We start from the raw sequence: 53,834 nt of genomic DNA on the forward strand, positions 1-53,834 counted from the left end.
TTTGGGGGGTAGCCCCCTGAGAAAATAGCTCGATGCCAGGTAAAACAATTCTCAAAATCAACGTTTAGCGAATGGAGAACCATTGCAACGTTGCAGGAAAGCCACCCGTAAGGGTGGCTTTTTTGTTGGCAGACTCCCCCACGCGCTACCGTTTGGTCACTGGACCCATGGCTTGGATGCGGCGTTGGTTGGCCTGGAAGCGCTTGATCCGAAGCCTATGGCAGGCCTATGCGCGTTGGTCGCGCTGTGATTGTGTTGATCTCAGTGCTGCCTTTGCCTATTACACGCTTCAATCCATTTTCCCTTTGTTGCTGATAGCTCTTTCGGTTGCTTCTTGGTTTCTTGGACGCCAAGAAGGGCTGGATCAGCAGATCATTGATTACACCGCCGGCGTACTCCCCCCTTCCGCTGTAGCGCTTGTTCAAGTTACTCTTGAAAAGCTTGTGCGGCAGGGCTTTGGTGCTGGCCTTCTTGGTGCAGGTGTCCTGCTTGTCACCGCCGGGAATGTTTATTTGACTTTGCAGCGAGGTGCTGATCGGATTTGGTTTGACTATTTCCCAGATTCACCTGCTGATGCGAACTGGTATCAGCAAGTTGTTCAGTTTCTCCGGGTCCGGCTTGAAGCATTCTTTGTGGTGATCTTTGTTGGGCTTCTGATTGTTCTTGATCAAATCAGCGCCAATCTACGCATGATTCATGCAGCGGCACTCGATGATTCGTTGCGCTCTTTGCCTTGGCTTGAGTCTTTTTTCGCACATATTCCCGTGCTGACGTTTGGTCGTTATTTGATTCCTTGTCTTGGTTTTGCTGGCATGGCCCTTCTGCTCCAGTTCCTGCTGCCTAGCCGGCGCGTCCCTCTGCGTCCCCTCATTCCAGGGGCCGTTTTGATCGGTGTGCTGCTCACCATTCTCAATCTTGCCGTGAGTCGCAGCATCCTCTCCCTCGGCGTTCGCTTCCAGGCCTATGGAGTGATTGGCAGCGTTCTGGTGCTCACTCTCTGGGTGTGGATGGTTGGTGTTGTGATCTATTTCGGCCAGTGTTGGAGTGTGGTGCTGGCGAAACGACGCCTCAGCCTCGGTGTGGATCAGCGACACTGAGATCCGGTCTTCCTGGTTTGGCCTGTGCCCCGTTCTTCCTCCCTGCTTTGGATCGGACTGCTGCTGCTGATCTTGCTGCCAACTGCAGCAGGTCGGGTGCTGCTCGATGTGGCAGGGGGGCTGCTGTTGGTGCTGCTTGCCCTCCCGTTGATTCTTGGTGGAGCTGGTTGGTTGGGCTGGCGATTGCTTCAGAGTCGGATGCAGGCCTGCCCAGCCTGCGGGGCGATGAACCTCTCGAGCGGAGAGAGTTGTTCGGTTTGCGGGTCTCCGCTAACCGTTGCTGATCCGAGCACTGATTCGGCACCTGCCAGTGCCATGACCATTGATGTGCAAGCCCAGGATGTGGACTCCTGATCAGGTTTGAGTGTTGATCAGCCTCAGGACTGCTCAGCGTCTGCCAGTTCGGCAAGGCGTCGTTCGCGCAGATGGAGAAACAGGGGCGCACCGCATGCAAAGGAGATCATGACGCAGGCAATCAACGTGATCCACCAGCCCTTCATCTGCAAGCGACGCCCTTCCACCGCGATCCAGATGGTGATGGCACTGGCTCCAATCAGCAGATCCCGGCTGAGCGAGCGGGCGGCGTCGTTGGCGTTGGCATCTTGAATGAATTGCATCAAGGCCATAGGGTCGCCGCTGGCCTGCATGAATTCCAGATTCGCTTGCCAGGGAAGGATCGCTCCTGCAACAGCCAGCAGCAGATAGATCCAGCGCAGAAGTTCAGGGCGATGCATCAGCTGCTTTCTTGTCGTGTGTTTGAGGCATCATCGTCTCCGGATCTAGCTCCTGGACGGATTGTTCCACCTGTGCCAGCAGTGACTGGCAATGTTCGAGATAGATCTGGCCCCGTCGATGGGCTCGTTCCAGTTCAGACAGAGGCAGGGTGTCGTTCTGAAGGTGGCTGAGGAGGAGATCGGCTGCCTGAAGAGCTTCTTCGTAGCTCAGGTGATCGGCATCCTTCCGCCAAGTCTCCTCCTCCTGCTGGGGATCGATGCTGCCGTTGCTGGCTCGGCTTGCTTTGCTTTTTGCAGCCATGGTGTGCGCGGAGTGGGGACAGTGCGGTTTGGAGAGTTCAGCGTTGTGATCCTGGTTTCACGGCTTTGGCTTCGACCACAACTTGGCCGTCGCTGAGCCTGACCAGAAGCTCTTGTGGGGGCTGCACCTCCGTGATGCTGCGCAAGGGGCGCCCATCGGCCGTTTCAAGAATGGCAAAGCCGCGGGCCAACCAGCGTTCTGGAGCGAGCGCAGAGAGGAGCTTCATCCGTTGATTGAGCTGCACCCTCATGCGTTCGAGCAGTCGACGGGGGTGGTGCAGCGACCAGTTTTCAAAGCGTTGGTTCAGTTTCTGGCGTTCTCGCTTCAGAGCCCATGCCTGTTGATCTCGCCAGTGGCGTTGGCGCTGATGTACGTCTGCGAGGGCGTGCTCTCTCGACGGAAGCAGCTGAACGATTGCTGCCGTGGGCGTCGCGGCTCGGTGATCGGCCACGAGGTCGGCGACGGTGAGGTCGTCTTCGTGGCCGATTCCAGTGATCAGAGGCACTGGGCTCATGGCGAGCTGTCGACAGACGTCGGCGTCATCGAAAACCATCAGATCTTCACGGCTGCCACCGCCCCGAGCCAGAACGATGGCATCGAGAGCCAGTCTTGGCTGGGCCTCGGCAAGGCGTTGCAATCGCTGCACGATCTGCTGCGCTACGTCACCCTGCACTGGGATCGGTAGTAGCAGCAGACTGGTCAAGGGCCAGCGCTCCCTCGCGGTTCGCAGCATGTCTGCGAGTGCTGAACTGGGACTGCTCGTGAGCAGCGCGACGCGCCGGGGGTAGCGGGGAAGAGCTCGTTGCCGACTCGGATCGATCAGGCCTTCTTGCAGCAATTGCTCGCGCACTTCCTCAAAACGGCGCATCACGGTGGTGAGACTGGGCCTCAGGTCGAGCACCTGCACCGCCAAGCTCGCCCGAGCGGCCCAGAAGTTGAGCTTGCCCACCACCACAACGCCATCGCCGTCGCCTGGAACGAAGTTGAGTTGCTGAAGCTTGGAGGCCCAAACCACAGCTGTGATGCTGGCGTTTCCGTCCGTGAGAGTCAGCCAGAGATGGCCTTTTTTGATCTGAGGCCTTGATGCCGTCGCTTGAACGAGAAACCGCGGGGCGAACCCCCGTTCCAGCAAGCTGCCGATCGCGGCATTGAGTTCAGCAACCGAATAGGTGGGGGGAGCGTCAGTGGTCAAGGTGCCGATAGGCCATGCCCCAGTAGAGACAGAGGGCGCTGAAAATGAGGGTCAGGGTGAGGCCCCAGGGGCTTTGGATTTGGGTGGCGCAGATGGCGAGAAGCACGAGGGCGCTACTCAACAACCGGGCTCCGTCCCGGCGGTTGCTGGCGAAAAGACGCGGCACAAACGATCGAAGCAATCCAGATACTCTCTCGCAGCACCGGTTGGGATGCGCTTTGACATGAAAAAGGCCCCGCCGTGGCGGGGCCTTGAACGACGCATGCAGCGTCTGGGTTCGATCAGCCCAGGCCGATCTGGGTGAGGATGCCCTGGCCGGTCAGCAGTTCGGTGCCGAGGCCGATCACGAAGCCGAGCATGGCGAGACGTCCGTTCCAGGTCTCAGCGAAGTTCACGAAACCGAAGCGGGCTTGTGCGTTGTCAGACATGGCGAAGAAAAAGGGACCTGCCCAATCAATGTAACAAAGGTTTGAGTTTTGTTGACTGTCTTGAGCGGCACATCGGGGCCGCTTTGGGTGCGGATCCCCCCTCTTGCTTCGCGGTTAACGGCGCTTGTTCGTCCCAGCGGTTGCGATCGCGGTGGTGGGGTCATCAGGCCAGGGATGTTTGGGGTAACGGCCACGCATGTCCCGGCGAACATCGTGGTAGCTGCCCCTCCAGAAGCCCTCCAGATCCTGGGTTCTCTGTAAGGGGCGCCCCGCTGGCGAGAGCAGCTCGAGCGTCACAGGGAGACGTCCCTCCAGCACCCTTGGGGTCTCCAGGCAGCCAAACATCTCCTGCAGCTTGACGGCCAGGCAGACCTCTCCGTCTCGGTAGTCGAGCCTGGCCTGACGACCGGACGGGATCAGAAGCGACTCCGGCAATAGTTGGTTCAGTGACTGTCGTTGCTGCCAGGACACCTCTCCCCAGAGAGCCTCGATCAGCTGGTCTTCTCTGAAGTCGCCCAAGCCTGTGCAGCCCAGTAACGAGGGGCCGAGCCACTCCGGCAGGTCCCTGGCCAAAGACTCCCAGTCGCGTGCGGGCCAGGGGAGACCTCTGTGCTGATGCAGAAGCGCGAGTCGTTCACGCAGCTGTTGGCTGCGCGGGCCCCAGGGGAGCGTCTCCAGGCCCGCATGGCCTAGGTGATCGAGGAGTAGAGAGCAAGCCAGTTCAGGATCGGGCCTCTGTTGGGGCAAAGACTGGAGGGTGAGGGCTCCCAGTTGAAGGTTCCGCCGCGATCGGACCCGTCCCTCATCCAAAGCCACCGTTTCCTGCCATTCACCCTCGCGCCTGGCCAGGTCTTCAAGCCAGGAGATGGGGAGGGGCAGGGCGAGCCGGATCCGGGCATTGACCCGCCCGAGGTCGAGACGCGCTACTGCGAGGGCCGCTGACGCCTGCAGGGGGTCCTCCGCTGTCAGCACTGCCCCCCGGCCCTGGCGCAGCTGATAGCTGCTCGATCGTTCGGCGCGCTGTAAAGCCACCCACTCCGGGAATGCCGTTGCCAGCAGTAAGGCCGCCACCAGCTCATCACTGCAATCAGCCGCGGGTGGCTGTCCAGCATGGGGGAGCGCCTGCGCCCGCAGGGCTGGCAGCGCTTCCAGTTGTTGATAGAGCTGCCGGCTGAGTTGTCGGATGCTGTGGATCCGGTCGTTCCGGCCCTTCTTCAGCAGCTGCAGCCTGGCCCCAAGGTCGCTGCCATGCTCGTTGGAAGTGAGGGGGTCCCGCTCGCTCAGCAGAGCGGCAAGGTCGGCCCCCAGTCGAGAGCGCTTCCACGCGCGGGCATGGAGTAAGAGCATCCCCAGACGGGGGTGGGTCCCGATGCCTGCCAGTTGCCGACCGGCATCGCTTGGAAGGCCTTCTGGGGTCAAGGCCCCCAGCCCGACGAGATGGTGCAATCCCTCCTGGAGGGAGGGCCGGGGCGGAGGATCCAGCCAGTGCAGCTGCTCTCCGAGACCGGCTCCCCAGAGCGCCAGGTCAAGCACCAGAGGCTGAGGATCGCAGCGCAGCAACTCAGGTGTGTCGTGCTCCGGGCGTCGCTGTTGCTCCGCTGGTGACCAGAGGCGGACGCATTGACCAGGAGCCTGGCGCCCTGCTCTCCCTCGCCGTTGATCAGCACTAGCGAGGCAGGTCGGCACGGTTTCCAGGCCTTCCATGCCCGTTTCAGGGTCGTATCGACTGCGTCGACTGAGGCCGCTGTCGATCACCAGCCTCACCCCATGAAGGGTGAGGGAGCTTTCGGCAATGGCCGTGGCCAGCACAATCCGTCCGTGCCATTCGCTGCTACAGGCAGTCAGAGCACGGGTCTGAACCTCCAGGGGCTGCTGGCCATGGAGGCTGCATAGCTGCCATCCCTCCAGGCTCGAGCATTCCTGGATCGCTCGCTCACATTGGTCGATCTCGTTAAGGCCGGGCAGAAACACCAGCGCGGTCGGTGGTTGGTGGCGGCTCCCTAACTCGGTAGCGCCGAGGGGCAGGGCATGCTGTTCCAGAGCCCGGATCACCGTGCTGCTCAGATGTTCCCCCGCCCGCGGAGGTAGGTGATGGGTGGTGACGGGATACGAGCGCCCCGCGCTCGTGAGCACCTTGGCGTCGGACAACTCCGCCACCAGAGATTCCAGATTGAGCGTGGCTGACATCAGCAACAGGCGCAGATCCGGCCTCAGGTGATGGCGGACATCCCGCACGAGAGCGAGGGCTAGATCGTTGTCCCGGCCCCGTTCGTGGAATTCATCGAAAATCACGCAGCCAATGCCACTGAGTTCCGGGTCGCTTTGAAGGCGTCGAAGGAACAGTCCCGTGGTCACCACCTCGCATTCGGTGATTGACGAGGACCGCTGCTCATGACGGACGGCGTAGCCAATTCGCTCGCCAGGGGATTCCCCGAGTGCCTCAGCTAATCGGCAGGCAGCGGCACGGGTGGCAAGCCGCCGTGGCTCCAGCATCAGGATGCCCCTGCCCATGGGCGGGCATCCGTTGAGCACGCCAAGCAAGGCCAGGGGCACACGGGTGGTCTTTCCCGCCCCAGGTGGAGCCTGCAGGAGCACAGTGGATCCTTCCGTCAGCGAGCTGCAGAGCTCTGGAAGCAGCGGGTCGATCGGAAACTCGGGAGAACCGGTCGTGGGCAAAGAGGATTAGCCGAGGAAGTTGAGCAGTCCCAGGAGCAGGAGGCTGCTGAGAGCTCCCATTGCTGCCAGGAGTTTCACCAGCGGACTGAGAGAAAAGCGAAGCGTGGCCATGAAGAAAACCTTAAAGGCCGTAGTCCCTTCGGTCTAGCTCTTCTTGGGGTGAGGCGCTGTAGCGCTTCGTACGCCTTTACAAGGAGGGCCTGGCGTTTGGCTCAGCGGACATGCCTCGCCCCATCAACAGGGTGGTATTCCTCGCCTGTCAGCTCTTCGTAAACGATGGCGGGCAGACCGGTTTCGAACATGGTTTGCAGTGCTTCTTTCAAATAGGGATTCCAACCACCAGTGCTGACCTCGCCATGGCGGACTGTCCAGTCCCAGGTGCCCTGTAAATCCCTAGGGATCCTCCCTTCGCGATCACGACGCGCGACCAGATCCAGAGACTCCACCAGTCCCACCTGGATGGGTTGCTTCCCGTAAGCGGGCGTGAGGCTCAACTCAAGGCGAACCGGATCCTCCTTTAAGAGGCGCAGTCGGAACCGTGGAGGCAGTTTCACGGATTTGATCACCGCTGCCACAATCCGTGTTCGTTGATCCACTTGGGAGTTCCCCCTACGAGTCCGACCGGCGCTGACAAAGGTCGCCATCACCCAACCTTATTCAGTCGTGGTTCCTGCTTCCGTCAGGCATCTCCTCGGAGTCGCTCCCGCCACTGAAACGCACTGTGAGCAGGTCCTCTTCTGTGATACGACCCTCTTGATCGAGCAGCTCCGGATGCACGGTGATTTGACCGGTGCGGTCTTTCGGGCTGCGCGCGGCTCGGAATCCCTGGCCCATCACGCGAAAGGCCTGCCAGAGCAGAAAAACGAAGGCGGCGCCGTAGAGGATCGGGAACAGGCTGTTCAACATGGTGCTCGCCTCCAGCGGTACGGACCAGCTTTGCTCCCATCATCGCCGTCAGGGCCCATGGCGCCGTGGGTTGCATCCGGTCATGGTTTGGTCGGGGATTGCGACTGACGCCCCCCTTTGTTCTGCGTACCGTCAGGACCTGCGTTTTGCTGTTCTGCGAGCATGATCAGGCCCGTCACCGCGTCAATGCTCGTGGCCACGGCTGTCGTCGGGCCCCTGGCGTTGATCCCTCAGGGTCTGCCCCCGGCCCAGGCGGCCTCCGCGGCGGCAGCGGCCCTGACACCCCAATCATTTGTTGCATCGGCGGTGCAGAGAAGCGGGCCCGCAGTCGTCACCCTCGAAACCCAGCGAACCGTGCGCTCCACGGGCGTCTCTGGCTTGCCTGGTGGTTTGATGCTGGATCCCTTTCTGCAGAGGTTCTTCGGGTTGCAGTCACCCGCTGCGCCCAGGTCAAGGGTGGAACGCGGTCAGGGCAGTGGTGTGATCTTCGAGTCCTCTGGGCTTGTGCTCACCAATGCCCATGTCGTGGAGAAGGCCGACCAGGTCATGGTGGGACTGCCTGATGGTCGTCGTGTGGCTGGTCGGGTGCTGGGCCAGGACGCCCTCACGGATCTCGCGGTGATCCGGTTGGCGGAATCCGGCCCCTGGCCGACAGCACCCCTTGGGGATTCCGATCGTCTTCAGGTCGGCGACTGGGCGATTGCCGTGGGTAATCCCTTCGGTCTGGAGAACACCGTGACGCTTGGCATCATCAGCAATCTGAACCGCAACGTCTCCCAGCTGGGCATTTCGGGAAAGAGGCTCGACTTGATTCAGACCGATGCTGCAATCAACCCGGGCAATTCCGGTGGACCGTTGCTCAATGCCGCCGGAGACGTGGTGGGTATCAACACCCTGGTGCGCTCCGGGCCTGGCGCTGGTCTGGGTTTTGCGATTCCGATCAATCGAGCCCGCGCCATCGCTGGTCAGCTTGTGGCCCAGGGGCGGGCCAGCCATCCCGTGGTGGGGATCGGTCTGTCGTCGGTTCCCGCGCCTCGGCCTGGTGCCACCGTGCCCCCAGGAGCGGTGGTGCGTTCACTGGTGCCAGGGGGGCCTGCTGCTAAGGCCGGTTTGCGGGTCGATGATGTGATTGTGGCGCTGGCAGGGGTGCCGGTGGCGACTCCTGCCGCCGTGGTGACCGCAATCGATCGGCATGGGGTTGGTCGTCCGCTCAGTGTGAAGGTGCTGCGGGGAGGGACGGCGGTGAGCTTGTCGATCACTCCCGTGGAGATGAGCAACTTGCCGCAGGCGCGCTAGCTGTCAGCGTCCCGTAACTGTTCAACGCAGCGGGTGATGCACTCGCCGTCATCAAGGGAGCAGGTGGTGATGCACTCGAAATAGGTTTCCACTGCGTCCCAGGTCTGTTCGTGCTGCGTTTCTGCGGCGGTCATGGGGCTGGAGCTGAGAGTGCCGGCATGGATCGGGGGCGTGTGGGTCATGGCGATCCGGGAGCAGTGATGTCAGCCTATGCACACCATTTGGGCTGGTAAAGAGAAATGAGTCTTCCTGCCTAACCATCTGTGAAGTTTCGTCTTGCCAGCCCTGGTGATCACTGTTAGGCAGCGCTCTTTTTGCGCTCCTGGCGCTGCTTCTGCTTTTCTCGATTCGCCCGTCGCTTCGCTTCCTGCTCCGCAGCGGCGACTGCAGCGACTGCCGCTTGTTTTTCTTCTTCTTTTTTCTCGAGGTAGTAGTTGTAATCGCCTCGATAAAGGATCAGTTCGCCATCACGAAGTTCGACGATGCGGTTGGCCACCCTTGAGATGAAATAGCGGTCATGGGAGACCAGCAGTGCCGCACCTTCGTAATGAATGAGCGCGTCTTCCAGCATCTGCTTCGCCGGAATATCGAGGTGGTTGGTGGGCTCGTCAAGCACCAGAAGGTTGCAGGGGCTGAGAAGCATGAGAGCAAGAGCCAGTCTCGCTTTTTCGCCTCCACTCAGTTTTCCTACTTCCTTGAAAACGCTTTCATTGCTGAAGCAGAAGTTGCCGAGCAGGGAGCGCACCTGGGTCTGCGTCCAGTCCGGCACCGCTTCAAACATGGTGTCGATCACGGTTTTGCCGAGATCCAAGGCTTCGGCTTGGTTCTGCTCGAAGTAGCTGGCCACGATGTTGTGTTCTCCCAGGCGCGCGCTCCCTTCGTCCGGAGTCTCCAGCCCCATCAGCAGTCGCAACAGCGTGGATTTGCCGGCTCCATTAGGTCCGACGAATGCGATGCGATCCCCCCGTTCCACCTCTAGGTCTGCACCGAGAAACAGGATCTGATCCCCGTAGCTATGGGTCATGGAATCGATCACGGCCACTTGAGCGCCCGAGCGCGGTGCGGGTGGGAAGCGGAAGCTCGGTCCGCCCACATCCTCGATCGGGGCATCGACTCGTTCCACCTTGTCGAGTTGCTTCTCCCGGCTCTTGGCCTGTGTGCTGCGAGTGGCGCTGGCGCGGAAGCGGTCGATATAGGCCTGTTGCGTGGCGATTTCCTTCTGCTGACGCTCAAAGGCGGCTTGGGTGGCTTCCCGCTCCAGGGCTTTCTGCTCCAAGTGGTCGGTGTAGTTGCCGAGGTAGCTCCGCGAGATCCCGCGTTCCGTGCTCACGATCTGATTGCAGACGCGATCCAGAAAGGTGCGGTCATGGCTGATCACAACCAGTGCAGCGCTCTGTTCGGTGAGGTAGCCCTCCAGCCATTGGATCGTTTCCACGTCCAGATGGTTCGTGGGCTCGTCGAGTAGAAGCAGGTCAGGGTCTTGAAGCAGGATCTTGCCAAGGGCGATGCGCATCTGCCAGCCGCCGGAGTAGTCGGCAACCGGCCGTTCCGCATCATCAGCACTGAAGCCGATGGTGGGGAGAAGCTTGTCGATGCGGGCATCGAGTTCGTATCCGTGCAGTGCCTCGAAGCGCGTTTGCAGTCGCCCGAGCTCGTGGATCAGATCGTCAAGGTGGTCGGCATCTGCCGCCGCCCGTTCCGATGCCATGGCTGCTTCAACCTCGCGCTGCTGATTCAGCACTTGGGCCGCTTCTCCGAAGGCTTGAAACAGTTCCTGGCGGACGCTGCGTCGGGGATCGACATCGAATTCCTGCTGCAGATAGGCGATCCGCGGGTCCCCTTGGCGGACGATCTGACCTCCGCTCGGTTCCTCGAGGCCGGCAATCAGGCGCATCTGGGTGGATTTTCCTGCACCATTCACGCCCACGAGACCGATGCGATCTCCGGCCTTCACCTCCCAGGTCACATCGCGGAGCACTTCCCCGGTTGGGTAAATCTTGCTGACGCGCTCAAGTCTCAGCACGTTATGGAAGGGGCTGGCATCTCTCCATCATCCCGTGCGGGGTGAAAGGCAGACTGAATGCTGCGATCCGAACCACCGGCGATGGCAAGACTGGAGCAGGTGACGGCCCTTGTGGTGGCGGCCGGGTTGGCCATCGTCAGCTATTGGCTGTTTTTCAGCTGGGCCGGTGGTGGGGACCACGGGCGTCCAAAGCCAAAACCATCGGGGCTGCGGGAACTGCCTGAGAGCCGCTCCCTCAGAGTCCACCCCGGGCCTTGATCAGCCATTGCTTGGTGCGATCGTCGTCAAGATCGCCAAGGTGCGCTCTGACCTGATCGGGCGTGACAGGAAGCGACAGGCTTTCTCCAATGGCGCAGATGGCCTCGATGGCTCCCTGCGGATTCTGAAGCGCTTGTCTGAACAGACTGTTGGTCAGGTCGCGGTCACTTTCAATCCGGCGATACAGCTCAGCAGCGTTGCTCATGGAGGTGGGAGTGTCGTCATCCAACGCTATGAAGGGTGCGCCGCTTCGGCAGCGTCTTGACTCTCTGAGAGGTTTCGGCTCAGGCGGCCTGCTCGAGATCGGTGTCGCGCAATCCGATGGCTGAAGCATCCTCCATGCTGCGGGCGTCCATGCAGAGCACCTTGCGGAGCTGGGCATAGTTGGCGGCCTGGGAGCGACGTCCCTCCTGGATGGCTCCGTATTCAGCCCGCTGGAGCACGTGGTGGAGATGGGTCAGCAGGTAGGTGCTGATCACTGCAGAGACCAACACATCATCGGTTTCCTGCCGACGCCTTGATCGGCTGGCGGACCGGGAGCTGTTCCGGCGTGCGGGGCTCAGGCTTGCGGGTCTGGGCATGGGGCTCCTTGGCGGAGGGCTGATGGTCGAGAGCGGGCTGTTGATCGAGGGGTCTCTGAGGGTCGATCAGCGTTCGTTTGCCTGCAGCATAGTGCTGGATACTATCCTTGCACACCTCTGTACACTCTTAAGTAGCTCTGCCTGCCTTTGGGTCGTGCCTACCCGCCAAACCTCCTCCAGCGGGAAGCCGAAGTCCCCTCGGATTCAGGTTGTGCTGCCAGAAGATCTCTGCCAGAGGCTCTCCTCGCTGGCCGAGCAGGAATCACGCACTGTGAGCAACATGGCCAAGGTGCTGATCCAGCAAGGTGTGCAGCGCTATGAGCAGGGCGCTGCTTCGGATGCGCCTGTGGAGCGGATGCGCACGGCGCTTGAGGCGCAGCAGCCTCGCCGCCTGCGTGGGGCCCCTCGCCGCCTTCGTCTCTATCGCCCTGGCTGAGCCCCTCGTGCAATGAGCCGCCAGCCTGTTTGGACAACAGCCTGGCCTCTCAGGCGGGCTCGGCTCGCTGCCCCAGCACAATGGCGCGCTGGGCACCAGTCACGGCTGGCGCATTGCCGGGGTGGCGCCGCTGATGCCACCAGGCGAGCAGGGCAAACACAATCGCCTCCCGGCTGGCGGCGGGAAGCGCCAACGCATCGCTGGATCGCACACGCAGCCCGCGGCAACGGCGAGTTAGCTCCCGCATCATGGTCGGGTTTCTGCCGCCGCCACCAGCCACCAGGAGCTCCAGGGGGAGCGGCCGGCCCTGGGCTTGGATCCGCGCGAGATCCGCTGCCACCACTGCGGCAGTGAAAGCGGTGAGGGTGGCAAGGCAGTCGTCGTTGGAGGCATTGCTCAGTTCGGTGAGTCGTCGTTGCAGGTCATCGCGTCCAAAGAGTTCTCGGCCCGTGGATTTCGGCGGAGCCTGAAGGAAGTAAGGCTCCTGCAGCCAGCGCTGGATCCAGGCCTCGTGCACCTTCCCGGCTGCGGCTCGTTGTCCATCCCGGTCAAACGTCTCCCTGCCGTGGCTGAATTGCTGGATGGCCAGATCGATCAGGCTGTTGGCCGGTCCGCAGTCCCAACCCAGCACCGGCTGGTCGCGGTCAGGCCCGCAGCGGGGAGGGATCAGGGTGAGATTGGCGATTCCTCCCAAGTTCAGAAGGGCGCGCCAGCCCGTGCAGCGACCAAGCAGGGCTGCATCCGCCATGGGCACAAGCGGCGCCCCCTGGCCCCCCAGAGCAAGGTCCGCTGCTCTGAAGTTGTGAATCACTGCCCGGCCCAGTTGCTGGGCCAGCGATTCGGCCTGCAACAGTTGCCAGCTGGCCCCCAGTCGGAAGCTTCCGTCGACATTCCGCTCGGGTGGACGGTGCCAGATTGTTTGTCCGTGGCAGCCCACCAGGCTGGCCTGGCCCAGGGGATCGCAGGCCCGAGCGGCTTCGGCCTGATGGATGGTGATTTCTTCGGAGAGTGCCAGCAGTGAACCGGCTGCAGTCGGTTCCCCCTGCGCCACCGCCAGGATCCTGGACTGAAGCTCCCTTGGGTAAGGCAGTGATGCCTGGCGAATCAGGCGCCAATGGGGCTGGCTTGGGTGGCCGTTGAAGTCCACAAGAGCGGCATCGACCCCATCGGCGCTGGTGCCGCTCATCAGCCCGATGACGCGCATGAGTTCAGGTTCTTGGCAGCTTCTGAAGGTCGTCGATTAACCCCATCACCACCAGCACGTGGCCCTCTTGGAGGATGTGGGAGGCCGGTGGATTCACGGTGAGATCCCTTGCTGGACCAGCTGCCAGCACATTCACGTGATGGTTTTTACGCAGGTTAAGGTCCCGTAGAGAACGGCCCACGAAACGCCCTGGCACCTTGATCTCCTCGATGCAGTGACGTTCATCGAGCTCAAGGCGCTCCATCAGATTCGGCCGCACGAGTTCCAGCCCAAGGCGCTCACCTTGCATGCGCGAGGGGAACACCACCTTGTCGGCTCCAACGCGAATCAGCATCTTTTCGTGCAGATCGCTGGTGGCTCGTGCAATCACCCGCCGGACCCGACTGCCCTTGCCATCCTTGGCGATCAGGGTTGCCGTGATGCTGGCTTCGATTGGCTCGCTGATCGCGACCACCACGGTGTCCATGTCGAGAATCCCGGCCTCACGCAGGGATTCCTCATCGGTGCAGTCCACAACCCGCGCCTCGATGGAGGGTTCCTGCTGGCGTAGTTCCTCGATAGCCCGGGCGGAGCGGTCCACGGCCAGAACTTCCGCGCTGTTCTGAAGCAACTCGCGGCACACGGCGCTGCCGAAGCGTCCGACACCGACAACCCCGAAACTTTGCAGCTGGGCGTCTCCGGATGCGGCCCAGCTCCACCACTCCCTAGACATAGAGATCCTCCCGGGGGAAACCGATTCGATTCTGACGAGTGAACAGATCCCGGTTGAGGGTTTCCCAGATCGCACTCAGCAGCAGCAGGATCCCCAGGCGTCCCACAAACATGCCCAGCACCAGCACCAGCTGCCCGAATCGTCCAAGGTGCTCAGTCACCCCCAGATCCAGTCCCACGGTGGCGAAGGCGGAAATGCAGGTGAACAGAAGCTCCAGAAACGTGAAGGGTTCCTCACCACTGAGGTTGCTACTAAGGGCCAGGAGCAAGGCCATCGCCAGCACGAACAGGAGCGAGGCCACCGTGATGCTGACGGCTCGCAACACCACCTTGTCGGAGATCTGACGGTTGCGGATCACCACGTCCTCGCGGCCCCGCAGGGTGGAGCGGGTCGCAGCGACAAGGGCGACCACCGTTGTGGTCTTGATGCCGCCTCCAGTTCCCCCCGGGCTCGCCCCGATGAACATCAGGGTCATCATCAGCAGCAGGCCGGAATCCGAGATGCTCTGGAGGGAGAGATGCACGGTGGTGAAGCCGGCTGTGCGAGCACTGACCGATTCGAAGAGTGCAGCCATCAGTCGTTCCGGCCAGGCCACGCTGCTGAGGAACTGTCCACGGGTGAGTGATTCGGTGATCAGCAGACCGCCGGTGCCGATGGCGATCAGGATCAGGCTGGAGCGCAGAACGAGCCGGGTGTGCAGGCTGAGATTGCGGCGATTGAGGCGCTGGCGATGGGTCCAGACGTCATTCGTCACGCGCCAACCCAGGCCGCCGAGCACGATCAGCACCAAGATCACCGCGTTGACAACGCCGTTGGTGCGGTAGTTCTCAAGGCTGTCGCTCCAGAGGCCGAAGCCCGCGTTGTTGTAAGCGGAAATGCTGTGAAACAGGGATGCCCAGAGCCGCTCAGGCCCCCGTGGCAGATCGGTGAAGCCGAAGCTGTAGAGAACCGTGGCACCGATCAGGATCATCACCGCTGCCGTCAGGGCAATGCCGCGGAAGGTGCTGCCCACCCCCCCGACGCCGAATTCATCGAGGGTCTGACCGCGGTCAAGCCGTTGCCTCAAGGCAGTTCCACGCACCACAAATCCCTGGAGGAACGTGGTGATCGCCATCAGTCCAAGGCCTCCCACCAGGATCATCACGGCCAGAACCCCTTGCCCGATCGGCGTGAGGTCCCGACCAACATCGATGACTGACAGCCCGGTCACGGTGACGGCGGAGGTGGCGGTGAACAGGGCTTCCCAGAGGCCCACTTGCGAGCCAGAGCAGACCGGTGTTGCCAGGATCAGAGTGCCCGCCAGGATCACCAGAAGTCCTGTGACCACCGTGAATTGGGGGACCGTCAGGCGTCGATACCAGGCCTGAGTTCTGGAGAGCGCGGCAGGGATCGGCATCGTCAGCCTCCCTGAACCTGCCGGAGGATCAACGCAGGAACCAGCAACGTCATGATCACGGTGAGGCCGGCGCCGTAGCGCGGAACATCGAGGAAGTGATAGCGCCCCGGACCGAAAACCATCAGGTTGGTCTGATACCCCATCGGCGTCAGAAACGACTGGCTCGCCCCGAACAGCACCAGCATCAGCAGCGACTGGGGTGGAAGGCCGAGAGGCTGAGCCAGTTGAGTGGCTACCGGCACCAGCAGGGCCACCGAAGCAGCGTTGCTCATCACATTGGTGATCAGTGTCGTGACCAGGAACATCGCCGCGAGGGCTGCGTAGGCCGGCCAGGGTTGCAGCAGTCGCTCTAGGTCCGCCGCCAGACCATCGGCAAGCCCACTGGTCTGCATCGCCACGCTGAAGCTTGAAAGGGAACCCAGCAGCAGAATCACATCGAGCCGGATCGAGCGCTGCACCTCACCAGGTCGGAGGCAACCGGTGATCACCATCGCCACCACGGCCAGCAGAACCGCTGCGACGAGCGGGATGGGGGTGAGCGTGGGGATCAACAGCATCAGCACTGCGATGCCGATGGCTAGGGGTTTGCGTCGAACCGTTGGCAGGTCGTTTTCAAGCTGATCGAGCACCAGCAGATCGTTGCTGGCTTGCAGTCCGCGGATGGCATCAAGGGGAGCTTGTAGCAGTAAAACGTCGCCTTCCCTCAGGACGGCCTGGCCCAGTCGCTCCTGCACGGTTTGCTGGCCGCGGCGAAGGGCCAGCACCGTGGCGTTGTGGCGCTGGCGGAAACGAAGCTCCCTGAGACTGGCGCCGGCCAGGGTGGATCCCGCCGGGAGCAGCACCTCAACCGTGCGTTGTCCGCCATCGACCTCCGTCGAGAACAGCGTCGCTTCCAAGTCGGAGAAAGCCATCGGGTTGCCCGGCGGGCGCTGGGCATCGGCGAGTTGAATGGTGTGGTCCTGCTGGAGGCGTAGGAGGTCATCTCGGGTAACCCTCAGCAGCAGCCGATCTCCGGCTTCGAGGCGACGATCGGCGAGTGGTGGGAGCAGACGTTCTGCCCCGCGTTGTAGTTCCAGCACATCCACATCAAAGCGCCTCTGAAGACGGCTGTGGCGCAGGGTCTGGCCCACCAGGCTGGAGTTTGAAGGGATAGTGACCTCTGTGGTGTAGCCGCTCTGGCCGGGACTTGTGGTCAGTTGGCTGTCGTCCTCACCGCGGCTCGGCAGCAAACCAGACGGTGCAAGGAGCATGAAGACTGATCCCGCTAGCCAGACGGGCAGTCCGATCGCCGTCATGCTGAAAAGCTCCAGCGGGCCGAGGCCAAGCTGGCGGCTGATGTCGCTGGCCAGCAGGTTCACGGAGCTACCTAACAAGGTGAGTGTGCCCCCGAGAACGGTCGCGAAGGAGAGGGGAAGCAGGACCCGCGATGGGGCGATTCGGCGGCGGCGGCACCAGCTCTCCAAGACCGGCAGCAGACTGGCGACAATCGGTGTATTCGGCACCACGGCCGAAATCGGTGCGACGATCAACGTCAGCAGGGCCACCATCCGCCTGGAGCTGCGGATCCGTTCAGAGGCGATCAGCTCCCGCAGACGATCGAGTGCGCCACTGCGGAAGAGGGCCGCAGATACTGCAAACAGACCCATCAGGGTGATCAGGGCCGGACTGCCGAATCCCGCCAGCCCCTGCTCCGGTGTCAGGACACCCGAGCTCACGAGCAGAGCGACGCTGAGCAGGCCCGTCAGCTCTGGTGCCAGCCACCCTGTGACGAACAGCACGACAGCCAGCAGCAGAACCGCGAGCGTGATCAGGGCCTGGGGGTGTTGCAGGGCTGCAATCAGCTCTGCCATGGAGGAGGCGCTTCATGGGCTGCTGCCACCGTATCTGCCCTGCTGTTGTCTCCCCAGAAGCGCATGCTCAGTTTGTTCAGAAGGCCCTGAAGCCCCGTGCCTGTTGTGGCCGATAGATAAATGACATCCGCTTCCAACTGGCGGATGTGTTCGATCGCTTCGGCATCGCAGCGGTCGATCTGATTGGCCACCACCTGACGAGGTTGGCCACAGCCGAGGGAATCCAGCAACCCGTGCACAGCCTTCAGCTGGCCGGGCCAGTCGGGATCCCCGAGATCCACGACCAGCAGCAGCAGGTCGGCATCCAGGGTCTCTTCAAGGGTGGCCCGGAACGCTTCTCTGAGCGCCGCCGGTAGATCGCGGATGAAGCCCACCGTGTCGGTGATCAACAGTTCATCCGCAGCCGCACCTTCTCGGGGAAAGGCAAGTCGGCGAGTGGTGGGGTCAAGGGTGGCGAAGAGTTTGTTCTCAGCGAGCACCCGCTGGCTTTCGCGTTTCCCACAGAGAGCGTTCAGCAGCGAAGACTTGCCGGCGTTCGTGTAACCGACGAGAGCGAGGCGATGGAGGCCCTCGCGGCGATCCCGTAGTCGCGCTCGATGCTCTTGGAGCTGGAGTAGGCCGCGGCGAAGGGTTTCGATCCGTCGGCTGATCGCTCGACGGTCCTTCTCCAGCTGGGTCTCACCGGGCCCTCGGGTGCCGATCCCGCCCCCCTGCCTGGAGAGGCTCCGGCCCCGTCCGATCAGGCGCGGAAGCCGGTAGCGCAGCTGGGCTAGCTCCACCTGCAGGCGCCCCGCTGCGCTGGCAGCGCGCTGGGCAAAAATGTCGAGAATGAGCTCGGTGCGATCCATGACCGGGCAGTCGAGCCACCGTTCGAGATTTCTGGCTTGCACGGGTGTTAGCTCCCGGTCAGTGACCACCAGAGATGCTCTGTGGCGCCGCACCTCGATGGCCGCTTCCTGCAACTTTCCCGTTCCCCAGAGGGTCTGGGGGTTGCCCGTGCTGTGCTTCTGGTTGCAAACCATCACTGGCTGGGCGCCCGCGCTGCGAACGAGTCCTTCCAGTTCGGCCAGATCGCGCTCGGCCCGCTGGGCATCTCCACCGCTGAGGGTGAGCAGGAGGACCCGTTCCTGGTCCTCGGCCTCCCGTGGGCTGGCCATGGGCGGACGGTTGTCGTCCAGCGCAGAAGGGGGCTGTTCGCAGAGGCTCTCAAGATCCTGAGCATCAGCAGCTGCCCAGCCAAGGCTGGCATCGGGGCTGGGCAGCCAGCCCCGGGCGGCGCGCTGACCGCCGCGCTCAGGCCGCGCCATGAAGCGCAGCCAGAGCTCCGGTTGCAGATCCAGGGCCACCACGGCCTCGCGCGGGTCTGGATCGAGGGCCGCACTGTTGCTTCCTGGCAGACAGCTCATCAGCCGCCAGCGGCTCCGGTCGCCGGTTCTCCGTCTGGCGCTGTCAGTGAGATGACTCTGCAATTGCCCCGATTCAGTCAAGGGGCCGATCCAGAGGAGGCGGCAAAGCCCTCGGGCATCCACGAGCAGATGCAGGGGCTGCTCCATCTCCAGGGCCATGTCGGCCAGGCGGTTCAGTGTGAGCTGGTCGGCTCCGTGTTCGGCGGGATGGCGCCGATGGCTCAGCTTCTCGGCCTGCCTCAGCTGGGAGGGGCGCAGGCCGCGGGTCCGACCCGCCAGATGGGCTTGTCTCAACCGCCCAGAAGCCAGGCCCCGGCTGCTCGAAGACCCAGGGAAAGGCCTGGTAGTCGGGCCAGATAGGTGAGGCGGCGGAGTCGGTAGGCAAGGGGACCGGCCAGGGTCAGTCCCAGGCCGGTCAGGCTGGCTTCACCCTTGCCGAGACTCATCATTTCACCGAGATCGTTGTACTGGAACGGAGGGGCTTGGACCCTGGCTCGGATGGCCATCACGGTGCGGGCGGCTGCTTCCCCCTGTTGCAGAGCCACCTGAGCGGTGCGGGGCCAGTCGCCAGCCGTGCCATCGGCGTTGTCGTGGGCGGCTACATCGCCAATCACCACAAGATTCGGACTGGTCAGGCTGCAGAGGCTTGCATCAACGAGCAGGCGCTCCCCACGCGATTGGGGGCTGGGGTTCAGCTCCGGCACCCGTGGGCGAGTTCCAGCGGTCCAGATCAGACCGTTGTGTTTCAGGGGCGGGGTGTTTGGGTCTTGAAGTGTGACCGAATCAGCCTGGACAGACTGCACGCTCTGGTTGAGGTGCACGTGCACTCCCCGGTGCTGAAGCGCCAGTGAGGCTTGTTCGCGGTTGAAAGCTTTCGCCAGAGGCAGGATCGAGTCTCCGCGTTCGATCAGGTGCAGCTCAGCGGCGCCTTCAAGAAGATCAGCCATCTTGCAGGCCAGTTCCACACCCGTGGCACCGGCGCCAACGATCACCAGGGCGAGCCCTGGACGATCCACCCCGTTGTTGCGTGGCTGCCGTTGAAGCTGGCGTAGGTGGTTGCGCAGCCGAGCCACATCACTGAGGGTGTGGAACTGCAGGGCGTGCTCACGGACGCCAGGGATCCCGAAGTCTTGGGGTTCGGAGCCGCTGGCCAGCACCAGCTGGCCATAGGTCAGGCAAGCCCCAGAGTCGGTTTCCACGGTGCCGGTGACGGTATCGATCCGCCGAGCCCGCTCCTGAAGGTGCACGACCCCCCGATTATCGAGGAGTTGGGCGTAGCGGGGGGCAACCTCCCACGTTTGCAGTTCACCGCTCAGCAATTCATAAAGGAGCGGTAGAAACACGAACCGATCGTTCGGTTCAATCAACACGATCGGAGGTCGGGGCTGCTGATGGCTGAGGGCCAGGGCTGCGCTCAGTCCCCCAAAACCACCGCCAACGATCACCACGGGCTGGGCATCGGCGGCTGAGGCAGACATGCGGGTCCCGATGGCATTCCTGAACCATAGGCAGGGCCGGGGTGCCGGCGGCATTGGAGGATGGAGACATGAATCAAGGCGAGCTTGCAGCGGATGGGTCGGCAGCCAGGGTGGCGGTGATGTCAGGTGATCAGTTCCTGCAGGACGCACGCATCCGGCTTGACGCGCTTGAGCCTCAGGCACGCCTGTGCTGGGGCATCGAGCATTACGGGCCAGGCTTTGCGCTCACCACCAGCTTTGGAATTCAGTCAGCGGTGCTTCTGCACATGCTCAGTCGCTGTCCTGGTGGCGATTCAGTGCCTGTGATCTGGGTCGACACCGGATATCTGCCCCAGGAGACCTACCGCTATGCCGACGCTCTAACCCGTCGCTTTGATCTGCAGTTGCATGTGGCCCAGAGCGAGCTCTCCGCCGCCCGCATGGAAGCTCTCCATGGCCAGCTCTGGAGCACCGGTCGTGTCGAAGACATGGAGTTGTACTTGCGGTTGCGCAAGGTGGAGCCTCTTGAGCGGGCCATGGAGTCGCTCAACGTGCAGTGCTGGGCCAGTGGGGTGCGACGAGGTCAGACCGACCATCGCGGCACCATGACCCTCCTCGATCCGATCCGGGGGCGGCTCTCCCTTCGCCCGCTTCTCCAGTGGACACCCAGGGACGTCTATTACTACATGCAGGAGCATGACCTGCCTCAACACCCACTGTTTGAGAAGGGCTATTCCACAGTTGGTGACTGGCATTCGAGTGCACCGGATGGAGCGGAGCAATCCGGACGTGAGACCCGTTTCGGTGGACTCAAACAGGAGTGCGGCATCCATCTGCCGGGCGTGATGGGTGATGGCATCTAGCCATGCCGGATGACTTCCGCGCTCTGCTGATCGGCAACAGCCGCTGGCACTGGGCGGAGCAACGGTGTGATGGCTGGAGTTTCGATCACACTCCTCCCGACTCCCTGCGATTGCAGCAGCGTCCTCCCCATCTCTGGGCTGCTGTCGGAGCCGTTCCTCCCGATGCCACCCTCCAGCTCTTCAGGCAGGTGCAACTGCGTGATGTGCCTCTGAGGGAGGCACCACCTTGGCTTGGGGTCGATCGAGCCCTGGCCGGGTGGCGGGCCTGGCAGCAGGTGCGCGATGTCGGTCGTGGCGTCCTGGTGGTTGATGCAGGCACCGTGTTGAGCCTCACGCGGGTCACCCCTGCCGGGGAATTTGCAGGTGGCCAGCTGGCAGCCGGAATGGCGTTGCAGTTGCGAGCGATGGCGGCTGGTGCTGAGGCCCTCCCTTTGCCAGCAGAACCCCTGCCTACCGCGGAGCACTCCCTTGCGTTTGAATCGCAGAACTTGTTCCCTCGCGAGACGGCTGCCGCGATGCGCTGCGGGGTTCGTCAGGCCCTGCTGGGTCTGATCGTGGAGGCCCAGCGCATCAGCGATTCACCCCTCTGGCTCTGCGGCGGTGATGCCCAAGAGCTGCTCCCCCGATTGCTCGCCAGGGGGGTGCCTGTGCATCACGCTCCGAACCTGGTGCTGGAAGGCTTGCTTCAGCTCCGCAATGAGCACGACCCGCTCAGGCCAGATTGAGATCGCTCAAAATCTGATCTGCCATCTCATCGGCTTTCACCTTGCGGTAAATCAACTCGAGTTTGCCCTCAGGATCGATCACGAATGTGTGGCGCATCATTCCCATGAATTCGCGCCCCATGAATTTCTTGAGGCCGTAGCTCTCGAAAGACTCCGCCACAGGACAGGGCTCCTCATCCGTCAGCAGGCTGAAGGGCAACTCCTGTTTGGCGATGAAGCGTTGGTGGGATGCAGCATTGTCCTTGCTGATGCCGAGCACTGTGATGTCGTGCTGTTCGAAGGCTGCGAATCGGTCACGGAAGTTGCAGGCTTCCTTGGTGCAGCCAGGGGTCGCATCCTTGGGATAGAAGTAGATCACCACCCGGCGTCCTTTTAATGAGGACAACTGCACCATGTCACCGTTTTGGTTGGGGAGTGTGAAATCCGGTGCAGCATCACCGATCTGAAGGGCCATGGGGCGGTGAACAGACGTTGGGGCGCAGCGTACCTGTCCTCTGGTTGATTCCCCTGCAGCATCAGCGACCTTCCGATCCAGACCTGGTTAGCGCTCGCGAATGGCGTTGGGCTGAGCCGCTCCCGCAGCGCCGTCGATCGGAGTTTCTGCGCTCTCGGGCGTGGATGAGACAGCTCCTTGGTGAGCTCATGGACGTTGAGCCCTTGGCTATTCCCCTGGATGCTCCACCAGCAGCTCCGCCAACCTTGGCGCCAGGCTGGGGGTGCGTCAGTCTCAGCCACTGTCCCGATGCTTTGCTCGTGGGCTGGGGGCCCAGGAAGCTCGGTGTTGATCTGGAGCGACTCGATCGGATGCTGCCCGCAGAGGCTCTGGCCCGTCGTTTTTTTCCGCCGGAGGAGCGCGTGCAGCTTCGGGGGCTAGAGCCTTTGGCTCTGCGCCAGGCCGTGCTTGACCGTTGGGTGATCAAGGAGGCGGCAATCAAGTGGCAGCGAGGTGCCCTGGCTAAGGATCTGCCTCAATGGTGCTGTCGCGAGGACCTGCGCACGGTGGTCCATTGCGGGGAGGGGCAGGAGCTGGCCGTCCAGGGTTGGCGCCATGGTTCCTGGACCCTGGCCATGGTTCAGGATGCCTTGGAAGGGGAGGGGTGTGACGCTTCCAGACAGGTCTCCATGCTCTGCCTAGCGTGAATGCACTTGCATGGTTAGGCCCGTGGCCTCCCCCTCCCTGAGAGGTCTCCCCACCCTGTTGGCTGCCGTCTGCCTGGCGGTTTTGGGTCTTGATGGCATGCGTCGTTCTCCCTTGCAGGGGCTGGTGGAACTTTTGCCGCCCGCCTTGGCTGATGGGTCAGGTGGTGTGAGCCAGGTGCTGGAGGATCGAGAGAGTGCTCTGCAGCGACGCCGTGATGCGGAGGTTCTGCTGGCTCAGTTCGTCCGTGGGCAGATGACTCGCCATTACTGGGGGCATTTCGCCGCTTCGCTGGAGGACCTGGGTCTGCAGACCGGTGAGCATCTTCAGGCCCGGGTGGAGCGCGGTGATAATTACAGCCGTCTCTGGCTGATGCCGAGGCGGGGAGGTGAGGCTTTCCTGGCCGATGTTCGCCTCAGAGGAGACCGGCTCGAGCGGCGCCTATGTCGAGGTGATGCTTCCTCTGCAGCGCAAGGCCCATCGCTGGGCTGCCCTGCAGGCTGGAACGAATTCGCCGCCGAGGAGATATCTAACGCCTGGAATTAAGAGACCCAATAGAATTTTGGTTCTCGGATTCTGATCCCGTGCGGGCGAACATGGGGCGCCAGAGGTGCTGTAACGCACCAGTGTGTTGGCATTTTTCTGTCTCGGGGCTAAAAGTGAATTGACGTCTTTTTTCGCCGTCCGTGTTCACCCGTCTCGCTGCCGGCCTTCTCGCTGGCGCTTCTCTCTCCACCCTGGCTGTCGCTGCTGAAGCCGGTACCAAGCAACCCGTTCGCTGGGTTTCCGGTGGCGCTGTTTGGACCACCAAGTCCAAGGCTTTCAAAACCTTCTTCAAGAAAGGTGAGATCACCGATCGCGCTCTCCAGGCCGGTATCAACAACTCCGGTTGGACTGCCGATGAGATCCGTGAAGGCATGACCAAGACCTACAAGGTCGACCTGATCGGCGTTTCCCGCTTCCTCTACTCCAAGGATGGCGTGAAGTTCCTCAAGGATCAAACCCGCAGCTACTTCCCCTACTGGAAGAAGCAGAAGACCGCTGTGGTCGCGCTGCGCTCCGCCATCATCGCTGCTTCCGCAAAGGGCAAGCTGTCTTCCGCCGGCATCATGAAGAATCTGCCTGTCGCCTTCCGTCTGAACGACAACGGCTCTTCCGACGGTGCTCAGAACGTGTGCAAGAGCGGCCTCAGCGGCGCTCAGGCCACCTCTCTGCTGTCCTGGTATGTGTTCCTGCCCGCATGCGTGCAGGCCAACCAGATCCTTCCTGCTGCTCCCGCTCCCCGCGCTGCTGCTCCCGTCCGCGGCCTCTGGTGATCGTGATGACAGATCCCTTCAGGGGATCCGTCAGATGCAAGCCCCGGCATTGTCGGGGCTTTTTTTATGGTCCGCTCGGTTTGAGGGCTGTCGGGCCAGGCCAGTGCCCAGTGAGGCGTTGATGGCGCAGGCGCTGGGACAAGGTGCCGCCAAGTCGCTGCTCCAGCAGGCGCCTCAGCAGCAGAAGATCCGTGGTCGGTTGGTCGCGGTTGGTCTCTAGGCGTTGCCGGTAGGGGCGTCCCTCCCCAAGCCAACGTTCGATCAGATGCGGATCAAGCGGAAGACCGAGGGTTTCGCTCCAGTGCTCATAGCCAAGCTGCCAACCGGTGCTTTCGAGGGTGGGGCGGAGCTGATCACCGCTCTCGACACAGTTCAGCCACGCCCGTTCCTGCGTGATCAGGCTTTGCAGAATCTGTTGATCGGATGCATTCAACTGATCAGCAGCACCGCTTTCCCCGCAGGCAGCAGCAGGGCCGAGCTCAGGCGCACTGATCAGGAGGTGCAACCGGCTGCCGGGATAGCAGTGGCTGGTAACTCTGTTCCAGAGTTTTAGGTCGCTGGCTGTCGCCAGATCCTCCTGGCTCAGCCGGCCGCCGATCACCTCAAAGCGATGCTCGTTCGCCAGGGTGTCCAGCTCAGCAACCCCGCTCAGCAGGGTGGGTCTGTGGAGCGGATCGAGCAGTTGCAGTTGGGCCTCGAGTCGGTCTTGGTCCTCGCGGGAGTGGCAGAGGATCGTGACACCTCCTTCGGCCACCGCTGCCAGTGGATCGAGGGCCCAAAGCACTGAGCGGCCCCCAAGCAGCAGCACCCGGTCCGTGCGCTTCCAAGGCAGATCAGCCCAGAGGCGTTTCCTCAGCTCTTGCAAGCGCTCGCCGTCTTGGGCCAGTTGGCGCTGCAGCCAGCGTTCCATCTGGGGACGTTCAGGCCCACTGCTCACCAGCAGGGGATGGTCATCAACCGCTTCGGCCGCGGCGGCCAGTTGGGCGGCACGTCGCTCGAGCATCCGTTCTCGCCTCTGGCCCTCCCATCCCTGGTGGCCTGGCGTCCAGAAGGCCTCACCCTGCAGGGCTGAGGGCAGATATTGCTGGGCCACCCAGTGTTCACGGAAGGCATGGGGGTAGCGATAGCCCTGGCCATCGCCGAAGGCATCGCCATCCCTATTGGCGTCACGCAGATGGCTGGGGACCTCCTGCTTTTGGGCGCTGCGCACGCTCTTGATCGCTTCGAAGATGCCGATCGTGCTGTTGCTTTTGTCGGTGCAGGCCAGATAAAGGGCGGCCTGGGCCAGTGGGTAGAGCCCTTCCGGCAGGCCTATGCGTTCAAAGGCTGCCGCGCAAGCCTCCACCACCACGACCGCCTGGGGGTCGGCCAGACCGACATCTTCCCCGGCAGCAATCAGCATGCGCCGGAAAATGAAGCGGGGATTCTCTCCCGCTTCGATCATCCGTGCCAGCCAGAACAGGGCGGCATCGGCATCTGAACCTCGCAGCGACTTGATGAAGGCGCTGATCGTGTCGAAGTGGGCGTCCCCTTGCTTGTCGTAAAGCACGGCCCGCTGTTGGATTGACTCCTCGGCGATTGTCAGATCAATGCGCACCGTGCCGTCGTCGTCAACTGGGGTGCTCTCCACCGCCAGCTCCAATGCATTGAGCAGGCTGCGGGCATCGCCCGCCGCTACATCCACCAGGTGGCTCGCTGCCTCCTGGCTGATCGTTACCGAGCGTTTGCCATAGCCATGCTCTGGATCGGTCAGGGCACGTTCCAGCAGTCGTTCCAGGTCAGAGGGCTCCAGGGCCTGAAGCCGGAACAAGCGCGAGCGGCTCACCAGGGCCTTGTTCACCTCGAAATAGGGGTTCTCGGTGGTGGCGCCAATCAGGGTGAGGGTCCCGTTTTCCACCCAGGGCAGCAGGGCATCCTGCTGGGCACTGTTGAAGCGGTGGACCTCATCGATGAACAGGATCGTCCTCAGGCCGTGGCGTTCGAGTCGCTCGCGTGCCGCATCGACTTCAGTGCGCAGGTCCTTCACTCCCGCCAAGACAGCATTCAGTGAGCTGAAGTGGGCGCGGGTGTGATTGGCGATGATCCGCGCCAGGGTGGTCTTGCCGACTCCAGGTGGGCCATGCAGCAGGAGGTTGCCGACCCGGTCTGCAGCGATCGCGCGACGCAGCAGCCGCCCTTCCGCAAGGATCGCTCCCTGCCCGACGAATTCATCGAGGCTGCGTGGCCTGAGCCGATCAGCCAATGGCGCCAGGCGCTGGCGCGTTTGTTCGCCGTGATGTGTGAACAGATCGGCCACCATCACACCTGTCCCTGTCCCGTGATTCTGGCCTTTTTCGGATCAACGACCCATCTGAAAGCCTGCATAATCAGGCCGTATCGGTTCAGCCTGTGATTCCTTTCCGTCGACTGGCGCCCCCGGTGGCCTTGGGGTTCATGCTTGCTGCCTGCGGCAAGCCAGCCCCCCAGCGTCCGCCGGTGTCGGTTCAGTTGGCGCCGGTGCAGGAAGCGCGCTTTACCGACGACATCGACACAGTCAGCACTCTGGAAGCCTCCAACCTCGTGCAGTTGGCGGCTCAGGCTTCGGGCCGCATCCTTGCGCTGAAGATCACCCAAGGTGACACGGTCAAACCCGGCCAACTCCTGGTCGTTCTTGATCAGGCTCAGATCCGGGCGGAGCTCGCCAATCTGAAGGCCCAGGCCCAGAAGGACAAGCTCAACTGGGAGCGCTTCGAGTTTCTGGTGCCTCAGGGGGCGGCTTCAGCCCTCCAGCGGGATGAATACAAGGCCCAATACGTCGCCTCCAGGGAGGCGGTGATTGCCAAGGAAGCTGACCTTTCTTACAGCAATCTGCGCTCGCCGATGGCTGGATCGGTCGCTGATGTGCTCGTGAAGGTGGGTGATGTGATCCGCCAGGGGGAAGTGTTCACCAGCCTTGTGCAGAACAACACCCTTGAGGCTCGTGTGGAGGTTCCCGCCGTCTTCGGTGATCGCTTGGCCCTTGGGCAACCCGTGCTTCTGAGTGCTCCGGGGAGCGGCAAGGTCATCGCCACCGGCAAGATCGATTCGATTGATCCCCAGGTCACTCCGGGGACCCAGGCGCTGCTAGCGATTGCAGTGTTCCCCAATGAGGATGGCCAGCTGCGCAATGGTCAACGTCTGCGAACCCGCGTGCAGCTCCAGGCGAAGCAACAGCTTTCGGTGCCCTTTGCTGCGGTGACCCAGAGCTCCGGTCAGAGTTTTGTTTATCGGGTGGGAACCTTCTCGGATCTCAAGGCCAATCCTGGTAAGGCCGATCTCGCCAGGATCAGCAAAGGCATCGAGATGGGCAAGTTGCCGGCGAATACTCAGTTCGCTCTGCAGACCCCTGTCACGGTTGGAGAACTGCAGAACAACCGTTATCCGATCAGCCGGGGTCTGAGCCTCAATCAGAAGGTCATCACGACCAATCTGCTCAATCTCAAGCACGGTATGCCCGTCAAGGTTGGTGCTGCCAAGTCACCCCAATCTCCGGCCTCTAAGAACTGATCTGAAGTATGTCTGCGTCGAATAACTTCATCACGCGACCGGTTCTGAGTACGGTTTGTAGTCTCTTAATCGTGATCGTTGGTCTGATTGCGATTCCGATTCTTCCGATCGAGAATCTTCCGGATATTGCGCCTCCCACGGTGAAGGTTTCAGCCACCTATGTGGGTGCCGATGCCGTTTCAGTGGAGCAGGGGGTCACCACCGTTCTCGAACAGCAGATTAACGGTGTGGAGGAGATGGATTTCATTACTTCCAACAGTTCTTCTGATGGCATCAGTTCCATTTCTGTTTCATTCAACAGCGGCACCGACGGCAATATCAATCAGGTGAATGTGCAAAACAGGGTTGCACTTGCTGAGCCCCAGTTGCCTGAAGAGGTTCGAAAGGCCGGCGTGACCGTTAACAAGGCTTCGAATTCAATTCTTCTCGTTTATAATTTTGTCAATGCAGACCCTCAGAAAACCGAATATAGTGTTGAAACAATCAGTGGTTATCTCGATAAGAATCTCACTGACAATATCAAGCGAGTTCCTGGTGTTGGTGAGGTCACCTATTTCGGTAATCGCAAGATCGCTTTCCGGCTCTGGCTTGATCCCGACAGGCTTGCCGCCAATGGGCTGACATCCTCAGATGTTGTCAGGCAGCTTCAAAGTCAGAACAGGCTTGTGCCCGCCGGCAAGGTTGGTGGTGCTCCGGCGCCGAAGGGTCAGGAGTTCACCTTCACTGTGCAGCTTCAGGGGCGTCTAACAACTGAACGTGAATTTGAAAACATCGTGCTGAAGACCACCGATGACGGTGGCCTCGTGAAGCTGAGGGATGTGGGCCGCGTCAGCCTTGGTGGAGAGACCTATGGCATCGATGCAATGGATCTCAAGGGCACTCCCTCGGTTGGTGTCGCCGTTTATCAACTCTCTGGCAGCAATGCGATTGAGGTCTCCAATGGCGTGAAGGACGTGATTGCCGCCTTTGAAGAGTCCCTCCCTGTGGGTATGGAGACGCAGAAGATCTATGACACCACTGACTTCATCAATCAATCGATCAAAGGTGTAACCAACTCGCTGCGGGATGCGGTGATTCTGGTGGTCTTAATCCTCTTCCTGTTCCTGCAGAACTGGAAGGCCACTCTGGTGCCCGCGATCGCCATCCCTGTGGCTCTGATCGGCACCTTTGCTTTGGTGCTGGCTTTCGGCTTCTCGCTCAACCAGCTCACCCTCTTTGGTCTGGTGCTGGCCACCGGCCTTGTGGTGGACGATGCGATCACAGTGGTGGAGGACACTTCGGCCAAGAAGGCTGAAGGTCTCTCCGCTGTCCAGGCCGCAATCGCGACCATGGATGAACTGTTTGGCGCTGTGATCGCCACGTCACTGGTGAAGATGGCGGTGTTTCTGCCGGTGCTCTTTTTCCCCGGTGCTACTGGCACGATCTACAAGCAGTTTGCGGCCACGATTCTCTTTTCGATTGCTATTTCCACGTTCAACGCGCTGACCTTCTCGCCGATGCTTTCGGCCCTGTTGCTCTCTCGCGAAACCAAGGAGTTAAGTCGTCAGAACTATGCCGTCGCCGGCGTTGCCCTTGGATTTGTCTATGGGCTTCTCAGTGCCGGCAATGGAGCGGCGATGGTGCTTGTTCCAACGGTCGTTGGTGCTCTGGTTGGCTTCGTTGCCATGAAAATCACCGGCCTGCCCCTGCGTCTCCCAACGGCCATCGGCGGAGCAGTGGTCGGACTCGTGGTGGTGGGGGTGACCGATTGGATTCCCGTCTTGTTCTGGCCTCTGATCGGTGTGGTGGTGGGCTGGTTCGTGCCGTTGATCTTCAGCCAGTTCAATCGTTTTTATGCTGGATTTGAACGCCGTTATTCCGATCTCCTCGAGAAGGTTCTCCAGGCGCGTCCTCTGGTGATGGCGGCTCTGGCCGCGGGAATTCTGCTCACTGGATTTGCTTTCACGCGGATCCCCGGAGGCTTTGTTCCGATCGAAGACCAGGGCTACGCCATCGGTTTTGTACAGGCTCCTGACGGGGTTTCTAATGAGACAACGCTGGCGATCAATCGCGAGGTTGCCGCGGTTCTGCGCACGGAAGAGGACATTGCCTCAGCGGCCTTGTTCAGTGGGGCCAGTCTGGATGGAAACGCTCCGAATAAAGGTTTGTTCTTTTTTGGCACCAAGCATTGGGATGATCGTCCCGGTGATGAGCACAGCGTCGCTGCCATCGTTGAACGCCTCAACAAGAAGCTGCTCATGGCTGTGGACGGTGCCAGGGTGTTTGTGGTGGAGCCTCCTTCGATTCCGGGCTATGGGGCCGGCGGAGGCTTCGAATTCCAGTTGCTTGATCAGAGCAGCGGTGCCTATGCCCTCAATGAATTCTTTGGAGCTGCTGGAAGGATCATCCAGGCTGCCAACGCCAACCCGATCCTGAATCGCGTTTACACGCTGTTTTCCCCCGAGTCTCCTCAGATCGAGATCAAGGTCGATCGTGAAAAGCTTGCGTCACTCGGTGTGGATTTCGGCTCCGCTATGCAGACGTTCAGTGTCAATTTTGGTGGGGCCTATGTCAATGACACCTTCCAGGAGGGACGCGTTCGTCGGGTGTATGTGCAGTCCGAGGCTGCAAATCGCGCCACTCCCGAACAGCTGAAGTCGATCTACGTGAGCAACAGTCAGGGAGAGCAGATCCCTCTGTCTGAGTTCTTTACGGTCAAGCCGACGAGTGGTCCGAGTGTGATCCCTCACTTCAATCTTTATCGCTCGATCAAGATCGAGGGCACGCCGGCCGAAGGTAAGAGCTCCGGTCAGGCGATCACAGCGATGAAGACAATTTTCACCGAGCAGAATGCCCAGGGCCTCGGTTTCGATTGGACCGGCATCTCCAGGGAGGAGGTGAAAGCAGGCGCATTGGCGGTGGTGATCTTCGCCCTTGGCATCCTCGCTGTGTTTCTTGTGCTGTCGGCCCAATACGAGAGCTATACCGACCCCATCATTATTTTGCTCACCGTTCCCACCGCCTTGCTCGGTGCTCTCGTCTTTCTCGGTGCTGCCGGGCAAGTGCTCAATATCTATGCCCAGGTGGGCCTCGTGATGCTGATCGGTCTTGCCGGCGGAAACGCGATTCTGATCGTGGACCTTGCGAATCAGCAGATGAGCGAGGGGGCCTCGGCTATGGATGCTGCGCGTTTTGCCGCCAAATCCAGACTCAGGCCGATTCTGATGACAGCGATTTCTTCGCTGACGGGCTTCCTTCCCCTCATGCTGGCCAGTGGAGCTGGTGCTCAGAGCCAATCGTCCCTTGGTCTTGTCGTGTTCGGAGGATTGCTCGTGGCCACGTTCCTCTCGACCCTGGTGGTGCCCGTGTTTTATGTGGTGATGAAGTCGCTTATTGGTGAGGCTGACGGTAAGCAGCAGCCGCCTGCTCAGATCCAGGGCGGATCATGAAACGCCAGGAAGTCGATCCCAACCCACCCTTTAGCGGTGCCCGTGTGCTGGTGGCCATCGCCATTGGTTGTGCCATCGGCGCTTTGATTGCCTATTTCATGAAGGTGTTGATCGACAACACCCCTGTGCAGGTCGACATCACTCGACTACGGCTCTTCTATTTGATGATCGTTCTCTGCGGAGGCCTGGGTGGGTTTGCGATTGAAACGACCCGACAGCTTCAGCAAGAGGCCACCGATCCGCTCTATCGCCATGGGCGAAAGAGCCGCAATCGGCGCCGTTAGTCGTTTAGGTGATCAGGCTGTTTAGGTGATCAGGCTGTTTAGGTGATCACTGTTGGTCGATCCATGCCAGTGCGCTGCTGAATCTCTGCAAGGGCATTGATGCTGTTGATCATCTCGGCCAGGGCTACCTGGGGATCCTGTTGTAGATCGCCGCTGCTGGGCACATAGCTTTCCAGATAGACCCGGATGGTGGCGCCTTTCGTACCAGTGCCGGAGAGGCGCACGACGACGCGGCTGCCGTCCTCCAGAAGGATGCGCAGGCCCTGCCCTCCGGTGACCGAACCATCGATTGGATCGGTGTAGCTGAAGTTGTCAGCGACGCTGATGCTCCGGCCGGCGAAGGATTGACCTGCCAGGTTGGGCAGGATGTCCTCGAGGCGGTCATAGAGACCGTGAGCGGCCTCGCTTGCCACGGCTTCGTAGTCATGGCGGGAGTAGTAGTGACGCCCGAAACGTCCCCAGTGGCTGGCCATGATCTCGGCCACGCTGCAACGACGTTCCGCCAGGATCTGCAGCCAGAAGAGCACCGCCCAGAGTCCGTCCTTCTCGCGCACATGATTGCTGCCGGTGCCGAAACTTTCCTCGCCGCAGAGGGTGATCCGCCCGGCATCCAGCAGATTGCCGAAGAACTTCCAGCCTGTTGGGGTTTCGTAGCAGTCGATTCCTAGCTCCCTGGCCACCACATCCACGGCGGAACTGGTGGGCATCGAACGGGCGACCCCGGCCAGGCCGGCCGCATAGGCGGGAGCCACGCTTGCATTGGCTGTGAGCACTGCCAGGCTGTCGCTGGGGTTCACGAAGCAGCGCTGGCCGAGGATCATGTTGCGATCGCCGTCTCCATCACAGGCTGCACCAAAGCGATAGGCGTCGCCTTTGAGCAGGAGATCGGCTAAGTCGTGGGCGTAGGTGAGATTTGGGTCGGGATGTCCGCCCCCGAAATCCTCGAGTGGAATCCCATTGCGCACGCTCCCAGCTGGGGCTCCGAGCAAGCCTTCGAGTAAACGCTGTGCGTAAGGCCCAGTGACGGCGTGCATCGCGTCAAAGGCCAGGGGGAAATCGCTGCGGATCAGAGCACCGATGCGATCGAAGTCAAAGAGCTGCTGCATCAGCTCAACGAAATCGTCGACGCCATCGATCACCTCCACGTTCATGGCGCCGATCGAGTGCTTCCCAGGCGCATCCAGAGGGATCGCTGGGGCATCAACCAGTGAATACTGCTCGAGGGTTTTGCTGCATTCGAACACCGCGTCGGTGAAGGAGGCGGGGGTGGGACCACCGTTCGCGCCATTCACCTTGACTCCGAAGTCACCATCTGGGCCGCCTGGGTTGTGGCTGGCCGACAGGATGATGCCGCCGATGGCCTGGCGCTTGCGGATCAGGTTGGAAGCGGCCGGTGTCGAAAGAATTCCCCCGGTGGTGAGGATCACCCGACTCAGGCCATGGGCGGCCCCCATGCGCAGGATCACATCGATGGCCCGGCGATTGCCGTAACGGCCGTCGCCCCCCACAACAAGCGTTCCCCCCTGGACGCCTGGCAGGGTGCGCAACACTGCTTCGATGAAGCTTTCCAGATAGTGAGGCTGCTCAAACTGCTGGCTGCTCTTGCGCAGGCCAGAGGTTCCGGGCTTTTGGTCGCTGAAGGGGGTCTCGAGGCGCACCTGGCGCTGGGTTGGTTCCGCGGGGGCCGAGGTGGTCATCGGAGGGACGGCGTCTCTATGCGGAACGTAAACACGATCCCGGCCCTGAAGAGTGTTGAGGGCAACCAGTTGTCGCAGCTACCTTTCAACAACCAGCCGATGGAGCTGCTTGCCGGGAGAGCCATGAAGATTGATCACCCCAATGCGGAGCCTCTCAGTGAGGAGCAGTTGCTGGTGCTGAAAGCGTTCAGGGAGCGTCTTGATTCGATGGTCTCAAGTCACGGGCTCACCCCGGAGAACGTGCAGGAGATGGTGCGCGAACTGAAGGCGCATCCGCTGATCAGCGTTCAGATGATGCAGGAGATTCGTGAGGAGGTGGGCCGGTTGCTGCCGGGCCAGCGCTTCACGTTTGACTGGGAGTGAGGCTGCCAGGCTTCGGCCCCGTGGGCTTGGGTTTCACTGGATCGGCGCAGACGACGGTGAGGCGGCGGGCCGGCTTGTCGATGCTGTCGCGGCGTTGAAAGCCGTTGCTTGCCGCTGGTTTCGCTGTTTGGAGTAGATCCCAGATCGCGTCTTTGCAGGCGGCGGGAAGGCGCGGATGATCCATCAGAGGATCAGCCAAACTGCGGGTGCGATCACAGAGCTCTGCGCTGTTTTCCCTGGAGCAGTCGTAGGCGAGCAACTGGATGGCCCTGAACTCCTCCTTGGTGGGGAAGGGCACATAAGTGGTTCCTGCCCAACCCAGTTGGGGGGTCACCAAGGCCATTCCCAGCAGCAGGGAAAGGGTGCGTCGGGGAGTGATCGTGATCATGGCGCCATTGTGCCCCGCATTGCCCCACTCCCGCACCTTTGTCGCTGACGTTCGAGCTTGCGGCGCATGCGTTCGGTGATGCCCAGTTCTGCTCCTCGCCACATCCGATCGATCTCTCGGGTGAAATGGGCTGCCAGTTCGGGTGAGTGAATCACCAGCAACGTTTCATCGTTCTGATGGGCAGCCGACGGTGACCAGTTGAAGCTGCCCGTGATCACAGTGCGGTTGTCGATGACAGCGAACTTGTGGTGCAGCTTGTCGCCGCGGGCGAGGCGAGGGGTGCCGACTCCCTGCAGTGCTGTCTCAAACGGCCGGTTTCCTGCTTCCAATTTGCAGAACCGATCGGGCAGGGACACGCCCAAGAGATCCAGAACCTCGGAAAATGAGCGGCTGGCAAAGCCTGGATCCGCCAGCAGTCGCACCTCAACCGCCTGCTCCACTCGCTCCCGCAGCACATCCGCCGGTCCCTGCGCGGAGAACACGAACAGGGCCATATCGATGCTCCGCTGTGCTGTTGCCAGTTGATCCCCGATCAGCCGCAGGCCGTGGTTGGGATCCGATTTTGAATGCGGCGTAAACAGCACATCGATCCGGGTGTCGCCCACCTGCACCGTCTCCACAACACCGCTGTCTTTGCCGCGCCCAAAGCGGCTGTCCTGGCGACCACCGGGCCCATCGCCCCACATCCGGGCGAATTCGGTCGCAAAGACTGCCGCCAGCTCAGGACTCTCGATTGTTAGGAGGTGATTCACGTTGCCGCGGCTGCTTGCAGCACCCGCATCCCCGTGCATCCCAGAGCTGGTGAAGTTGGCACTGCCGGTTACCACCAGGCGCCGGTCGATCACCACAAACTTGTGGTGCATCAGGCCGCTTCCTTTGCTGCCATCTTCGGTGTCATCGATCAAGGGCACACCGGCCCGCTGGAGTAGCGCTACGGCATCGCCATCGAGGCGCTCCGAATCGCTCAGCAGACCATCGCCGTTGCGATCGGCCAAGGCCTGCAGTTGTTCGAGTCGCTGACGGCCATGGGGTGGCAGGTCGGCTAAGTGCTGCTCGCTCCATGGCGTGCTGTAGGTGTTTTCGAGCACCACCTGCACCACCACCCCACGGTCGCGGGCCTGCAACAGAGCGGTGGCGATCGCCGGCAGAGAGATCTCCTGCACGGCCACGAGGATCTCCTCCTGGGCCGCTGCGATGGCCTTGATCACCAGCTGCTCCAGGTTGTCACCGTTGCGCCACTGACCTGTCAGCGGGCTGCGGTAGCGGTTGCCGTCCCGATGGTTGAAGGCCACTTGGATGGCTTCCGGCAGTGGCGGTTCCGCTGGTGCCTGGCCGAGCAATTGACCCGGTTGACTGCAGCTGGCCGAGACCAGAGCTAACCAGGTGATCACCAGGCCCCTGATCCAGCCTTGGCATCGATCTCTCCCCAGGGATCCCATGACGAAACAACTTCCCAGAAGGGAGGATTCCCCCGCCGGGATCGCTTCAGTGGGGCATCTCGGAGGTGCGCAGCATTGTGACGAACCAGAGGCTGCTCAGGGCAAGCGCCACCCCGACGCCCGCGCCGATGCCAACGCGGGCCATGGTCAAAGGAACAACAATTGGAAAGACCATCGCCCCCGCCAGGGGAGTGATGGCCACGAACCAGCGCAGGGCTGGGGTTGATTTCATCCCCACAGGATCAGAACCACTCAGCTTTGGCTTCGCTGGCTGGATTGCTGTTGTCTTCAGGGGTGACGCGCTCGAAGTTGAGGGTGATATTGCGCTTCTGCTCACCATCGGCAGCGGTCGCCTCGATCGCATACACCTGCTCCCCATCGCGGAACGGAACCTGGATCCTGAAGGTGCCGTCGCTGGAGAGGGGCACATCCTCGCCGCCGATGGTGAGGCGAGCGGAGGGATCGGTGGCGCCGTAGACGATCAGCTCAGCGTCGGCCACAAGCCAGAAGGACCGTTGGCGGGGGGTAACGCCACCCAGGCCGGATTCGTTGCGTCCGCTGGCCCAGAGGCCCGCGCCGGAATCATTGAGTCCGAAACGGGCGGCACCCATGGAATCCTGCTCATGCAGAACTTCGGAGCCCACGCGACGGCTGCGGAAGTGGGTCGTGGCGCTCTGGTAAAGCCTTTCGTGCAGCCCGCTGTCGCTGGTTTCGATGTTGGTTGCAGGGGCAGGTGCAACAGGGGAGGCATCCAGGCTGAAGGGCACGAACTGGTCGAGGATCTGATCACTGGGGTGCAGGGCGGGAACCCGGGCCACCGAGGAGAACGCCAGGGAGATCCAATTGCTGCCGCAGCGATAACCGAGCTCCACGCGGTAGTCGCGATCGCAGAGGGGCACCGGCAAGTACCACTCGGTGCTGTGGCTATCGACGGGCACTTCTTGGAGGGTGTGGGGGTGAGAGGTTCCGTCTTGAATGCCGGTCACGTCAGCAAGACGCAGGCTCAGATGGCCAGCGCCGTCGGCCTGAGCGCGCTTGCGATCCCGATCCGCGATCTCCCAGAAGACGTAGGCCCACTGGGGATCGCGAGGTAGGAAAACCACCCGTGTGTTCGCTTCTGGGCGCGAGGGGGCATTCAGTTCGGCTTCGATCGCTCTAAGGTCGCCGCCGCGGCGCTCTTGTTTCTCGGCGATTGCACTGACGAGATCTTCTTTGCTCTTCCGGCTGTAGAGGGTCACTCCAAGATCGCTGGCCATCTGGCGCAGTTGACGCAGCGTTAGGCGGGCGAGAGAGGAGAGAGCTTGCGTCACGGAGAGAATCTCCAGGTTTCTTTGGGATCAGTTTGCGGCAAAGAACCCGATCTTGATCGCTCAAATCGCCTGCCGTCAGGATCCTCTGACTGCATTGGCAGCCGAATGCGTCCAGAGAACAAGCAAAAAAAAAGCGGAGGTCTTAACCCCCGCTTTGGTTCTGGTTTGCTCAGGTTTGCTGATCAGCGACCGACACTGCGGTAAGGAACCTTGGCCATGTAGTCGATGCCCGCAGAGGATGCAGCAGCGGAGCTGGAGCGCATGGCAGGCAGGGAGCGCACCCAGGTCATGTAGTCCTCGGGGTAGCCGCCACGACGCTGGGCAGCGCGAGCAGGCAGCGAGCGGGCCGTGCCTGTAAAAACAATCTGGGGGAACCCAAGGATGCCGCGGTAGTAGGCGTCGTAGCGCGGTGAGGTGATGTTGAAGGGGGTTTCACCGATGTCACGGGAACCAACCACCCGGTTGCGGTGATAAGGAACGGTGTCGTAACCGAAGGCTTCCATGTATTCCTCACCGTTGAGGATGTCGTCCACCATGCCGCGCACGCCGCGGGTCATCAGCACTGCTGACCAGGCAATCTCTTCGGATTTGCCGTGGGTTGTGCGCCCGAGCAGCTTTTCCACAAGGTGGCGGGCCACCTTGTAGTTGCTGTTGAGGTTGTAGAAGCTGCGGTTGAAGGTGTCCGACAGGCAGAGGGAGCGGATGAAATCACGCACGGTGATTTGTCCGGTGCGCAGCTGGGACTCCAGGGTGCGATCCCGATCCACCTTGAAGGCATGGAAGAAGATCTGGCGGTAGGCAGCCTCGATCACGAAGTTCTGGTCTTCACGATCCATGGCTTTATCCATGGACGCGGCTTTGGGATCTTCGTCCGAACCCACCCGGTAGGCCTCCACTCGGGAGTTCTGAGTGGTGGGCGCGTACTTCAGAAGGGGAAGGGCCACGCGAGCAACTGCATCCGTCGATGGCGATCGTAGAAGTACGGCTCTGGCACGCTCTGCCTCGAGCCCTCAGCAATCACAGTCCGTAATAGTCGCGGCTGATGGCTTCACCAGCCCAGAGGCGAGAGCGCCGCTTTCTGAGGGCTCCTGCTCGAGCCGGTTCCGCTTGCCGCATCACCCCCCTCCGGCAGGCGAAGTTCCAGGCAGAAGGAGGCATTGTTTGACAGGCCTTCCACCGTGCTGGAGCGGATGCGCACATCTGGGCCCGCGAAGCTGAATCGCTCCCACACCGCCATGGTCTCGTATTCGGTGGTGAGCATGAGGCCATCCTGTTCATCCATGGAGAAGCGGGAGGCGGCTGGCGCTTTCTCCGCATAACCGAGGTCCCGCAGCAGCAGCCCGGATCGACCGTTCGCCCCCTCGGGGATTAGGCCGATCACGCTTTCGCCGTCATGGGCAGCACCCTCTTGATCCCAGGCCATCGAAGCGCTCCAACGCACCTGACTCCCCCCCACAAGGCGGTCGGGATCGTGGCCCTGCTCGGCTGCCATCGCCCGAAGACGGGGGTCGTGGGCATCCAAATCCTCGACAACGATGAGGGAGCCCCCTGCTTCCGCCCGTCGATGCAGGAGGTGGTGGACGCTCCTTTGGGATCGCCAGCGTCCGTTGCTCAGGCGGAAGAAGCTGAGGGCATCAGGAATGGCAAGGGTCATGCGGGCCTCGCTGACAGGCGTGCAGGGCTGCTCAGGATGATCGCAGCCGATGGGTGTTCACGGCGTCCTCGATCAGATGATCGAGGGTCAGGCCCAGCGGGGTGATCTGCTGATTTGCCGCCAGGGATTCGAGCTGCCTTCCAGCGCTCTGGAACTGTTGGAGAAGCAGGCGGGCAAAGGGAGCGTCGTCTTGCAGTTGGGGATGTTGCTGGCACCAGCTCCGCTGTTCTGCAGCGGAGGGCAGAGGGCCTTGGTCGAGGCCATCGGCCATGTCCCGAAAACAGGCGAGGCAGTGAGCCATCAGGCGCAGGTGATGGCGCTCTTGGCTCGGTAGCAGGGTGGCGTCGATGCGCGCGATCACCTCCAGGCTGAGGGGGCTGCCCTCTGGAGTTGGCGCCTCAGGCATGGTCGGGAGTAATCCGGAAGCCGCAGGAATGCCCTTTCTCGAGCCGCCAGTGCACACGCTCCACCTGGCAATCGGGGAAGGTGTGACGGATGAGCTGCAGCTCCTGATCACAAACGACTGGATATTCCTCTGCGATCCGCTGCACCGAACAGTGGAATTCGCTTAGGCACCAGCCGTGGCCGTCGGGATCCGGCTCCAGTTCCGTGACGTACCCCTCCTGACGTCGCAGTTCGGCGAGGGTGGCGATGCGCTCCCTCAGGGGGCCGGATCCCACTCTCTGGCGGTAGCGGCTCGCTTTTTCAAGGGCCTGCTGGCTCAGGAGAGACGCCATGGCTTCCGGTGACAGGGTGGCCGCCATGGAATTGAGCAGACCGAGGGCAAAGCTCTCACTGCCATCCGGGAAATGCTGATGCCCCAAGGCGGTCAGTCGCCAGATGTTGGAGGGGCGGCCAGGACCTGCGGTCATTGGCTTGGATTCCACCAGGCCGTCGTCCTCCAGGCTGCGCAGGTGGCGGCGCATCGCCTGAACGGAAATGCCGAGCTGACCAGCCAGATCCGCTGCACTCACCTCACCCTGCCGCAACAGCAGGGTGAGGGTGGTCTCGCGGGTGGGAGCCTGAGCGTGTGCGCCCATGGGTCAGTCGTGATGTTCACACGATGCCACGCAATCCGTTCAGGTGGCGTCTGACCAGCGCCGGGATTAGGCGATGGTGACCTCGGGGCTGAGGTACACGTCCTGAACGGCCTGGATGAGGTCGACCCCCTCCTGCCTGGGTTTCTGGAAAGCTTTTCGGCCCATGATCAGGCCACTGCCCCCGGCGCGCTTGTTGATGACCGCCGTGCGGATGGCTTCATGCAGATCGTCGCTGCCCGAGGCGCCACCGCTATTGATCAGTCCGATGCGACCGGCGTAGCAGTTGAGCACTTGGTAGCGGCAGAGATCGACGGGGTTGTCGCTGGCCAGCTCGCTGTAGATCCGATCGTCCGTCATGCCGAAGGCGTGACCCAGCGCCTTCGCCACGGCTGGATAGCCCCCGTTGTTGGCCGGGAGTTTCTGCTTGATGATGTCGGCCCCGATGGTGACGCCCAGATGCACCGCCTGGCCGGTCAGGTCGGCCGACAGGTGGTAATCGGCCTCAGGCTGCTTGAAGATCGGATTGCGCAGGTAGCACCAGAGCACGGTGGCTAAGCCCCGGTCATGGGCATGCTCAAAGAGTGCTGCGATCTGTTGCAGCTCACGGTTGCAGTCATCGCTGCCGAAATAGATGGTCGCGCCCACTGCCACGGCGCCCATGTCCCACGCTTGATCAACGGAGGCGAACAGGATCTGTTCGTGCACATTCGGTGCCGTGAGCAGCTGGTTGTGGTTCACCTTGACCATGAAGGGAATGCGGTGAGCCCACTTCCTGGCCACTGAGCCGAGCACACCCAGAGTTGAGCAAACCGCGTTGCAGCCAGCTTCCACAGCCAGTTCCACGATCGCTTCGCTGTCGAAGTAATCGGGATTAGGGGCAAAGGAGTGGGCCGCTGAGTGTTCGATGCCCTGATCGACGGGGAGGATTGATAAGTAACCGGTGTTGGCGAGGCGGCCGCTGCCGTAGAGCTGCTGCAGGCTGCGCATCACCTGCGGATTGCGGTCGGTGAGGGCGAAACGGTCGACCACTGCGGGGCCTGGTAGGTGCAGGCGTTCTCTGCTGACGCGCGGAGTGCCCTGCAGCAGGAGCTCGGCCTCGGAGCCGAGCCACTCCGCAGCGGACCGGTTAGCGATAGCCATGGGGGGGGGAAGTCTTGGTCGTTCAAGCCGAAAACTAGAAACGGGCTTCGCTTCCGTCAGTGCGCAGGCGACATCCCTCGCCGGCAGCAGGTGAGAATGGCCGCACCCGTCGGTCGACGGACCTGTGCCCTAGGCTTCAAAAACGAAACAACGGAGTTTCGTATTTGCCTGCCGGCAGGTCAGCTCATCCGTTGTCCGGCGCCAACCTGCCTTCTGCATTTCCGCCTCCGCCCCATGACCGATCCGTCCGCTGGCAACCCGGAGCCCACGGCCGAGAGCCTCGAGGTGATCCGCAAGTTCGCTGAGACCTATGCCCAGCGCACCGGCACCTATTTCTGCAGTGACCCTGGGGTCACGGCCGTGGTGCTCAAGGGACTCGCCCGTCACAAGGACGAACTCGGAGGAGCCCTTTGCCCTTGCCGTCACTACGAAGACAAGGAGGCTGAGGTGTCCCAGGCCTTCTGGAACTGTCCGTGTGTTCCGATGCGTGAGCGCAAGGAGTGTCACTGCATGCTTTTCCTCACTGAGGACAATCCCTTCCGCGGCGATGCTCAAACCATCAGCACCGAGGAGATCCACGCGTCTGCGGGTTGATCGCCATGACCAGTGCCTCCACTCGTGATCTCGTCAGTCAGCCGTATAAATACGGCTTCGTTACCGACATTGAGACCGACAAGATCGCCAAGGGGCTGAGCGAGGATGTCGTTCGCCTGATCTCGGCCAAGAAAGAGGAGCCCGACTTTCTCCTGAACTTCAGGCTCAAGGCATTTCGGCACTGGTTGACCCTTGAAGAACCCGATTGGGCCGCTCTGGGTTATCCGTTGATCGACTACCAAGACATTGTTTATTACGCGGCTCCCAAACAGCAGGAGAAAAAGTCCAGCCTCGATGAGGTGGACCCCAAACTGCTGGAAACGTTTGACAAACTCGGAATTCCTCTGAGCGAGCAGAAGCGACTGAGCAATGTGGCTGTTGATGCAGTGTTTGACAGCGTCTCGATTGCCACCACCTACAAAGAAAAGCTTGCCGAGCACGGAGTCGTCTTCTGTTCCTTCAGTGAGGCTGTCAAGGAGCACCCTGAGCTCATCGAGCGTTATTTGGGAACGGTGGTTGCCAGCAATGACAACTATTTCGCGGCCCTCAATTCCGCTGTGTTTAGTGACGGCTCTTTTGTGTTCATTCCCAAGGGTGTGGAGTGTCCGATGGAGCTGTCCACTTATTTCCGCATCAACTCTGGCGACACGGGTCAGTTCGAGCGCACCTTGATCGTGGCCGAGGAAGGGGCTTCGGTGAGTTACCTAGAGGGTTGTACTGCTCCCATGTTTGACACCAATCAGCTGCATGCTGCAGTGGTGGAACTCGTGGCTCTTGATGATGCCTCGATCAAATACTCCACCGTGCAGAACTGGTATGCCGGTGATGAGAACGGTGTGGGCGGTATCTACAACTTCGTGACCAAGCGGGGACAGTGCCGAGGGGCTCGCAGCCGAATCAGCTGGACGCAGGTCGAGACCGGGTCTGCCATCACCTGGAAGTACCCCAGCTGCGTGCTTCAGGGAGCCGATTCAGTGGGTGAGTTCTACTCCGTGGCACTCACCAATAACCGCCAGCAGGCCGATACCGGCACCAAAATGGTGCATGTGGGCCCCCGCACCCGCTCCACGATTGTGAGCAAGGGCATCAGCGCTGGTTGCTCCAGCAATAGCTACCGAGGTCTGGTGCAGATGGGCCCTGGCGCCAAAGGGGCGCGCAATTACAGCCAGTGCGATTCGATGCTGATCGGCGATCAGGCTGCTGCGAACACCTATCCCTACATCCGCTCGCAACAGCCCCAGGCGGCGATCGAGCATGAAGCCAGCACCTGCCGCATTTCCGAAGACCAGCTGTTTTATCTCCAGAGCCGGGGCATTGGCTTCGAAGAAGCGGTGTCGATGATGGTGAGCGGATTCTGCCGCGATGTCTTCAATCAGCTGCCGATGGAGTTCGCAGCTGAGGCCGACAAACTGCTCGCCCTCAAGCTCGAGGGATCGGTGGGTTGATCCCTGCTTGTCCCGTCCAGATCTGTTCCCTGATCCCTTCCTTCTCCGTCCCGTGATCCGCCCCGACGCCGAGCTGCTTCTCGACATCTCCGATCTGCATGCCTCCGTGGAGGATCAGCCGATCCTTAAGGGGGTGAACCTGCAGGTGCGTGCTGGCGAAATCCATGCCGTGATGGGGCGGAACGGCAGCGGTAAAAGCACTCTGTCCAAGGTGTTGGCTGGTCACCCCGCTTATCGGGTCACTGGTGGTTCCGTGCGTTACCGAGGCCAGGACCTGTTTGAACTGGAGCCTGAGCAACGCGCTCGTCTTGGCGTGTTTCTCGGCTTTCAGTATCCAGTCGAGATTCCAGGGGTCAGCAATCTTGAGTTTCTGCGGGTGGCCACCAATGCTCGACGCGAAACCCAGGGGATGGAGGAACTCGACACCTTTGATTTCGAGGATCACGTTCGTGAGCGCCTCCAGGTGGTGCAAATGGATCCTGCCTTCCTTGAGCGCAGCGTGAATGAGGGCTTCTCAGGGGGTGAGAAGAAGCGCAATGAGATCCTGCAGATGGCCCTGCTGGAACCGGTCGTGGCCATTCTGGATGAGACAGATTCCGGTCTCGATATCGATGCCCTGCGCATCGTGGCCGGTGGTGTGAATCAGCTCGCGGGTCCGGAGAACGCCACACTGCTGATCACCCACTACCAGCGCCTCCTCGACGAAATCACGCCCGACTACGTCCATGTGATGGCCGCTGGGCGGATTTTGCGCACTGGTGGCTGTGAGCTGGCGTTGGAACTGGAGAAGACGGGATACGACTGGGTGGATCAGGAACTGGCTGCCCAGGAGGGGGTCTGAGGATGCAGCTCTCCAGTCACGACCGTGTTTTGGACCCTGTCCAGCGTCGGGGGAGGGAGGCCTTGGAGCGCCTCGGCCTGCCCACCCGCCGTCAGGAGGCGTGGCGCCTCACGGATCTGACGCGCCTTGAGGCGATCGCGCGCCTCCCCCTGAGCAGCGCTGATGCGCGTGCTCCGTTGGATCCTTCAGCCTTGCCAGCGGTGGCGACGGAAACGCTGCGTCTCGTCCTCGATGGACAAGCCGATCCCTTGGCGGCGATGGTGCTGCCTGAGGGGATCACCCGTTTGAGTGCCTCCGAGTTGGAGCAGGCCCTTGGTCACACCCTCGATCGCTGCGGTTGTGTGGACGCCTGGCCCGTGGAGCTCAACCATGCCTCCAGTCAGCAGGTACTGGCGCTGCGGGTGCGCGGTTCGGTCCCCCCCCTCGAGCTGGTGCTGGCCAGCCCCACCGGTCTCACGGCCACCCGGGTGCTGCTTCTGCTCGAGGAGAAGGCGCAGCTGGATCTGCTCCAGGTCGTGCTTGCCGAGGGGCCGGTGGCCCACAGTCATGTGCTGGAGGTTCACCTAGGCCAGGAAGCGAGGCTCAATCACGGTTTGGTCGCCTGCGCCGATGGCGAGGGCTCTCTGCTGGTCCATGGCGCTGTGGAGCAGGAGCCCCGCAGTGCCTACACACTCACCTCTGTGGCCAAAGGATGGGCCTTGGCCCGTTTGGAGCCACGGGTGGTGCAGGTGGATGGTCAGGCCAGCACCGTGATGCGTGGTCTTTCGGTGTCGGCCGCTGATCAGCAGCTCGCCACCCACAGCACCGTTCAATTCGAGGGGCCGGAAGGGGAGCTTGATCAGCTTCAGAAGTGTCTCGCTGGGGGACGTTCCCACGCCATCTTCAATGGTGCTGTGCGGGTGCCGCGCCTTGCCCAACGCACCAATGCCGCCCAGCTCAGTCGCAACCTGCTGCTCTCGGAACGGGCCCGGATCGACACCAAGCCAGAGCTCGAGATCGTGGCGGACGATGTGCGCTGTGCCCACGGCGCCACGGTGTCCCAGCTTCAGGAGGATGAGCTCTTCTATCTCCAGAGCCGGGGCATTGGCGCGTCCGATGCCGCCGCCCTGCTGTTGCGTGGGTACTGCCAGGAGGTGGTGGATCACCTGCCCGGCGCAGCCAGTGCCTGGCCCGTCATGACGCAACTGCTGGAGGGACTGGAGGCATGACCAGTGCAACCCAGGATCCGACCGCAGGTCGGCACGTAGGCGTGTCAATTGCGGAACGGACGCGTGCCGACTTTCCGATTCTGAGCCAGTGCTCTGCCTCCGGCAGTCCGTTGGTCTATCTCGATCATGCGGCGACCAGCCAGAAGCCCCAGGTGGTGCTCGAGGCGCTGCAGCACTACTACAGCTGCGACAACGCCAACGTGCATCGCGGTGCCCATCAGCTCAGCGCCCGCGCCACCGAGGCCTTTGAGGGGGCCCGGGCAACCACCGCTCGATTCATCGCTGCCGCCAGCGCCAGCGAGATCGTGTTCACCCGCAATGCCAGCGAGGCCATCAATCTCGTGGCCCGTAGCTGGGGAGACGCCAACCTCAGGGAAGGTGATGAAGTGCTGCTCACCGTGATGGAGCATCACAGCAATCTGGTGCCCTGGCAGTTGTTGGCTCAGCGCACCGGATGCGTGCTTCGTCACGCGCAGGTGACCGAGCAGGGCACGCTCGATCTCGAGGATCTGCGCGGCAAGCTCAGCTCCCGCACCAAGCTGGTGTCTTTGGTGCACATCAGCAACACGCTGGGATGCTGCAATCCCATCCAGGACGTCGTGGCCGCGGCACGGGAACAGGGCGCGAAGGTGCTCCTTGATGCCTGTCAGAGCCTGGCCCATCAGCCCATTGATGTGTCAGTCATGGGTGTGGATTTCCTGGTGGGCTCCTCCCACAAGCTCTGTGGTCCCACCGGAATGGGTTTTCTCTGGGCTCCCGAGGCTTTGCTGGAGGCGATGCCCCCGTTCCTGGGCGGTGGCGAGATGATCCAGGACGTTTTCCTGGACCACAGCACCTGGGCGGCGCTGCCCCACAAGTTCGAGGCAGGGACCCCGGCGATTGGCGAGGCGATCGGTATGGGGGCAGCGATCCGTTATCTCCAGGCCCTTGGTCTTGATCAAATTCAGGCCTGGGAGGCTCAGCTCACCCGCCATCTCTTCCTGCGCCTGCAGGGGATTGAAGGCCTGCGCATTCTCGGCCCCACCCCAGAGCAGCAGGCGGGTCGCGGCGCCCTGGCCACGTTCCTGGTGGATGGGGTTCATGCCAATGACATCGCCGCGTTGCTGGATCTCAGTGGCCTCTGCATTCGCAGTGGTCACCACTGCTGTCAGCCTCTTCATCGCCATTACGGCGTCACGGCATCAGCCCGGGCCAGCCTCAGTTTCACCACCACCTTCGAGGAGATCGACCGCTTTGCCGATGAGCTGCAGGGCACGATCAACTTCCTGCGCGAGCACAGCTAAGGCCTAAGCCTCAGCAGGGGATCTGCAGGGCCGCCGTCTCCACTGGACGCGGAGGTCAGTGCGTTCGCTCATGGCTGGCCTTTGAGGGAGCGTTGTGACGGAATCCGTCGCCTCTGAACATTGCGTTGCAGCTGTCCCGCCTGACCATTCAGCTGCGCAGGGAGCTGTTCCCAGTTCACTGCCTGGCCGGTGGCAGCGGCATAGCTGGTCTCACGAAGCCATGACCTTTGCCAATCGATGTCCAGCGTGGTGAAGGTCTGCTGCGGGGGGATCTTGCCCTGGAGGAGCCGACGCGGGCCGCTGCCAAGGGCCCCCAGTTGGATCAGGTCGAGGGGACCGAGCTTGGCCGGATACCAGGCGTGCTGGTGTCCACTGATGTAGGCCTGCACGTTGCCCTCCGCCAGGAGCGCCTGGATCGCTGCTCTCTGCTTGAGCCTCTCCCCCGGTCGATCCCGTCCCTGGCTGACCCCGAACAGAGGGAGATGGCCCACGACCATGCGGATCTGGGCTCTTCGCGCGGCGGTACTGCCCAGTTGCCGGCGGGCCCACTGGATCTGGGCAGGGGGGATTCGACTCGAGCTGGCATCCCATACCAACCAGAACACGTCGTTTTGCAGAACGCTGTAGTGAAAGGGGAAGTCGCCCGCATCCTCAAACCTCAGGCCCAGGGCCTGACGGCGTGGCGTCCAGAAGCGGCGCAGCGCGGCCCGATCGGCCTCAAACCCGGGTGATCCGTCGTGGTTGCCAATGGCTGGTAGGAAGGGCAGCCCGGCTCGGCGTACTGGTGTCAACACCGTGCGGGCGAAGCTCTCCCACATCGCATCCAGCTGGTTGGCGGTGAGGCCCCGTTTCTGGCCGGCCACCATGTCGCCGGCACACACCAACAGGGCCGGTTTGAGAGCGAGGAGCTGCTGCAGTCCCTGGCTGACCTGGGGGATGTAGGCGGTTGAGCCGTAGCTGCTGTTGAGATCACTGATCAGGCCGATGCGCAGATCACCGCGAGACGCTGCTCGGCCAGCCGCGCGGCTGATGCCGAGCCCAGCCGCGCTCAGGCCCGTCCCGAGGGCGAGCTGCAGCAAATGGCGACGGCGAAGAGGCATCCGAGCGGGACAGTCGCCAGGCAGCATGGATCCAACTCAGTGTTGGCGCAGCGGATGAACATCGACGGCAAAGCCTGGCGCACGATCTGGCTCGAGCCGGATGGTTGCTCGGTCGGGGTGATCGATCAGACCCAGCTGCCGCATCGCTTCAGCACCCGCACGCTTCACAGCTGTGATCAGGCCGCTGAAGCGATCCGCACGATGGTGGTGCGGGGAGCACCGCTGATCGGCGTCACCGGTGCCTACGGCCTGATGCTTGCTCTCCAGGTGGATGCCAGTGATCGGGCCCTTGATCTCGCGTTTGATCAACTCAATGCCACCCGGCCGACGGCGGTGAATCTGCGCTGGGCCCTCGAGCGGGTCCGCGATCGGGTGCGGCCCCTGCCGGAGGCCGAGCGCGCCGCAGCGGCCCGCCAGGAGGCGGCAGCGATCGCTGATGAGGATGTGGCCATGTGTGAGGCGATTGGCGACCACGGACTGAAGATTTTTCAGGAGCTGGCGGCTGCGCGTCCGCCTGGGCGACGGGCTGAGCCCTTCCGCGTGCTGACCCATTGCAATGCGGGTTGGTTGGCCACCGTCGACTGGGGAACGGCCTTGGCTCCGATTTACAAGGCCCACCGCGCCGGGATCAACATCCACGTGTGGGTCGATGAGACCCGCCCCCGCAATCAGGGCGCTTCCCTCACGGCCTATGAGCTGGGACGGGAGGGGGTTCCCCACACGGTGATTGTCGACAACGCCGGTGGGCACCTCATGCAGCACGGCCAAGTGGATGCAGTGATCGTTGGTACTGATCGCACCACCCGTCGGGGCGACGTCTGCAACAAGATCGGCACTTATCTCAAGGCGCTAGCTGCCCACGACAATCAGGTTCCTTTTTATGTGGCGCTTCCTGCGTCGACGATTGACTGGTCGCTCGAGGATGGAGTGGCGGAGATCCCGATCGAAGCCCGCTCTGCCGATGAGGTGACGGCGATTCAGGGGCGGGTGATCAGCGGTGCCAGCGCAGGGGAGCTGGTTCAGGTGCAGCTCACCCCCGATGGCAGCGCTGGCTTCAACCCTGCCTTCGATGTCACCCCCGCCCGGCTGGTGAGCGGTTTGATCACCGAGCGCGGTGTGGCGCCGGCAAGCGAAGCCGGTTTGCGTGGCCTCTACGGCAATGGCTGAAACAGTGGGGTCTGAGCAAGTTTTCTCCGGGCATGGGGTTCCCGAACAGCCCGGCTTGCGAGAGGAGCTGGTGGCGGTGGCCCGGCGTATGAATGGCACGGGCCTCAATCAGGGCACCTCGGGCAACCTGTCGGTGCGCATCCCTGGCGGCATGCTGGTCACCCCGAGCTCCCTGCCCTATGAGCAGATGAAGCCGGGCGATCTGGTGGCGCTTGATCTGGAGGGTCACCCCTTGAGCTCGGCTCAGCGCCGTCCCTCTTCGGAGTGGCGTTTGCATGCCGATGTGCTGGCAGGGCGTCCGGAAGCACAGGCGGTGCTCCATTGCCATCCGGTGCATGCCACTGCCCTGGCCTGCCATGACCGATCGATTCCCGCCTTCCATTACATGGTGGCCGTCGCCGGTGGTGATGACGTTCGCTGTGCGCCCTATGCAACGTTCGGAACGGCCGAGCTCTCGGCCTATGCCGTGGAAGCGCTTCGGGATCGGCAGGCTTGTCTGCTGGCCCGTCATGGGCTGGTGACCCTGGGATCGGATCTTGATCAGGCGCTGCGGATTGCGGTGGAGGTGGAGACCCTGGCACGGATGTATCTCAAGGCTCTGCAGATCGGCGAACCGCCCCTGCTCTCGCCAGCACAAATGGAGGCTGTTCACGCTCAGTTCCGTGGGCTTCACTACGGTCAGGCCGATCCTGACCAAGAAGAGCGGTCCGTTTCTCAGCTCAACCTTCGTTGAGGCCCAGATGTGTGCGGAAGAAGCGTTCGGTGGCTTCAAGCACCCTGATCTGCACGTGGCTGTCGCGGAAGCCATGGCCTTCGTTCGGGAAGCTGTGCACCTCCACTGGCAGCCCGTTAGCCCTGAGTGCCGTTGCCATCCGTTCGGTCTGCTCCGGTGGCACCACCTTGTCTTGGTCGCCCTGGAAGAAAATCACCGGGCAGTGGATCCGCTCGGCATGGAGCAGGGGAGAGCGCGCTTCATAGCGCTCGCGCTCCTGCGGCCATGTCCCCACCAGACGGTCCGCGTAGCGGGCCTCGAAACGGTGGGTGTCCGTGGCCATGGCGGTGAGATCACTCACGGCGTAGCGGCAGGCGCCCACACGGAACGTGTCGGTGAAGCAAAGGCAGGCCAGGGTGGTGAAGCCACCGGCGCTGCCCCCTTCGATCGCGATCTGGTCCGGATGGGCGCGACCGGCTGCGATCAGGGCGTGGGCGGCCGCGGCGCAGTCCTCCACGTCGACGAGTCCCCAGCCCCCGTTGAGCCGCTCCCTGTAGGCCCGCCCGAAACCGGTGGAGCCGCCGTAGTTCACATCGACCACGCCCCAGCCGCGGGATGTCCAGTACTGGATGCCGAGGCTGAGGCCCCGTCGGGCCATGGCGGTGGGACCGCTGTGGCTCTTCACCAACAGCGGGGGCCTCTCTGCTGAGCCAGCACTCGGTGGGTAGTACCAGGCATGGGTGCGGCGTCCCTGGGATCCCTCAAACCAAAGGGGCTCCGCCACGCTGATGCACTCCGCGCTCAGCGCGGGCTCGGCCGCCGGGTGGTGGTGCCAATGTCCATCGCTGAGATCGATCTCCAGCAGCCCCTGGCCAGTGGTGCTGTTGCTCGCGATGGCCACGGCTCTTTCCCCCTGCGCATGCAGGCCCGCTAGATCATCAAAGGGTTGGTCAAGCGTCTGAATCGTGCCTTGCTCGCTGAGACGGTTCAGTTGCCAGCACCCCTCTCGGCAGACGGCTGCCAACAGCTGCTTGCCATCCCAGGCGGAGGTGCGCATGCCATACACCCACTGGGGCATGGCGGTTTCCGCCTCCATGGGCCAGGGGCGCTCCCACTGGAGACTGGCCAGAGTGGTGCCTCCTGTGCTGCGCAGCAGGTTCCACCAACCGCTGCCATCTTCGGCCACCACCAGGCGACCGTCCGGCAACCAAAGGGGTTGGAACACGGAGATCTCTCCGCCGGTTCTCCCCTCGCTTCCCGCCAGGGCCATTGGAGTGATGATCCGCCCCTCAGAATCCAGATCAGCGCCCCAGAGCTGGCTGTTGTCCCAGGGCATGTTCGGCTGCTGCCATTCCACCCAGGCGAGCCTGTCCCCCCTTGGACTGAGGGCGATGTACCCAGCAAAATCAGCCGGTTGATGCAAGCGTTCTGGGGTCTGATCCTCCTGGTCCAGCTGCAGGCTCACCAACCAGTCGCGGCCGTCGTCTTCCATGACGCCGAGCCAGCGGCGCCTGAAGGGATCGAGCTGGCCGTCCGCGAGGGGAGCTCCAGGCCGACTGAGGCGGCGAGCGGGGCCATGGGCGAGCAGAGGATTTGCTTCGCTCTGGTCCAGGCCTTGCCAGGTCTGAAACCAGACGCAGCCATCGCGATCGTCGATCCAGGCCAGCATCAGCTCCTGGCCATCAGTGGCCTGGGCCAACACGCCACCGCCGTAGTCGTGCACCCTGCTGCGCAGGTTGATGGGAGCGGGGGTCAGCTCCTGAACCGCAGTGGCCCCAGCCCCCCAGCGACGGATCAGGGCGGTGGTGCGTCCCCTCTCTTGGGGGCGCTGTTCCAGCCAGAGAACCCAGTCGCCCGAGTCGCCGACCAGCCTCGGTTCCCGCAGCGTCGGCATGCGGCCGAGAGCAATCCGTGCGGCCAGGGGAGTGTGCATGGGGACGAGGTCTGAGGCGTGTGGGTGGGGCAGCTGGTGCTGATCGGGAGGCTGGCGGGTCAGGCTGCCTAAGATCAAGCCATTGCAATCCTTCGCGGAGACAGGACGCTTGGCTCGAAGTTTCGCTCAACTGGCACGGTCGGCCGAACGCAGCGGCGGCGCCGTGGCGGTGGCGAAGGAGCCTCTGGAGGTTGCCCCGCTCGAGATTCACACGCTGGGGAATCAGGTGTTGCGCCAGGAGGCACGGCGCATCAGTCGGGTGGATGAAGCGGTGCGGGATCTCGCCCGCGACATGTTGCGCAGCATGTACACCGCCCGCGGGATCGGGCTCGCGGCTCCGCAGGTGGGAGTGCATCAGCAATTGCTCGTGATCGATCTCGATATCGAGAACGCCGCGGCTCCACCCCTGGTGTTGATCAACCCGGAGATCACGACCACGAGCGGATCACTAGACACCTACGAGGAGGGCTGCCTCAGCATCCCCGGTGTCTATCTCGATGTGGTGCGACCTAGCGCTATTCAGCTCAGCTACCGCGACGAGATGGGACGTCCTCGCACCATGAAGGCCGATGGGTTGATGGCCCGCTGCATCCAGCACGAGATGGATCACCTCAAGGGAGTCCTCTTTGTCGATCGGGTGAGTGATGAAGGCAATCGCAACCGTGAGCTCAAGGACCATGGTTTTCTGGCTGCTGATGTTCGCCCCCTGGTCTGAGCGATGCCGATGAAACCCCTTGCCGGCCTCTTTCTGGCTCTGGCCTGCGTGCTCGGTATCGCCGCCACCGGTTCGGTGTTTGAGCTTGCCTACGGCGATCCCGATCTTGGTGGCACCGTCACCGGCTGGATCCTGGCTCTCACTGCACCCGCCACGGTCGTCACCCTTCTGGTCGCGATTCGTCTCAACAAACCGGTCTGAATCGGATCGCCCTTTCCCGTTTCGACTTTTACGATCCGGACGAGTTCCTTCCCTCCACCGGATGGTCCGCTTCCTGCCTCTTGCCGTTGTGACCGCTCTGACGGCAGCCGCCACGGCCACCATCACGGCCGCCTTCACGGCCGCCGTCAGTCCTCTCCCGCTGAGGGCGCAGGGCTCTCTGTTCACGGCAGCGCCGGTGGAACAGAGCCGATTCATCCTGGTGGCAGCACCGATCGGTAAGGGGGAGTCGGCGCAGCTCAACATCTACGAGCAGCGCAGTAGCAAGCGCCCCTGTTACTCCGTGTCGGGCTCCGCCCCAGCGGTCGTCAATCCTCTGTTGGCCACCTTTGATTTCACCGGGATTTGCAATCGCTACATCGATGGCAACGGTTATTCCCTCCGTATTGGTGCTGACGACCTGGGCACCCGTTACCGCCTGTCTGTGGTGAAGACCGGTTCTGACGTGGAGCTGCTGGCGGTGCCAACCCGTGATACCTCTAAGCCCACCCTGCTGATCGCTCGTACCGGTGGGCCGGGACAGGACTTTCTGCAGTTGGTCATGGAGCCCGGCTGGCAACTGATGCGCCGTCAGTACGGCAAGAAGACCCTCGGTCACCTGTATGTCTTCCGGGAGTCCTGGCCTGATGCCGGTGAGGCATCGACCCAGCTTTGAGCTGCGGGCGAGTTGCTACATTGACGGGCTGGACAACCTTGCTTGCTGCATGACTCAGGTCACGGTCGGAGAAAACGAAGGCATCGAATCAGCCCTACGTCGCTTCAAGCGTCAGGTCTCCAAGGCCGGGATCTTTGCAGACCTCAAGCGCCTGCGTCACCACGAGACGCCCATCGAGAAGTACAAGCGCAAGGCTCAGCAGCGTCGTCGTCGTCGCTGATCCGAAGCTCTGGTTTCTGATCCAATGCCAAGGCCCTGGGAGAGGAGCGCTTTTCCCACTCAGGGCCTGTTTTGCTGGTTAGAAATCCGTATTTGCACTGGTTGGCGACCCCTCAATTCCAGCACCAGACTGATGGCAGATCAGCTGGGGGTCTGTGATGGATTTCAGGCTTAAAGGCATCAGGCATTGGTTCGGTGAAACCCTTTCCCATGCACTTGGGAACCCCAGAGAGGAGAAGCTGCACCAGCCACCTCCGATCGGGCCACAGCCCTATCGCGATGCACCGGAAAGGGAGAAGTTCCGGTACTGACGCGACCACTGGGGCTGTGCTTCCAGACCCTTCAATTCTTCTGTGTGTCCACCCCATCGGTTGGGGGGGTGTCGAAGCTGCGAAAGCACAGTGCCTCGCTGAGGTCGGTGTTCAGGACATGCTCGCGGTCATCCAGGTCGGCCAAGGTGCGAGCGACCCGGAGCAGCCTCAGGCCACTGCGGGCACTCAGTTGACGGTGCTCGACAATCCTTTCCCATCGTTCTAGGGCTGGAGCACTCAAGCTCCCGCTTCGCCCCAGGGCTGCAGCACTGAGAGCGCTGTTCAGGCACCCCGAGGGATTGCGCTGAACCATTCTCAGGCGTGCCTGCTGGATTCGTTCTGGACACAGCAGTGGTGTCGGCTCCTGCTCTGGGGTTGGGGCCTCCACGCTGCGGCGGAGCTGCTCCGGCGGCAGCCTGTGCAGCCGGAGCTGCAGATCGAGGCGATCCAGCATGGGCCCCGACAGACGGTTCCAGTAGCGCTGGCGTTCCGTTTCTCGGCACCGGCATTGGCCTCCCGGCTCACCAAACCAACCACAGGGGCAGGGATTCGTTGCGGCCACCAGGGTGACCCGGCAAGGGAAGGCGCATTTGACCTTGGCTCGACTGAGCCAGAGGCAGCCTTCTTCGATCGGTTGGCGCAACTGGTCGAGCAGGGAGCGTGGAAATTCCGCCAGCTCATCGAGAAACAGCACTCCGCCATGGGCCAGGCTCAGTTCCCCGGGTCTGGGATTAGCACCTCCCCCCAGCAGGGCTGCCGGCGAACAACTGTGATGGGGGGATCGAAACGGGCGGCGTTGAACCAGGCTCGCCGGTTGGGGGAGAGAGCCAGCGATCGAATGCAGCTGGGTGATCTCCAGAGCTTCTCCCTGGCTGAGCGGGGGCAGCAGCCTCGGGAGCTGACGGGCCAGCAGGGTTTTGCCGCAGCCCGGAGGGCCAACCATCAGGAGGTGATGGCCACCGGCAGCCGCCAGCGCCAGAGCCTGTTGCGCCACGGTTTGTCCGATCACTCCATCACTCGTGTCAAAGGAGTCGTCGGCCGTCGCGGTGATCGCGTTCGCCCCGTCAAGGCATGGCCAGGGCTGGGTTCCCCGGAGCGTCTGCACGACCTCACGGAGTGAGGTGGCGGCCAGCAGCTTTAGGTCGGGCACCAGGCTGGCTTCGGCGGCA

At 62.2% G+C, this 53,834-nt stretch carries 58 protein-coding genes (1 of these 58 running past the window's edge); 25 read left to right on the forward strand and 33 right to left on the reverse strand.

Annotation, left to right across the window (positions count from 1 at the left end; genetic code table 11):
• Window positions 1-176 precede the first annotated feature (176 nt).
• Together CWE16_RS09290 and CWE16_RS09295 are read left to right on the forward strand one after the other, a co-directional pair.
• Entirely contained in the window at window positions 177-1,097 is a 921-nt protein-coding gene (locus CWE16_RS09290) for a YihY/virulence factor BrkB family protein (protein WP_131595291.1), read from the forward strand.
• Between the two features lie 24 nt (window positions 1,098-1,121).
• Window positions 1,122-1,451, forward strand: a complete 330-nt coding sequence (locus CWE16_RS09295; protein WP_131594937.1) for a hypothetical protein — start codon at window positions 1,122-1,124, stop codon at window positions 1,449-1,451.
• Window positions 1,452-1,474: 23 nt separating this feature from the next.
• Here the strand turns inward: CWE16_RS09295 and CWE16_RS09300 are convergent, their stop codons facing one another.
• From CWE16_RS09300 to CWE16_RS09330, 8 genes are all read right to left on the reverse strand, one after another.
• Window positions 1,475-1,831, reverse strand: a complete 357-nt coding sequence (locus CWE16_RS09300; RefSeq protein WP_131594939.1) for a DUF2834 domain-containing protein — start codon at window positions 1,829-1,831, stop codon at window positions 1,475-1,477.
• Window positions 1,818-2,132 (reverse strand): exodeoxyribonuclease VII small subunit, encoded by a 315-nt coding sequence (xseB, locus tag CWE16_RS09305; protein ID WP_131594941.1) that lies wholly within the window; start codon window positions 2,130-2,132, stop codon window positions 1,818-1,820. The genes CWE16_RS09300 and xseB overlap by 14 nt, the downstream gene beginning before the upstream one ends.
• Before the next feature lie 37 nt (window positions 2,133-2,169).
• Window positions 2,170-3,324, reverse strand: coding sequence for an exodeoxyribonuclease VII large subunit (gene xseA / locus CWE16_RS09310; protein WP_131594943.1), 1,155 nt, complete (start codon window positions 3,322-3,324; stop codon window positions 2,170-2,172).
• Entirely contained in the window at window positions 3,314-3,490 is a 177-nt protein-coding gene (locus CWE16_RS12155; RefSeq protein ID WP_201737988.1) for a hypothetical protein, read from the reverse strand. Before CWE16_RS12155 ends, xseA begins: the two co-directional genes overlap by 11 nt.
• Before the next feature lie 115 nt (window positions 3,491-3,605).
• Window positions 3,606-3,752, reverse strand: a complete 147-nt coding sequence (locus CWE16_RS09315; protein ID WP_131456589.1) for a chlorophyll a/b-binding protein — start codon at window positions 3,750-3,752, stop codon at window positions 3,606-3,608.
• 114 nt (window positions 3,753-3,866) lie between these two features.
• Window positions 3,867-6,428, reverse strand: coding sequence for an ATP-dependent helicase HrpB (gene hrpB, locus CWE16_RS09320; protein ID WP_131594945.1), 2,562 nt, complete (start codon window positions 6,426-6,428; stop codon window positions 3,867-3,869).
• A 212-nt stretch (window positions 6,429-6,640) separates the two neighbouring features.
• Window positions 6,641-7,024: a hypothetical protein gene (locus tag CWE16_RS09325; protein ID WP_131457070.1), complete on the reverse strand. Its 384-nt coding sequence runs from the start codon at window positions 7,022-7,024 to the stop codon at window positions 6,641-6,643.
• Between the two features lie 61 nt (window positions 7,025-7,085).
• Entirely contained in the window at window positions 7,086-7,334 is a 249-nt protein-coding gene (locus CWE16_RS09330; RefSeq protein ID WP_131594947.1) for a DUF2973 domain-containing protein, read from the reverse strand.
• 186 nt (window positions 7,335-7,520) lie between these two features.
• On the opposite strand from CWE16_RS09330, the gene CWE16_RS09335 reads away from it, so the two are divergent.
• On the forward strand, window positions 7,521-8,630 hold the full coding sequence (locus tag CWE16_RS09335) for a trypsin-like peptidase domain-containing protein (RefSeq protein WP_131595293.1): 1,110 nt from the start codon (window positions 7,521-7,523) through the stop codon (window positions 8,628-8,630).
• On the opposite strand, the gene CWE16_RS09340 is transcribed toward CWE16_RS09335, so the two are convergent.
• Entirely contained in the window at window positions 8,627-8,812 is a 186-nt protein-coding gene (locus tag CWE16_RS09340) for a hypothetical protein (RefSeq protein ID WP_131594949.1), read from the reverse strand. The genes CWE16_RS09335 and CWE16_RS09340 overlap by 4 nt on opposite strands.
• A 116-nt stretch (window positions 8,813-8,928) precedes the next feature.
• The gene (locus tag CWE16_RS09345; RefSeq protein WP_131594951.1) at window positions 8,929-10,653 is read right to left on the reverse strand and encodes an ABC transporter ATP-binding protein; all 1,725 of its coding nucleotides are present in this window, start codon (window positions 10,651-10,653) and stop codon (window positions 8,929-8,931) included.
• Between the two features lie 57 nt (window positions 10,654-10,710).
• Here CWE16_RS09345 and CWE16_RS11975 point away from each other — a divergent pair, with 57 nt between their 5' ends.
• Entirely contained in the window at window positions 10,711-10,911 is a 201-nt protein-coding gene (locus CWE16_RS11975; protein WP_153188434.1) for a hypothetical protein, read from the forward strand.
• On the opposite strand, the gene CWE16_RS09350 is transcribed toward CWE16_RS11975, so the two are convergent.
• Both CWE16_RS09350 and CWE16_RS09355 read right to left on the reverse strand, forming a co-directional pair.
• The gene (locus CWE16_RS09350; RefSeq protein ID WP_131456601.1) at window positions 10,889-11,116 is read right to left on the reverse strand and encodes a hypothetical protein; all 228 of its coding nucleotides are present in this window, start codon (window positions 11,114-11,116) and stop codon (window positions 10,889-10,891) included. The two genes, CWE16_RS11975 and CWE16_RS09350, sit on opposite strands and share 23 nt — an antisense overlap.
• A gap of 79 nt (window positions 11,117-11,195) precedes the next feature.
• Window positions 11,196-11,492, reverse strand: coding sequence for a hypothetical protein (locus tag CWE16_RS09355; RefSeq protein ID WP_236629671.1), 297 nt, complete (start codon window positions 11,490-11,492; stop codon window positions 11,196-11,198).
• A gap of 154 nt (window positions 11,493-11,646) precedes the next feature.
• On the opposite strand from CWE16_RS09355, the gene CWE16_RS09360 reads away from it, so the two are divergent.
• The gene (locus tag CWE16_RS09360) at window positions 11,647-11,928 is read left to right on the forward strand and encodes a ribbon-helix-helix domain-containing protein (RefSeq protein WP_131594953.1); all 282 of its coding nucleotides are present in this window, start codon (window positions 11,647-11,649) and stop codon (window positions 11,926-11,928) included.
• Window positions 11,929-11,977: 49 nt separating this feature from the next.
• Here the strand turns inward: CWE16_RS09360 and CWE16_RS09365 are convergent, their stop codons facing one another.
• From CWE16_RS09365 to CWE16_RS09390, 6 genes are read right to left on the reverse strand one after another with little or no spacing between them, the layout of a single operon-like run.
• Window positions 11,978-13,132, reverse strand: coding sequence for an anhydro-N-acetylmuramic acid kinase (locus CWE16_RS09365; protein ID WP_131594955.1), 1,155 nt, complete (start codon window positions 13,130-13,132; stop codon window positions 11,978-11,980).
• A gap of 4 nt (window positions 13,133-13,136) precedes the next feature.
• A complete protein-coding gene (locus CWE16_RS09370) occupies window positions 13,137-13,844 on the reverse strand; it encodes a potassium channel family protein (RefSeq protein WP_131456607.1) in 708 nt (235 codons plus the stop codon).
• Window positions 13,837-15,240 carry a TrkH family potassium uptake protein gene (locus tag CWE16_RS09375; RefSeq protein ID WP_131594957.1) on the reverse strand — a complete coding sequence of 468 codons (1,404 nt, stop codon included), beginning with the start codon at window positions 15,238-15,240 and terminating at the stop codon, window positions 13,837-13,839. Before CWE16_RS09375 ends, CWE16_RS09370 begins: the two co-directional genes overlap by 8 nt.
• 2 nt (window positions 15,241-15,242) lie before the next feature.
• Window positions 15,243-17,090: an SLC13 family permease gene (locus tag CWE16_RS09380; RefSeq protein WP_131594959.1), complete on the reverse strand. Its 1,848-nt coding sequence runs from the start codon at window positions 17,088-17,090 to the stop codon at window positions 15,243-15,245.
• Window positions 17,078-18,790, reverse strand: a complete 1,713-nt coding sequence (gene hflX, locus CWE16_RS09385; RefSeq protein ID WP_131594961.1) for a GTPase HflX — start codon at window positions 18,788-18,790, stop codon at window positions 17,078-17,080. The genes CWE16_RS09380 and hflX overlap by 13 nt, the downstream gene beginning before the upstream one ends.
• On the reverse strand, window positions 18,787-19,974 hold the full coding sequence (locus tag CWE16_RS09390) for an NAD(P)/FAD-dependent oxidoreductase (RefSeq protein WP_131594963.1): 1,188 nt from the start codon (window positions 19,972-19,974) through the stop codon (window positions 18,787-18,789). Before CWE16_RS09390 ends, hflX begins: the two co-directional genes overlap by 4 nt.
• Window positions 19,975-20,042: 68 nt before the next feature.
• Here CWE16_RS09390 and CWE16_RS09395 point away from each other — a divergent pair, with 68 nt between their 5' ends.
• Together CWE16_RS09395 and CWE16_RS09400 are read left to right on the forward strand one after the other, a co-directional pair.
• A complete protein-coding gene (locus tag CWE16_RS09395) occupies window positions 20,043-20,816 on the forward strand; it encodes a phosphoadenylyl-sulfate reductase (RefSeq protein WP_131594965.1) in 774 nt (257 codons plus the stop codon).
• 2 nt (window positions 20,817-20,818) lie between these two features.
• The gene (locus CWE16_RS09400) at window positions 20,819-21,541 is read left to right on the forward strand and encodes a type III pantothenate kinase (RefSeq protein WP_131594967.1); all 723 of its coding nucleotides are present in this window, start codon (window positions 20,819-20,821) and stop codon (window positions 21,539-21,541) included.
• Here the strand turns inward: CWE16_RS09400 and bcp are convergent.
• A complete protein-coding gene (gene bcp, locus CWE16_RS09405; RefSeq protein ID WP_131594969.1) occupies window positions 21,528-21,995 on the reverse strand; it encodes a thioredoxin-dependent thiol peroxidase in 468 nt (155 codons plus the stop codon). The genes CWE16_RS09400 and bcp overlap by 14 nt on opposite strands.
• A gap of 164 nt (window positions 21,996-22,159) precedes the next feature.
• Between bcp and CWE16_RS09410 the strand changes: the two genes are divergently transcribed.
• From CWE16_RS09410 to CWE16_RS09420, 3 genes are all read left to right on the forward strand, one after another.
• Window positions 22,160-22,681 (forward strand): 4'-phosphopantetheinyl transferase family protein, encoded by a 522-nt coding sequence (locus CWE16_RS09410; protein WP_131594971.1) that lies wholly within the window; start codon window positions 22,160-22,162, stop codon window positions 22,679-22,681.
• Between the two features lie 22 nt (window positions 22,682-22,703).
• On the forward strand, window positions 22,704-23,225 hold the full coding sequence (locus CWE16_RS09415) for a thymidylate synthase (RefSeq protein ID WP_236629672.1): 522 nt from the start codon (window positions 22,704-22,706) through the stop codon (window positions 23,223-23,225).
• Between the two features lie 140 nt (window positions 23,226-23,365).
• Window positions 23,366-23,995: an alpha/beta hydrolase gene (locus tag CWE16_RS09420; protein WP_131594973.1), complete on the forward strand. Its 630-nt coding sequence runs from the start codon at window positions 23,366-23,368 to the stop codon at window positions 23,993-23,995.
• A gap of 64 nt (window positions 23,996-24,059) precedes the next feature.
• Here CWE16_RS09420 and CWE16_RS09425 read toward each other — a convergent pair whose 3' ends face one another.
• Window positions 24,060-26,294: an AAA family ATPase gene (locus CWE16_RS09425; protein ID WP_131594975.1), complete on the reverse strand. Its 2,235-nt coding sequence runs from the start codon at window positions 26,292-26,294 to the stop codon at window positions 24,060-24,062.
• A gap of 134 nt (window positions 26,295-26,428) precedes the next feature.
• Between CWE16_RS09425 and CWE16_RS09430 the strand changes: the two genes are divergently transcribed.
• Genes CWE16_RS09430 through CWE16_RS09440 form a run of 3 tightly spaced genes read left to right on the forward strand, consistent with a single transcriptional unit; the run spans window position 26,429 to window position 31,232 of the window.
• Window positions 26,429-27,520 carry an efflux RND transporter periplasmic adaptor subunit gene (locus CWE16_RS09430; protein ID WP_131594977.1) on the forward strand — a complete coding sequence of 364 codons (1,092 nt, stop codon included), beginning with the start codon at window positions 26,429-26,431 and terminating at the stop codon, window positions 27,518-27,520.
• Between the two features lie 8 nt (window positions 27,521-27,528).
• The gene (locus CWE16_RS09435; RefSeq protein ID WP_131594979.1) at window positions 27,529-30,948 is read left to right on the forward strand and encodes an efflux RND transporter permease subunit; all 3,420 of its coding nucleotides are present in this window, start codon (window positions 27,529-27,531) and stop codon (window positions 30,946-30,948) included.
• Window positions 30,945-31,232 (forward strand): hypothetical protein, encoded by a 288-nt coding sequence (locus tag CWE16_RS09440; RefSeq protein WP_131594981.1) that lies wholly within the window; start codon window positions 30,945-30,947, stop codon window positions 31,230-31,232. Before CWE16_RS09435 ends, CWE16_RS09440 begins: the two co-directional genes overlap by 4 nt.
• A gap of 38 nt (window positions 31,233-31,270) precedes the next feature.
• On the opposite strand, the gene CWE16_RS09445 is transcribed toward CWE16_RS09440, so the two are convergent.
• Window positions 31,271-32,929, reverse strand: coding sequence for an alpha-D-glucose phosphate-specific phosphoglucomutase (locus tag CWE16_RS09445; RefSeq protein ID WP_131594983.1), 1,659 nt, complete (start codon window positions 32,927-32,929; stop codon window positions 31,271-31,273).
• A 69-nt stretch (window positions 32,930-32,998) separates the two neighbouring features.
• Here CWE16_RS09445 and CWE16_RS09450 point away from each other — a divergent pair, with 69 nt between their 5' ends.
• Window positions 32,999-33,292, forward strand: coding sequence for a hypothetical protein (locus tag CWE16_RS09450; protein ID WP_236629673.1), 294 nt, complete (start codon window positions 32,999-33,001; stop codon window positions 33,290-33,292).
• Here the strand turns inward: CWE16_RS09450 and CWE16_RS09455 are convergent.
• The 9 genes from CWE16_RS09455 to CWE16_RS09495 form a co-directional block, all read right to left on the reverse strand.
• Window positions 33,273-33,680 carry a hypothetical protein gene (locus CWE16_RS09455; RefSeq protein ID WP_131594985.1) on the reverse strand — a complete coding sequence of 136 codons (408 nt, stop codon included), beginning with the start codon at window positions 33,678-33,680 and terminating at the stop codon, window positions 33,273-33,275. The two genes, CWE16_RS09450 and CWE16_RS09455, sit on opposite strands and share 20 nt — an antisense overlap.
• Window positions 33,677-35,119: a phospholipase D-like domain-containing protein gene (locus tag CWE16_RS09460; protein WP_131594987.1), complete on the reverse strand. Its 1,443-nt coding sequence runs from the start codon at window positions 35,117-35,119 to the stop codon at window positions 33,677-33,679. The genes CWE16_RS09455 and CWE16_RS09460 overlap by 4 nt, the downstream gene beginning before the upstream one ends.
• 46 nt (window positions 35,120-35,165) lie before the next feature.
• A complete protein-coding gene (locus CWE16_RS09465; protein ID WP_131456639.1) occupies window positions 35,166-35,351 on the reverse strand; it encodes a hypothetical protein in 186 nt (61 codons plus the stop codon).
• 10 nt (window positions 35,352-35,361) lie between these two features.
• The gene (locus CWE16_RS09470) at window positions 35,362-36,429 is read right to left on the reverse strand and encodes a DUF4912 domain-containing protein (RefSeq protein WP_131594989.1); all 1,068 of its coding nucleotides are present in this window, start codon (window positions 36,427-36,429) and stop codon (window positions 35,362-35,364) included.
• A 182-nt stretch (window positions 36,430-36,611) separates the two neighbouring features.
• Window positions 36,612-37,373 (reverse strand): phycobilisome rod-core linker polypeptide, encoded by a 762-nt coding sequence (locus tag CWE16_RS09475; protein WP_131594991.1) that lies wholly within the window; start codon window positions 37,371-37,373, stop codon window positions 36,612-36,614.
• Window positions 37,374-37,477: 104 nt separating this feature from the next.
• The gene (locus CWE16_RS09480; protein ID WP_131594993.1) at window positions 37,478-38,083 is read right to left on the reverse strand and encodes a phycobiliprotein lyase; all 606 of its coding nucleotides are present in this window, start codon (window positions 38,081-38,083) and stop codon (window positions 37,478-37,480) included.
• Between the two features lie 31 nt (window positions 38,084-38,114).
• Window positions 38,115-38,489, reverse strand: a complete 375-nt coding sequence (locus CWE16_RS09485; RefSeq protein ID WP_131594995.1) for a hypothetical protein — start codon at window positions 38,487-38,489, stop codon at window positions 38,115-38,117.
• The gene (gene sufR, locus CWE16_RS09490; RefSeq protein WP_131456649.1) at window positions 38,482-39,123 is read right to left on the reverse strand and encodes an iron-sulfur cluster biosynthesis transcriptional regulator SufR; all 642 of its coding nucleotides are present in this window, start codon (window positions 39,121-39,123) and stop codon (window positions 38,482-38,484) included. Before sufR ends, CWE16_RS09485 begins: the two co-directional genes overlap by 8 nt.
• 66 nt (window positions 39,124-39,189) lie before the next feature.
• The gene (locus tag CWE16_RS09495) at window positions 39,190-40,263 is read right to left on the reverse strand and encodes a class I fructose-bisphosphate aldolase (protein ID WP_131594997.1); all 1,074 of its coding nucleotides are present in this window, start codon (window positions 40,261-40,263) and stop codon (window positions 39,190-39,192) included.
• Window positions 40,264-40,497: 234 nt separating this feature from the next.
• On the opposite strand from CWE16_RS09495, the gene CWE16_RS09500 reads away from it, so the two are divergent.
• The 5 genes from CWE16_RS09500 to CWE16_RS09520 are packed head-to-tail and all read left to right on the forward strand — an operon-like array spanning window position 40,498 to window position 45,634.
• On the forward strand, window positions 40,498-40,857 hold the full coding sequence (locus CWE16_RS09500) for a ferredoxin-thioredoxin reductase catalytic domain-containing protein (protein ID WP_007101519.1): 360 nt from the start codon (window positions 40,498-40,500) through the stop codon (window positions 40,855-40,857).
• A 5-nt stretch (window positions 40,858-40,862) separates the two neighbouring features.
• Complete coding sequence (sufB, locus tag CWE16_RS09505; protein WP_131594999.1) at window positions 40,863-42,302, forward strand: Fe-S cluster assembly protein SufB; 1,440 nt, start codon at window positions 40,863-40,865, stop codon at window positions 42,300-42,302.
• Between the two features lie 52 nt (window positions 42,303-42,354).
• Complete coding sequence (gene sufC / locus CWE16_RS09510) at window positions 42,355-43,143, forward strand: Fe-S cluster assembly ATPase SufC (protein WP_131595297.1); 789 nt, start codon at window positions 42,355-42,357, stop codon at window positions 43,141-43,143.
• A gap of 2 nt (window positions 43,144-43,145) precedes the next feature.
• Window positions 43,146-44,351 (forward strand): SufB/SufD family protein, encoded by a 1,206-nt coding sequence (locus CWE16_RS09515; protein WP_131595001.1) that lies wholly within the window; start codon window positions 43,146-43,148, stop codon window positions 44,349-44,351.
• Entirely contained in the window at window positions 44,348-45,634 is a 1,287-nt protein-coding gene (locus CWE16_RS09520) for a SufS family cysteine desulfurase (RefSeq protein ID WP_131595003.1), read from the forward strand. Before CWE16_RS09515 ends, CWE16_RS09520 begins: the two co-directional genes overlap by 4 nt.
• A gap of 68 nt (window positions 45,635-45,702) precedes the next feature.
• On the opposite strand, the gene CWE16_RS09525 is transcribed toward CWE16_RS09520, so the two are convergent.
• The gene (locus CWE16_RS09525) at window positions 45,703-46,734 is read right to left on the reverse strand and encodes a metallophosphoesterase family protein (protein WP_131595005.1); all 1,032 of its coding nucleotides are present in this window, start codon (window positions 46,732-46,734) and stop codon (window positions 45,703-45,705) included.
• Window positions 46,735-46,788: 54 nt separating this feature from the next.
• On the opposite strand from CWE16_RS09525, the gene mtnA reads away from it, so the two are divergent.
• Both mtnA and CWE16_RS09535 read left to right on the forward strand, forming a co-directional pair.
• On the forward strand, window positions 46,789-47,901 hold the full coding sequence (gene mtnA / locus CWE16_RS09530) for an S-methyl-5-thioribose-1-phosphate isomerase (RefSeq protein WP_131595007.1): 1,113 nt from the start codon (window positions 46,789-46,791) through the stop codon (window positions 47,899-47,901).
• Window positions 47,894-48,634, forward strand: coding sequence for a class II aldolase/adducin family protein (locus tag CWE16_RS09535; RefSeq protein ID WP_131595009.1), 741 nt, complete (start codon window positions 47,894-47,896; stop codon window positions 48,632-48,634). The genes mtnA and CWE16_RS09535 overlap by 8 nt, the downstream gene beginning before the upstream one ends.
• Here the strand turns inward: CWE16_RS09535 and CWE16_RS09540 are convergent.
• Window positions 48,621-50,546, reverse strand: a complete 1,926-nt coding sequence (locus tag CWE16_RS09540; RefSeq protein ID WP_131595011.1) for a S9 family peptidase — start codon at window positions 50,544-50,546, stop codon at window positions 48,621-48,623. The two genes, CWE16_RS09535 and CWE16_RS09540, sit on opposite strands and share 14 nt — an antisense overlap.
• Before the next feature lie 109 nt (window positions 50,547-50,655).
• Here CWE16_RS09540 and def point away from each other — a divergent pair, with 109 nt between their 5' ends.
• The 4 genes from def (at window position 50,656) to rpsU (ending at window position 52,355) form a co-directional block, all read left to right on the forward strand.
• Window positions 50,656-51,261: a peptide deformylase gene (def, locus tag CWE16_RS09545; RefSeq protein WP_131595012.1), complete on the forward strand. Its 606-nt coding sequence runs from the start codon at window positions 50,656-50,658 to the stop codon at window positions 51,259-51,261.
• 3 nt (window positions 51,262-51,264) lie between these two features.
• Window positions 51,265-51,462, forward strand: a complete 198-nt coding sequence (locus CWE16_RS09550; RefSeq protein ID WP_131456669.1) for a hypothetical protein — start codon at window positions 51,265-51,267, stop codon at window positions 51,460-51,462.
• A 61-nt stretch (window positions 51,463-51,523) separates the two neighbouring features.
• Complete coding sequence (locus CWE16_RS09555) at window positions 51,524-52,135, forward strand: DUF3747 domain-containing protein (protein ID WP_131595014.1); 612 nt, start codon at window positions 51,524-51,526, stop codon at window positions 52,133-52,135.
• Window positions 52,136-52,184: 49 nt separating this feature from the next.
• Window positions 52,185-52,355: a 30S ribosomal protein S21 gene (gene rpsU, locus CWE16_RS09560; protein ID WP_006043142.1), complete on the forward strand. Its 171-nt coding sequence runs from the start codon at window positions 52,185-52,187 to the stop codon at window positions 52,353-52,355.
• 341 nt (window positions 52,356-52,696) lie between these two features.
• Here rpsU and CWE16_RS09565 read toward each other — a convergent pair whose 3' ends face one another.
• On the reverse strand, window positions 52,697-53,834 hold the 3' portion of the coding sequence (locus CWE16_RS09565) for a YifB family Mg chelatase-like AAA ATPase (protein WP_131595299.1). 425 nt of this gene lie beyond the right edge of the window; 1,138 of the gene's 1,563 nt are visible here — the last part of the coding sequence; its start codon lies off the right edge, out of view; it ends in the stop codon at window positions 52,697-52,699.

It is taken from the genome of Synechococcus sp. BS55D, from assembly GCF_004332415.1.
In the GTDB taxonomy this organism is placed as follows: Bacteria; Cyanobacteriota; Cyanobacteriia; order PCC-6307; family Cyanobiaceae; genus Synechococcus_C.

What these genes read in the sequence shown, in the direction of transcription:
- CWE16_RS09290 (WP_131595291.1), top strand. Translation starts at nt 177, where the DNA reads ATGCGGCGTTGGTTGGCCTGGAAGCGCTTGATCCGAAGCCTATGGCAG.
- CWE16_RS09300 (WP_131594939.1), bottom strand. Translation starts at nt 1,831, where the DNA reads ATGCATCGCCCTGAACTTCTGCGCTGGATCTATCTGCTGCTGGCTGTT.
- xseB (WP_131594941.1), bottom strand. Translation starts at nt 2,132, where the DNA reads ATGGCTGCAAAAAGCAAAGCAAGCCGAGCCAGCAACGGCAGCATCGAT.
- CWE16_RS09315 (WP_131456589.1), bottom strand. Translation starts at nt 3,752, where the DNA reads ATGTCTGACAACGCACAAGCCCGCTTCGGTTTCGTGAACTTCGCTGAG.
- CWE16_RS09330 (WP_131594947.1), bottom strand. Translation starts at nt 7,334, where the DNA reads ATGTTGAACAGCCTGTTCCCGATCCTCTACGGCGCCGCCTTCGTTTTT.
- CWE16_RS09335 (WP_131595293.1), top strand. Translation starts at nt 7,521, where the DNA reads ATGCTCGTGGCCACGGCTGTCGTCGGGCCCCTGGCGTTGATCCCTCAG.
- CWE16_RS09340 (WP_131594949.1), bottom strand. Translation starts at nt 8,812, where the DNA reads ATGACCCACACGCCCCCGATCCATGCCGGCACTCTCAGCTCCAGCCCC.
- CWE16_RS11975 (WP_153188434.1), top strand. Translation starts at nt 10,711, where the DNA reads ATGCTGCGATCCGAACCACCGGCGATGGCAAGACTGGAGCAGGTGACG.
- CWE16_RS09350 (WP_131456601.1), bottom strand. Translation starts at nt 11,116, where the DNA reads ATGAGCAACGCTGCTGAGCTGTATCGCCGGATTGAAAGTGACCGCGAC.
- CWE16_RS09355 (WP_236629671.1), bottom strand. Translation starts at nt 11,492, where the DNA reads ATGCCCAGACCCGCAAGCCTGAGCCCCGCACGCCGGAACAGCTCCCGG.
- CWE16_RS09365 (WP_131594955.1), bottom strand. Translation starts at nt 13,132, where the DNA reads ATGCGCGTCATCGGGCTGATGAGCGGCACCAGCGCCGATGGGGTCGAT.
- CWE16_RS09370 (WP_131456607.1), bottom strand. Translation starts at nt 13,844, where the DNA reads ATGTCTAGGGAGTGGTGGAGCTGGGCCGCATCCGGAGACGCCCAGCTG.
- CWE16_RS09375 (WP_131594957.1), bottom strand. Translation starts at nt 15,240, where the DNA reads ATGCCGATCCCTGCCGCGCTCTCCAGAACTCAGGCCTGGTATCGACGC.
- CWE16_RS09380 (WP_131594959.1), bottom strand. Translation starts at nt 17,090, where the DNA reads ATGGCAGAGCTGATTGCAGCCCTGCAACACCCCCAGGCCCTGATCACG.
- CWE16_RS09390 (WP_131594963.1), bottom strand. Translation starts at nt 19,974, where the DNA reads ATGTCTGCCTCAGCCGCCGATGCCCAGCCCGTGGTGATCGTTGGCGGT.
- CWE16_RS09395 (WP_131594965.1), top strand. Translation starts at nt 20,043, where the DNA reads ATGAATCAAGGCGAGCTTGCAGCGGATGGGTCGGCAGCCAGGGTGGCG.
- CWE16_RS09400 (WP_131594967.1), top strand. Translation starts at nt 20,819, where the DNA reads ATGCCGGATGACTTCCGCGCTCTGCTGATCGGCAACAGCCGCTGGCAC.
- bcp (WP_131594969.1), bottom strand. Translation starts at nt 21,995, where the DNA reads ATGGCCCTTCAGATCGGTGATGCTGCACCGGATTTCACACTCCCCAAC.
- CWE16_RS09410 (WP_131594971.1), top strand. Translation starts at nt 22,160, where the DNA reads ATGAGACAGCTCCTTGGTGAGCTCATGGACGTTGAGCCCTTGGCTATT.
- CWE16_RS09425 (WP_131594975.1), bottom strand. Translation starts at nt 26,294, where the DNA reads ATGGTGGCCGATCTGTTCACACATCACGGCGAACAAACGCGCCAGCGC.
- CWE16_RS09430 (WP_131594977.1), top strand. Translation starts at nt 26,429, where the DNA reads ATGCTTGCTGCCTGCGGCAAGCCAGCCCCCCAGCGTCCGCCGGTGTCG.
- CWE16_RS09435 (WP_131594979.1), top strand. Translation starts at nt 27,529, where the DNA reads ATGTCTGCGTCGAATAACTTCATCACGCGACCGGTTCTGAGTACGGTT.
- CWE16_RS09440 (WP_131594981.1), top strand. Translation starts at nt 30,945, where the DNA reads ATGAAACGCCAGGAAGTCGATCCCAACCCACCCTTTAGCGGTGCCCGT.
- CWE16_RS09445 (WP_131594983.1), bottom strand. Translation starts at nt 32,929, where the DNA reads ATGACCACCTCGGCCCCCGCGGAACCAACCCAGCGCCAGGTGCGCCTC.
- CWE16_RS09455 (WP_131594985.1), bottom strand. Translation starts at nt 33,680, where the DNA reads ATGATCACGATCACTCCCCGACGCACCCTTTCCCTGCTGCTGGGAATG.
- CWE16_RS09460 (WP_131594987.1), bottom strand. Translation starts at nt 35,119, where the DNA reads ATGGGATCCCTGGGGAGAGATCGATGCCAAGGCTGGATCAGGGGCCTG.
- CWE16_RS09465 (WP_131456639.1), bottom strand. Translation starts at nt 35,351, where the DNA reads ATGAAATCAACCCCAGCCCTGCGCTGGTTCGTGGCCATCACTCCCCTG.
- CWE16_RS09480 (WP_131594993.1), bottom strand. Translation starts at nt 38,083, where the DNA reads ATGACCCTTGCCATTCCTGATGCCCTCAGCTTCTTCCGCCTGAGCAAC.
- CWE16_RS09485 (WP_131594995.1), bottom strand. Translation starts at nt 38,489, where the DNA reads ATGCCTGAGGCGCCAACTCCAGAGGGCAGCCCCCTCAGCCTGGAGGTG.
- sufR (WP_131456649.1), bottom strand. Translation starts at nt 39,123, where the DNA reads ATGGGCGCACACGCTCAGGCTCCCACCCGCGAGACCACCCTCACCCTG.
- CWE16_RS09495 (WP_131594997.1), bottom strand. Translation starts at nt 40,263, where the DNA reads ATGGCTATCGCTAACCGGTCCGCTGCGGAGTGGCTCGGCTCCGAGGCC.
- CWE16_RS09500 (WP_007101519.1), top strand. Translation starts at nt 40,498, where the DNA reads ATGACCGATCCGTCCGCTGGCAACCCGGAGCCCACGGCCGAGAGCCTC.
- sufB (WP_131594999.1), top strand. Translation starts at nt 40,863, where the DNA reads ATGACCAGTGCCTCCACTCGTGATCTCGTCAGTCAGCCGTATAAATAC.
- CWE16_RS09515 (WP_131595001.1), top strand. Translation starts at nt 43,146, where the DNA reads ATGCAGCTCTCCAGTCACGACCGTGTTTTGGACCCTGTCCAGCGTCGG.
- CWE16_RS09520 (WP_131595003.1), top strand. Translation starts at nt 44,348, where the DNA reads ATGACCAGTGCAACCCAGGATCCGACCGCAGGTCGGCACGTAGGCGTG.
- CWE16_RS09525 (WP_131595005.1), bottom strand. Translation starts at nt 46,734, where the DNA reads ATGCCTCTTCGCCGTCGCCATTTGCTGCAGCTCGCCCTCGGGACGGGC.
- mtnA (WP_131595007.1), top strand. Translation starts at nt 46,789, where the DNA reads ATGAACATCGACGGCAAAGCCTGGCGCACGATCTGGCTCGAGCCGGAT.
- CWE16_RS09535 (WP_131595009.1), top strand. Translation starts at nt 47,894, where the DNA reads ATGGCTGAAACAGTGGGGTCTGAGCAAGTTTTCTCCGGGCATGGGGTT.
- CWE16_RS09540 (WP_131595011.1), bottom strand. Translation starts at nt 50,546, where the DNA reads ATGCACACTCCCCTGGCCGCACGGATTGCTCTCGGCCGCATGCCGACG.
- CWE16_RS09550 (WP_131456669.1), top strand. Translation starts at nt 51,265, where the DNA reads ATGCCGATGAAACCCCTTGCCGGCCTCTTTCTGGCTCTGGCCTGCGTG.
- CWE16_RS09555 (WP_131595014.1), top strand. Translation starts at nt 51,524, where the DNA reads ATGGTCCGCTTCCTGCCTCTTGCCGTTGTGACCGCTCTGACGGCAGCC.
- rpsU (WP_006043142.1), top strand. Translation starts at nt 52,185, where the DNA reads ATGACTCAGGTCACGGTCGGAGAAAACGAAGGCATCGAATCAGCCCTA.